At 60.6% G+C, this 55,186-nt stretch carries 62 protein-coding genes (2 of these 62 cut by a window edge); 46 read left to right on the top strand and 16 right to left on the bottom strand.

The genetic code is table 11. From position 1 onward, the window contains the following. From fliF to HKK53_RS12165, 18 genes are all read left to right on the top strand, one after another. Positions 1-855: the 3' portion of a flagellar basal-body MS-ring/collar protein FliF gene (fliF, locus tag HKK53_RS12250; RefSeq protein WP_169371027.1), read on the top strand. It extends 933 nt beyond the left edge of the window; only the last 855 of its 1,788 coding nucleotides appear in the window; the start codon falls outside the window, past its left edge; it ends in the stop codon at positions 853-855. Beyond that, complete coding sequence (fliG, locus tag HKK53_RS12245; protein WP_003184041.1) at positions 848-1,867, top strand: flagellar motor switch protein FliG; 1,020 nt, start codon at positions 848-850, stop codon at positions 1,865-1,867. The genes fliF and fliG overlap by 8 nt, the downstream gene beginning before the upstream one ends. Before the next feature lie 7 nt (positions 1,868-1,874). After that, entirely contained in the window at positions 1,875-2,693 is an 819-nt protein-coding gene (gene fliH / locus HKK53_RS12240) for a flagellar assembly protein FliH (protein WP_169371026.1), read from the top strand. Beyond that, positions 2,683-4,041, top strand: a complete 1,359-nt coding sequence (gene fliI / locus HKK53_RS12235; RefSeq protein ID WP_169371025.1) for a flagellar protein export ATPase FliI — start codon at positions 2,683-2,685, stop codon at positions 4,039-4,041. Before fliH ends, fliI begins: the two co-directional genes overlap by 11 nt. 6 nt (positions 4,042-4,047) lie before the next feature. Further along, positions 4,048-4,497, top strand: a complete 450-nt coding sequence (gene fliJ / locus HKK53_RS12230) for a flagellar export protein FliJ (protein ID WP_169371024.1) — start codon at positions 4,048-4,050, stop codon at positions 4,495-4,497. A gap of 156 nt (positions 4,498-4,653) precedes the next feature. Beyond that, complete coding sequence (locus HKK53_RS12225) at positions 4,654-4,959, top strand: STAS domain-containing protein (protein ID WP_169371023.1); 306 nt, start codon at positions 4,654-4,656, stop codon at positions 4,957-4,959. A 5-nt stretch (positions 4,960-4,964) separates the two neighbouring features. Further along, entirely contained in the window at positions 4,965-6,671 is a 1,707-nt protein-coding gene (locus HKK53_RS12220) for a fused response regulator/phosphatase (protein ID WP_169371022.1), read from the top strand. A 31-nt stretch (positions 6,672-6,702) separates the two neighbouring features. Continuing rightward, positions 6,703-7,050 (top strand): Hpt domain-containing protein, encoded by a 348-nt coding sequence (locus tag HKK53_RS12215; protein ID WP_169371021.1) that lies wholly within the window; start codon positions 6,703-6,705, stop codon positions 7,048-7,050. A 105-nt stretch (positions 7,051-7,155) separates the two neighbouring features. Beyond that, on the top strand, positions 7,156-8,529 hold the full coding sequence (locus HKK53_RS12210; RefSeq protein WP_169371020.1) for a flagellar hook-length control protein FliK: 1,374 nt from the start codon (positions 7,156-7,158) through the stop codon (positions 8,527-8,529). Between the two features lie 222 nt (positions 8,530-8,751). Then, the gene (gene fliL / locus HKK53_RS12205) at positions 8,752-9,258 is read left to right on the top strand and encodes a flagellar basal body-associated protein FliL (protein WP_169371019.1); all 507 of its coding nucleotides are present in this window, start codon (positions 8,752-8,754) and stop codon (positions 9,256-9,258) included. 9 nt (positions 9,259-9,267) lie between these two features. Continuing rightward, positions 9,268-10,236 (top strand): flagellar motor switch protein FliM, encoded by a 969-nt coding sequence (fliM, locus tag HKK53_RS12200; protein ID WP_092271441.1) that lies wholly within the window; start codon positions 9,268-9,270, stop codon positions 10,234-10,236. Positions 10,237-10,304: 68 nt separating this feature from the next. Further along, on the top strand, positions 10,305-10,763 hold the full coding sequence (fliN, locus tag HKK53_RS12195; protein WP_429514011.1) for a flagellar motor switch protein FliN: 459 nt from the start codon (positions 10,305-10,307) through the stop codon (positions 10,761-10,763). Then, entirely contained in the window at positions 10,764-11,210 is a 447-nt protein-coding gene (gene fliO, locus HKK53_RS12190) for a flagellar biosynthetic protein FliO (RefSeq protein WP_169371017.1), read from the top strand. It abuts the gene before it with no gap. Then, positions 11,210-11,968, top strand: a complete 759-nt coding sequence (gene fliP, locus HKK53_RS12185; protein WP_169371016.1) for a flagellar type III secretion system pore protein FliP — start codon at positions 11,210-11,212, stop codon at positions 11,966-11,968. The genes fliO and fliP overlap by 1 nt, the downstream gene beginning before the upstream one ends. Further along, complete coding sequence (fliQ, locus tag HKK53_RS12180) at positions 11,965-12,234, top strand: flagellar biosynthesis protein FliQ (protein WP_007948918.1); 270 nt, start codon at positions 11,965-11,967, stop codon at positions 12,232-12,234. The genes fliP and fliQ overlap by 4 nt, the downstream gene beginning before the upstream one ends. Before the next feature lie 3 nt (positions 12,235-12,237). Then, complete coding sequence (fliR, locus tag HKK53_RS12175; protein ID WP_169371015.1) at positions 12,238-13,020, top strand: flagellar biosynthetic protein FliR; 783 nt, start codon at positions 12,238-12,240, stop codon at positions 13,018-13,020. Positions 13,021-13,023: 3 nt separating this feature from the next. Then, entirely contained in the window at positions 13,024-14,163 is a 1,140-nt protein-coding gene (flhB, locus tag HKK53_RS12170; RefSeq protein WP_169371014.1) for a flagellar biosynthesis protein FlhB, read from the top strand. A 152-nt stretch (positions 14,164-14,315) separates the two neighbouring features. Beyond that, a complete protein-coding gene (locus tag HKK53_RS12165) occupies positions 14,316-14,978 on the top strand; it encodes a hypothetical protein (protein WP_169371013.1) in 663 nt (220 codons plus the stop codon). Positions 14,979-15,094: 116 nt separating this feature from the next. On the opposite strand, the gene HKK53_RS12160 is transcribed toward HKK53_RS12165, so the two are convergent. Then, positions 15,095-15,445, bottom strand: a complete 351-nt coding sequence (locus tag HKK53_RS12160; RefSeq protein WP_169371012.1) for a DUF6124 family protein — start codon at positions 15,443-15,445, stop codon at positions 15,095-15,097. A gap of 537 nt (positions 15,446-15,982) precedes the next feature. Here HKK53_RS12160 and flhA point away from each other — a divergent pair. From flhA to HKK53_RS12090, 14 genes are all read left to right on the top strand, one after another. Further along, the gene (gene flhA, locus HKK53_RS12155; RefSeq protein WP_169371011.1) at positions 15,983-18,112 is read left to right on the top strand and encodes a flagellar biosynthesis protein FlhA; all 2,130 of its coding nucleotides are present in this window, start codon (positions 15,983-15,985) and stop codon (positions 18,110-18,112) included. A gap of 11 nt (positions 18,113-18,123) precedes the next feature. Next, entirely contained in the window at positions 18,124-19,458 is a 1,335-nt protein-coding gene (gene flhF / locus HKK53_RS12150; protein WP_169371010.1) for a flagellar biosynthesis protein FlhF, read from the top strand. A gap of 116 nt (positions 19,459-19,574) precedes the next feature. Beyond that, positions 19,575-20,405 (top strand): flagellar synthesis regulator FleN, encoded by an 831-nt coding sequence (fleN, locus tag HKK53_RS12145; protein WP_003222917.1) that lies wholly within the window; start codon positions 19,575-19,577, stop codon positions 20,403-20,405. Continuing rightward, a complete protein-coding gene (gene fliA, locus HKK53_RS12140; RefSeq protein WP_007894214.1) occupies positions 20,402-21,142 on the top strand; it encodes an RNA polymerase sigma factor FliA in 741 nt (246 codons plus the stop codon). The genes fleN and fliA overlap by 4 nt, the downstream gene beginning before the upstream one ends. Positions 21,143-21,310: 168 nt before the next feature. After that, positions 21,311-21,682 (top strand): chemotaxis response regulator CheY, encoded by a 372-nt coding sequence (locus tag HKK53_RS12135; RefSeq protein WP_003183998.1) that lies wholly within the window; start codon positions 21,311-21,313, stop codon positions 21,680-21,682. A 22-nt stretch (positions 21,683-21,704) separates the two neighbouring features. Then, the gene (locus HKK53_RS12130) at positions 21,705-22,493 is read left to right on the top strand and encodes a protein phosphatase CheZ (protein ID WP_123509151.1); all 789 of its coding nucleotides are present in this window, start codon (positions 21,705-21,707) and stop codon (positions 22,491-22,493) included. A gap of 54 nt (positions 22,494-22,547) precedes the next feature. Next, positions 22,548-24,788 (top strand): chemotaxis protein CheA, encoded by a 2,241-nt coding sequence (locus tag HKK53_RS12125; RefSeq protein ID WP_169371009.1) that lies wholly within the window; start codon positions 22,548-22,550, stop codon positions 24,786-24,788. A gap of 49 nt (positions 24,789-24,837) precedes the next feature. Then, positions 24,838-25,971: a protein-glutamate methylesterase/protein-glutamine glutaminase gene (locus HKK53_RS12120; protein ID WP_149657010.1), complete on the top strand. Its 1,134-nt coding sequence runs from the start codon at positions 24,838-24,840 to the stop codon at positions 25,969-25,971. Then, a complete protein-coding gene (locus HKK53_RS12115) occupies positions 25,971-26,711 on the top strand; it encodes a flagellar motor protein (RefSeq protein ID WP_169371008.1) in 741 nt (246 codons plus the stop codon). Before HKK53_RS12120 ends, HKK53_RS12115 begins: the two co-directional genes overlap by 1 nt. Before the next feature lie 15 nt (positions 26,712-26,726). Next, positions 26,727-27,617, top strand: coding sequence for a flagellar motor protein MotD (gene motD / locus HKK53_RS12110; RefSeq protein ID WP_169371007.1), 891 nt, complete (start codon positions 26,727-26,729; stop codon positions 27,615-27,617). A 43-nt stretch (positions 27,618-27,660) separates the two neighbouring features. Beyond that, positions 27,661-28,449, top strand: coding sequence for a ParA family protein (locus HKK53_RS12105; protein ID WP_133839117.1), 789 nt, complete (start codon positions 27,661-27,663; stop codon positions 28,447-28,449). A gap of 117 nt (positions 28,450-28,566) precedes the next feature. After that, a complete protein-coding gene (locus HKK53_RS12100) occupies positions 28,567-29,454 on the top strand; it encodes a CheW domain-containing protein (protein WP_169371006.1) in 888 nt (295 codons plus the stop codon). 88 nt (positions 29,455-29,542) lie between these two features. Then, positions 29,543-30,028, top strand: coding sequence for a chemotaxis protein CheW (locus tag HKK53_RS12095; RefSeq protein ID WP_008155806.1), 486 nt, complete (start codon positions 29,543-29,545; stop codon positions 30,026-30,028). Further along, complete coding sequence (locus tag HKK53_RS12090; RefSeq protein WP_169371005.1) at positions 30,029-30,421, top strand: DUF2802 domain-containing protein; 393 nt, start codon at positions 30,029-30,031, stop codon at positions 30,419-30,421. Positions 30,422-30,584: 163 nt separating this feature from the next. On the opposite strand, the gene HKK53_RS12085 is transcribed toward HKK53_RS12090, so the two are convergent. Continuing rightward, the gene (locus HKK53_RS12085) at positions 30,585-30,914 is read right to left on the bottom strand and encodes an EscU/YscU/HrcU family type III secretion system export apparatus switch protein (protein WP_169371004.1); all 330 of its coding nucleotides are present in this window, start codon (positions 30,912-30,914) and stop codon (positions 30,585-30,587) included. Next, a complete protein-coding gene (gene fliK / locus HKK53_RS12080; protein WP_169371003.1) occupies positions 30,911-32,476 on the bottom strand; it encodes a flagellar hook-length control protein FliK in 1,566 nt (521 codons plus the stop codon). Before fliK ends, HKK53_RS12085 begins: the two co-directional genes overlap by 4 nt. A gap of 223 nt (positions 32,477-32,699) precedes the next feature. On the opposite strand from fliK, the gene ccmA reads away from it, so the two are divergent. The 11 genes from ccmA (at position 32,700) to HKK53_RS12025 (ending at position 40,221) form a co-directional block, all read left to right on the top strand. After that, on the top strand, positions 32,700-33,335 hold the full coding sequence (gene ccmA / locus HKK53_RS12075) for a cytochrome c biogenesis heme-transporting ATPase CcmA (protein ID WP_149657004.1): 636 nt from the start codon (positions 32,700-32,702) through the stop codon (positions 33,333-33,335). Continuing rightward, positions 33,332-34,000, top strand: coding sequence for a heme exporter protein CcmB (gene ccmB, locus HKK53_RS12070; RefSeq protein ID WP_007980754.1), 669 nt, complete (start codon positions 33,332-33,334; stop codon positions 33,998-34,000). Before ccmA ends, ccmB begins: the two co-directional genes overlap by 4 nt. A gap of 75 nt (positions 34,001-34,075) precedes the next feature. Then, the gene (locus tag HKK53_RS12065; protein ID WP_111451896.1) at positions 34,076-34,831 is read left to right on the top strand and encodes a heme ABC transporter permease; all 756 of its coding nucleotides are present in this window, start codon (positions 34,076-34,078) and stop codon (positions 34,829-34,831) included. Continuing rightward, the gene (ccmD, locus tag HKK53_RS12060) at positions 34,828-35,004 is read left to right on the top strand and encodes a heme exporter protein CcmD (RefSeq protein ID WP_169371002.1); all 177 of its coding nucleotides are present in this window, start codon (positions 34,828-34,830) and stop codon (positions 35,002-35,004) included. The genes HKK53_RS12065 and ccmD overlap by 4 nt, the downstream gene beginning before the upstream one ends. Then, on the top strand, positions 35,001-35,456 hold the full coding sequence (gene ccmE / locus HKK53_RS12055; RefSeq protein ID WP_169371001.1) for a cytochrome c maturation protein CcmE: 456 nt from the start codon (positions 35,001-35,003) through the stop codon (positions 35,454-35,456). The genes ccmD and ccmE overlap by 4 nt, the downstream gene beginning before the upstream one ends. A 3-nt stretch (positions 35,457-35,459) precedes the next feature. Then, a complete protein-coding gene (locus HKK53_RS12050; protein WP_169371000.1) occupies positions 35,460-37,448 on the top strand; it encodes a heme lyase CcmF/NrfE family subunit in 1,989 nt (662 codons plus the stop codon). Beyond that, on the top strand, positions 37,445-37,981 hold the full coding sequence (locus HKK53_RS12045) for a DsbE family thiol:disulfide interchange protein (protein ID WP_169370999.1): 537 nt from the start codon (positions 37,445-37,447) through the stop codon (positions 37,979-37,981). The genes HKK53_RS12050 and HKK53_RS12045 overlap by 4 nt, the downstream gene beginning before the upstream one ends. Beyond that, positions 37,978-38,451, top strand: a complete 474-nt coding sequence (locus tag HKK53_RS12040) for a cytochrome c-type biogenesis protein (protein WP_169370998.1) — start codon at positions 37,978-37,980, stop codon at positions 38,449-38,451. The genes HKK53_RS12045 and HKK53_RS12040 overlap by 4 nt, the downstream gene beginning before the upstream one ends. Then, a complete protein-coding gene (gene ccmI, locus HKK53_RS12035) occupies positions 38,444-39,643 on the top strand; it encodes a c-type cytochrome biogenesis protein CcmI (RefSeq protein ID WP_169370997.1) in 1,200 nt (399 codons plus the stop codon). Before HKK53_RS12040 ends, ccmI begins: the two co-directional genes overlap by 8 nt. Before the next feature lie 14 nt (positions 39,644-39,657). Continuing rightward, positions 39,658-40,062, top strand: coding sequence for a hypothetical protein (locus tag HKK53_RS12030; RefSeq protein ID WP_169370996.1), 405 nt, complete (start codon positions 39,658-39,660; stop codon positions 40,060-40,062). Beyond that, entirely contained in the window at positions 40,063-40,221 is a 159-nt protein-coding gene (locus HKK53_RS12025) for a hypothetical protein (RefSeq protein WP_169370995.1), read from the top strand. It abuts the gene before it with no gap. An 8-nt stretch (positions 40,222-40,229) separates the two neighbouring features. On the opposite strand, the gene HKK53_RS12020 is transcribed toward HKK53_RS12025, so the two are convergent. The 3 genes from HKK53_RS12020 to HKK53_RS12010 form a co-directional block, all read right to left on the bottom strand. Next, on the bottom strand, positions 40,230-41,117 hold the full coding sequence (locus tag HKK53_RS12020; protein WP_169370994.1) for a LysR family transcriptional regulator: 888 nt from the start codon (positions 41,115-41,117) through the stop codon (positions 40,230-40,232). Between the two features lie 159 nt (positions 41,118-41,276). After that, entirely contained in the window at positions 41,277-41,996 is a 720-nt protein-coding gene (locus HKK53_RS12015; protein ID WP_169370993.1) for an SDR family oxidoreductase, read from the bottom strand. Between the two features lie 48 nt (positions 41,997-42,044). Then, positions 42,045-42,701 carry a peroxiredoxin-like family protein gene (locus tag HKK53_RS12010; RefSeq protein ID WP_169370992.1) on the bottom strand — a complete coding sequence of 219 codons (657 nt, stop codon included), beginning with the start codon at positions 42,699-42,701 and terminating at the stop codon, positions 42,045-42,047. Positions 42,702-42,923: 222 nt separating this feature from the next. Here HKK53_RS12010 and HKK53_RS12005 point away from each other — a divergent pair, with 222 nt between their 5' ends. Both HKK53_RS12005 and HKK53_RS12000 read left to right on the top strand, forming a co-directional pair. Further along, a complete protein-coding gene (locus tag HKK53_RS12005; RefSeq protein ID WP_163909086.1) occupies positions 42,924-43,136 on the top strand; it encodes a type II toxin-antitoxin system HicA family toxin in 213 nt (70 codons plus the stop codon). Continuing rightward, positions 43,136-43,540, top strand: coding sequence for a type II toxin-antitoxin system HicB family antitoxin (locus HKK53_RS12000; protein WP_169370991.1), 405 nt, complete (start codon positions 43,136-43,138; stop codon positions 43,538-43,540). The genes HKK53_RS12005 and HKK53_RS12000 overlap by 1 nt, the downstream gene beginning before the upstream one ends. Positions 43,541-43,599: 59 nt before the next feature. Here the strand turns inward: HKK53_RS12000 and HKK53_RS11995 are convergent, their stop codons facing one another. Continuing rightward, a complete protein-coding gene (locus HKK53_RS11995) occupies positions 43,600-44,439 on the bottom strand; it encodes a hypothetical protein (RefSeq protein ID WP_169370990.1) in 840 nt (279 codons plus the stop codon). A 30-nt stretch (positions 44,440-44,469) separates the two neighbouring features. Next, the gene (locus HKK53_RS11990; RefSeq protein WP_169370989.1) at positions 44,470-45,675 is read right to left on the bottom strand and encodes an MFS transporter; all 1,206 of its coding nucleotides are present in this window, start codon (positions 45,673-45,675) and stop codon (positions 44,470-44,472) included. Between the two features lie 234 nt (positions 45,676-45,909). Between HKK53_RS11990 and HKK53_RS11985 the strand changes: the two genes are divergently transcribed. Then, entirely contained in the window at positions 45,910-46,539 is a 630-nt protein-coding gene (locus HKK53_RS11985; RefSeq protein WP_178117451.1) for a hypothetical protein, read from the top strand. A gap of 211 nt (positions 46,540-46,750) precedes the next feature. Here the strand turns inward: HKK53_RS11985 and HKK53_RS11980 are convergent, their stop codons facing one another. The 8 genes from HKK53_RS11980 to gcl all read right to left on the bottom strand — a co-directional run. After that, the gene (locus HKK53_RS11980; protein ID WP_149656989.1) at positions 46,751-47,746 is read right to left on the bottom strand and encodes a sulfate ABC transporter substrate-binding protein; all 996 of its coding nucleotides are present in this window, start codon (positions 47,744-47,746) and stop codon (positions 46,751-46,753) included. A gap of 105 nt (positions 47,747-47,851) precedes the next feature. Then, the gene (locus HKK53_RS11975; RefSeq protein ID WP_169370988.1) at positions 47,852-48,676 is read right to left on the bottom strand and encodes an ion transporter; all 825 of its coding nucleotides are present in this window, start codon (positions 48,674-48,676) and stop codon (positions 47,852-47,854) included. A gap of 21 nt (positions 48,677-48,697) precedes the next feature. Then, positions 48,698-49,612 carry an urea transporter gene (locus HKK53_RS11970; protein WP_169370987.1) on the bottom strand — a complete coding sequence of 305 codons (915 nt, stop codon included), beginning with the start codon at positions 49,610-49,612 and terminating at the stop codon, positions 48,698-48,700. Positions 49,613-49,747: 135 nt separating this feature from the next. Beyond that, positions 49,748-51,163, bottom strand: coding sequence for a pyruvate kinase (pyk, locus tag HKK53_RS11965; protein WP_169370986.1), 1,416 nt, complete (start codon positions 51,161-51,163; stop codon positions 49,748-49,750). Then, entirely contained in the window at positions 51,153-52,433 is a 1,281-nt protein-coding gene (locus HKK53_RS11960) for a glycerate kinase type-2 family protein (protein ID WP_169370985.1), read from the bottom strand. The genes pyk and HKK53_RS11960 overlap by 11 nt, the downstream gene beginning before the upstream one ends. A 165-nt stretch (positions 52,434-52,598) precedes the next feature. After that, the gene (locus HKK53_RS11955; RefSeq protein ID WP_169370984.1) at positions 52,599-53,492 is read right to left on the bottom strand and encodes a 2-hydroxy-3-oxopropionate reductase; all 894 of its coding nucleotides are present in this window, start codon (positions 53,490-53,492) and stop codon (positions 52,599-52,601) included. Positions 53,493-53,641: 149 nt separating this feature from the next. Continuing rightward, entirely contained in the window at positions 53,642-54,424 is a 783-nt protein-coding gene (gene hyi / locus HKK53_RS11950; protein ID WP_149656984.1) for a hydroxypyruvate isomerase, read from the bottom strand. Positions 54,425-54,567: 143 nt separating this feature from the next. Then, a protein-coding gene (gene gcl / locus HKK53_RS11945; RefSeq protein WP_010456878.1) for a glyoxylate carboligase crosses the window boundary here: on the bottom strand, positions 54,568-55,186 show its 3' end. 1,157 nt of this gene lie beyond the right edge of the window; the window shows 619 of its 1,776 coding nt (coding positions 1,158-1,776); its start codon lies off the right edge, out of view — the gene reads right to left on this strand; it ends in the stop codon at positions 54,568-54,570.

Raw genomic sequence — 55,186 nt, 5'->3', positions numbered from 1 at the left:
ACTTCTGAACAGCGCACCGCCAGCAATGGCCCGCAAGGCGTGCCGGGTGCTCTGAGCAACCAGCCGCCATCGCCAGCTTCGGCCCCGCAAACCACCGGTGGCGCGACCGCGTCGGCCGGCATGGTGCAGCCAGGTCAGCCATTGCTCGATGCCAATGGTCAGCAAATCATGGACCCGGCCACCGGTCAGCCTATGCTTGCACCGTACCCGGCGGACAAGCGTCAACAATCGACCAAGAACTTCGAGCTTGATCGCTCCATCAGCCACACCAAGCAACAACAGGGCCGTTTGAATCGCCTGTCGGTCTCGGTAGTGGTGGATGACCAGGTCAAGATCAACGCGGCCAACGGTGAAACCACCCGCGCGCCGTGGAGCGCCGACGAATTGGCACGCTTCACGCGCCTGGTACAGGACGCCGTCGGTTTCGATGCCAGCCGTGGCGACAGCGTCAGCGTGATCAACATGCCGTTCTCCGCCGAACGCGGTGAAGTGATTGCCGATATTCCGTTCTACTCCCAGCCTTGGTTCTGGGACATCGTCAAGCAAGTGCTGGGTGTGTTGTTCATCCTGGTGCTGGTGTTCGGTGTGCTGCGTCCGGTGCTCAACAACATCACCGGTGGCGGCAAAGGCAAACAGCTTGCTGGCTTGGGCAGCGACGTCGAGTTGGGTGGCATGGGCGGCCTGGACGGCGAACTGGCCAACGACCGCGTCAGCCTCGGCGGCCCGCAAAGCATCCTGTTGCCGAGCCCGAGCGAAGGCTATGACGCACAGTTGAATGCAATCAAGAGTCTGGTGGCAGAAGATCCGGGCCGTGTGGCCCAGGTCGTGAAAGAGTGGATTAACGCAGATGAGTGATAACCGAGCCGCTGTCGCCAAACTGTCCCGGGTTGATAAAGCCGCGATTCTGCTGCTGTCCCTGGGTTCGACTGACGCCGCGCAAGTGCTGCGCCACATGGGGCCCAAAGAGGTCCAGCGTGTGGGCGTGGCCATGGCGCAAATGGGTAACGTGCACCGCGAGCAGGTCGAGCAGGTGATGAGCGAGTTCGTCGACATCGTCGGCGACCAGACCAGCCTGGGCGTCGGCTCCGACGACTACGTGCGCAAAATGCTTACCCAGGCGTTGGGCGAAGACAAGGCCAACGGCCTGATCGACCGCATCCTGCTGGGTGGCAACACCAGCGGCCTCGACAGCCTGAAGTGGATGGAGCCGCGCGCCGTCGCCGACGTGATCCGTTACGAGCACCCACAGATCCAGGCGATCGTCGTGGCGTACCTCGACCCGGACCAGGCCGGTGAAGTCCTCGGCAACTTCGACCACAAGGTGCGTCTGGACATCATCCTGCGCGTCTCGTCGTTGAACACCGTGCAGCCGGCGGCCCTGAAAGAACTCAACCAGATTCTCGAGAAGCAGTTCTCCGGCAACTCGAATGCCTCGCGCACCACCTTGGGTGGCATCAAGCGTGCGGCCGACATCATGAACTTCCTCGACAGCTCGATCGAAGGTCAGCTGATGGACTCGATCCGCGAAGTCGACGAAGACCTGTCCGGTCAGATCGAAGACCTCATGTTCGTGTTCAACAACCTGTCCGATGTCGACGACCGCGGGATCCAGGCGTTGCTGCGCGAAGTGTCCTCCGACGTGCTGGTGCTGGCCCTCAAGGGTTCGGACGAAGGCGTCAAGGAAAAGATCTTCAAGAACATGTCCAAACGAGCGGCCGAACTGTTGCGCGACGACCTCGAGGCCAAAGGCCCGGTGCGCGTCAGCGACGTGGAAACCGCACAGAAAGAAATCCTCACCATTGCCCGCCGTATGGCCGAAGCCGGAGAAATCGTTCTCGGCGGAAAGGGTGGCGAAGAGATGATCTAAGGTCACTATGTCGTCCAAACATGATGAGTCCAACACCGACCTGATCCGTGGCAAGGAGGTCGGTGGTTTCGACGTCTGGTCGCTGCCCAGCTTCGACCCGCATGTGCCCGAGCCCGAGCCGGAACCCGAGCCCGAGCCGCCGGAAATGGAAGAAGTGCCGCTGGAAGAAGTCCAGCCACTGACCCTGGAAGAACTCGAAAGCATCCGTCAGGAGGCCTATAACGAAGGCTTCGCCACGGGTGAGAAAGAAGGCTTCCACAGCACCACGCTCAAGGTCCGTCAGGAAGCCGAAGTGGCGCTGAACGCCAAGATTGCCGCCCTGGAAGCGCTAATGAGCCACCTGTTCGAGCCGATCGCCGAGCAGGACACCCAGATCGAAAAATCCCTGGTCGACCTCGTGCAGCACATCACCAAACAAGTGATTCAGCGCGAACTGGCCATCGATTCCACGCACATCGAAAGCGTCATGCGCGAAGCCCTCAAGCTGTTGCCGCTGGGCGTGGGCAATGTGCGGCTGTACATCAATCCCCAGGATTTCGAACAGGTCAAAGCCCTGCGCGAGCGCCATGAAGAAACCTGGCGCATCGTCGAAGACGAAGCCTTGTTGCCGGGCGGTTGCCGGGTCGAAACCGAGCACAGCCGCATCGACGCCACGGTCGAAACCCGTGTTACCCGGGTCATGGACAAGCTCTTCGATCAACTGCATGAACAAGCGCTGCACCCGGCCGAGCCGGACATGAGCCTTGAACTGCCGGTCGACGCCAAGCCAGCGGCCGCTCCGGAACCTGAACTGCCACCAGAGCTGGACACCCCCGATGCGCCTTGATCGCACCAGTTTCGCCAAGCGCCTGGGCAGCTACGCCGAGGCCACGGAACTGGAAGGCGCGCCGATCCTTGAAGGTCGCCTGCTGCGCATGGTCGGCCTGACCCTCGAAGCCGAGGGCTTGCGCGCCGCCATGGGCAGCCGCTGCATGGTGATCAACGACGACAGCTATCACCCGGTGCAGGTCGAAGCCGAAGTCATGGGCTTCTCCGGCAGCAAAGTCTTTTTGATGCCGGTCGGCAGTGTCGCCGGCATTGCCCCCGGCGCACGCGTGGTGCCGATGGCCGATACCGGGCGCTTGCCGATGGGCATGAGCATGCTCGGCCGGGTGCTTGACGGTGCCGGTCGCGCACTCGACGGCAAGGGCGGGATGAAAGCCGAAGACTGGGTGCCGATGGACGGCCCGACCATCAACCCGCTCAAGCGCCACCCGATCAGCGAGCCGCTGGACGTCGGGATTCGCAGCATCAACGGTTTGTTGACGGTCGGTCGCGGTCAGCGTCTCGGCCTGTTCGCCGGTACCGGCGTCGGTAAATCCGTACTGCTGGGCATGATGACGCGCTTTACCGAAGCCGACATTATCGTGGTTGGGCTGATCGGTGAGCGGGGGCGAGAAGTTAAGGAATTCATCGAGCACATTCTCGGTGAAGAAGGCCTCAAGCGTTCAGTGGTCGTGGCCTCGCCGGCGGACGATGCGCCGCTGATGCGTTTGCGCGCGGCGATGTATTGCACGCGTATCGCCGAGTATTTCCGCGACAAGGGCAAGAATGTCCTGTTGCTCATGGATTCGCTGACCCGTTTCGCCCAGGCCCAGCGGGAAATCGCCTTGGCTATCGGCGAACCGCCCGCGACCAAGGGTTATCCGCCGTCCGTATTCGCCAAGTTGCCGAAACTGGTGGAGCGGGCCGGTAACGCCGAGAAGGGCGGCGGCTCGATCACTGCGTTCTACACCGTGTTGTCCGAAGGCGATGACCAGCAGGACCCGATCGCCGACGCCGCGCGAGGCGTGCTCGACGGGCACATCGTGCTGTCCCGGCGCCTGGCCGAGGAAGGGCATTACCCGGCCATCGATATCGAAGCGTCGATCAGCCGGGTCATGCCGTCGGTGGTCACGCCGGAACACATGATGCGCGCCCAGTACTTCAAGCAATTGTGGTCGCGTTATCAGCAGAGTCGGGACTTGATCAGCGTCGGCGCCTATGTGGCCGGTGGCGATCGGGAAACCGACCTGGCGATTTCCCTGCAACCGCAGTTGGTCAGGTACCTGCGTCAGGGCCTGAACGACAAAATCAGCCTGGGCGAAAGCGAATCCTACCTCGGCACGATCTTCGCCCCCGCGGCCGGCGGCTAACCGGCCATGGCCCAGACTCGTGCAGGACGCCTGGCACCCGTGGTCGAGATGGCCGAAAAGGCCGAGAAGACTGCGGTCCAGCGTCTGGGGCATTTCCAGGGCCAGGTGCGTCTGGCGCAGAGCAAACTCGATGACCTTGAGGCCTTCCGCCTCGATTACCAGGAACAATGGATCGTGCGCGGCAGCAGTGGCGTGTCCGGCCAATGGTTGCTGGGTTATCAGGGGTTTCTGGCGCAACTGGGCACGGCCATTGATCAGCAGCGACAGAGCCTGGTCTGGCACCAGAACAATCTGAACAAGGCGCGTGATGCCTGGCAGCAGGCGTTTGCCCGGGTCGAAGGTTTGCGCAAACTGGTCCAGCGCTACATGGACGAGGCGCGCAAGCTCGAAGACCGGCGTGAGCAGAAGTTGCTGGATGAGTTGTCCCAGCGGTTGCCGCGCCAGGATCCGTATTAAGGCAGGTCTACCGCGTGATCGTTCATCGCGGGCAAGCCTTGCTCCTGCAAGCGATGGCGATCTATCCGTCGCAACACTGCATCCCGCCTTGCCCCCACCCCCGCCAAGTGCTAAACCTTGTACACGCACGTTCACCAATGACAAGGAAGCCGTTAAATGTCAGTCGTTACAGAAGTCTCCCAAGATGGGCAAAAGCTGACGATTTCGATCAAGGGACGATTCGATTTTGCCAAGCATCAGGAATTTCGCGAGTCCTACGAAAATCTCGAGCCAAAACCCGAGTCCTTTGAAGTTGACCTGAAGGACGCCACCTACCTCGACAGCTCGGCGCTCGGCATGTTGTTGCTGTTGCGCGATCACGCCGGTGGCGAGAATGCCGAGATCAAGCTCACCCACGCCAACGCCGATGTGCGCAAGATTCTCGCCATCTCCAACTTTGAACAAATCTTCGACGTGGCGTGACCGCCATGCAGTCCGTGTTCGAACCGCTGACGATCCTGATCGCTGAAGACAGCGCGGCCGATCGCATGCTGCTGTCGAGTATCGTCCGGCGTCAGGGGCATCAAGTGCTGACCGCCAGCAACGGCGCCGAAGCGGTGGAAGCGTTCCGTGAACAGAGGCCGCAACTGGTATTGATGGACGCCATGATGCCGGTGATGGACGGTTTCGAGGCGGCGCGGCAGATCAAGGCGCTGGCGGGGGAAACCCTGGTGCCGATTATCTTCCTGACCTCGCTGACCGAGAGCGAAGCCCTGGCCCGTTGCCTGGAGGCCGGGGGCGACGATTTTCTGGCGAAGCCCTACAACCAGGTGATCCTCGCCGCCAAAATCAAGGCGATGGATCGTTTACGGCGTTTGCAGGCCACCGTGCTTAAGCAGCGTGACCAGATTGCCCGGCACCACGAGTATTTGCTCAACGAGCAGCGGGTGGCCAAGGCTGTGTTCGACAAGGTGGCCCACTCCGGTTGCCTGAATGCACCGAATATCCGTTACCTGCAATCACCTTACGCGTTGTTCAACGGCGATCTGCTGCTGGCCGCGTTTACCCCGGCCGGCGACATGCACGTGCTGCTCGGCGATTTCACCGGGCATGGCTTGCCGGCCGCCGTCGGCGCCATGCCGCTGGCGGAAGTGTTCTACGGCATGACCGCCAAGGGCTACGGTTTGTCCGAAACCCTGCGGGAGATGAATGCCAAGCTCAAGCGCATCCTGCCCGTGGACATGTTCTGCTGTGCGACCCTGTTGTGCCTGAGCTTTCAGCGTCGTTCGGTAGAAGTCTGGAACGGCGGGATGCCGGACGGTTACCTGCACAGCAATGCCACGGGTGAGCGCACGCCGCTGCGGGCGCGGCACTTGCCACTGGGAGTATTGAGCCCGACAACCTTTAACGATCGCACGGAAGTATTTCCGATGGCGGTCGATGATCGGGTGTTCCTGTTGTCCGACGGGGTGATCGACACGTGCGATGCCAATGAACAATTGTTTGGCGTGGAGCGCCTGGAGCAAGTGTTTGCCAGCAATCGCCGGCCGGATGCGTTGTTTGCGGAAATCGAACAGGCTCTGCGCGATTTCCGTGGCGAAGCCCGGGACGATGTGAGCATGGTCGAGGTCCGCCTACTGGAGTCGGCGCAACTGAGCCCGCCGGCACTGGTGTATTCCGACAGCGGTCAGTCCTGTCCGCTGGACTGGTCGGTGAGCTTCGAGTTTCGCGCCGCCACCCTCAAACGCTTCAACCCGTTGCCCTATTTGCTGCAATTGCTGCTTGAAGTCCATGGCCTGCGGGCGCAAAGCGGCGCGTTATATAGTGTGCTGGCCGAGCTGTATTCCAATGCTCTGGAGCATGGCGTGTTGGGTCTGGACTCCAGCCTCAAGCGCGATGCCTCGGGGTTTGCGCGCTATTATCAAGAGCGCAATACTCGCCTGGACCAATTGCAGGATGGCTATGTGCGCTTGCATCTGGCGGTGACGCCAACGGGCGAAGGCGGGTGCCTGTCGATTCGGGTCGACGACAGCGGCAAAGGCTTTGATGTAGCGAAGGTGATGGAGCGGCCGGTGGATGGCGTCCGTCTGTCGGGGCGCGGCGTCGGCCTGATCCGCCAGTTGAGCCGCAAGGCGACCTGGTCCGACGATGGTCGCAGTGCACACGTGGAGTTTTATTGGGAGGCTCTGGCATAATCCCGCGAATTCTTGATCAAGGAGTGAACAAGTGGCTGACACACATCTGGATCGCGACGTGCTAAGTGCGTTGCGGGAGGTCATGGAGGATGAGTATCCGACATTACTGGATACCTTCATCGCTGACTCCGAAGAGCGTTTACTCGTTCTGCGCAAGGCCGAGGATGCCGCGCAGCTCATGAATGCGGCCCATAGTTTCAAAGGCAGCAGCAGCAACATGGGCGCCGTTCGCCTGGCTGAACTGTGCAATGAGCTGGAGCAGCGAGCCAAGGACAAACACCTCGCCGGCATCGAAAAACTGGTCGGGGAAATTGACGGCGAATTCGCCATCGTCCGCCCGCTCTATGAAGCAGAACGTCAACGTTCTTTAGCGGAGTAACACGACCGTCCGGCGCATCAGGCGCCGGATTGGCAAACCTGGCTCGACCTTTGCAATCATCTCACTCAACTGTACCTACGATCCCAGTGCAGCGGAGACCGCGTCATGCCCGTTACCCCCAATCTGCTTCTTCAGGCCGCTGCAAAGGCCAAGCCTCAAGCCGCCTCCGCCAATACCCCGGTGGTGGCCGCTGAGCCTGGGGATAAGGCCTCCAGCTTCGCCAATGTCTTCGCCAAACAGGGGCCAAACAAGCCTGCGGCGATGGCTGACGCACCGGTCAAATCGACGCGGGATAAAACCCCGGACAGTCCTGACAAGAAGGATGTCAGCAAGGATAAGCCTGCCGCTGCGGACCAGAACGTTGCCGATAGCGGCAAATCCTTGCCCGCCGATAAACCGGCGTCCTCCTCGGCGGACGACAAAAGCGCCAGCGACAGTGACCCGGATACGACTGCTACGCCAGTTGCCGTGGATGCTCCGCCGGTCGATCCGGCGCTGGATCCGGCCTTGATGCAGGCGGTTCAGCCGGTGGTGCCCGCGCCAGCGCCCGAGACACCGCCAGTGGCGACCACCGCACCAGCGCCCGTCGAGGCGGCGGTCGCTGCCGCCGTTACCGCCGCGCCCGTGCAGGCTGCCGCGACCACCGACAGCGATTTCGATCCAGAGGCCGACCCGCTCGACGCGTTGCCGGCCCTGCGCATGGCCATGGAGCAGAGTGGTCACGTGTCCGCCTCCAGCCAATCCCAGCCCAAGGCGACAGCGGCCCAGGTTTCCGCCGACGGCGAGCTGACCTCGGCGCAGAACTTTGCCGCCGGCATGGCGACCATGCTCGATGTGCAAACCGGCAAGGACAGCACCAGCCAGGGCGGCGAGAAGGCGTTCAGTGGCTTGCTCAATGAAGGGCTCAAGGACCTGACGTCCTCCAGCAGCGATACCCGTGTCGATGATTTCGCCAGTCGTCTGGCGGCGCTGACCCAGGCTGCCACGCCGAAAACCGCCAATGCGCTGCCGGTCAATCAACCGATCGCCATGCATCAGAGTGGCTGGACCGAAGAAGTGGTGAACCGGGTCATGTACCTGTCCAGCGCCAATCTCAAGGCGGCCGACATTCAGTTGCAGCCCGCCGAGCTGGGGCGCCTGGATATTCGGGTGAACATGGTGCCGGACCAGCAGACCCAGGTGACCTTCATGAGTGCTCATCCGAGTGTTCGCGAAGCGCTGGACGGGCAGATGCATCGCTTGCGGGATATGTTCGCGCAGCAGGGCATGGGCCAGGTCGATGTCAACGTGTCTGACCAGTCCCGTGGCTGGCAGGGCCAGGGGCAGGAGCAACAGGCTCAGCAAGGGCAGGGCGGTCGCACCAGCGCCAGCGGTGGTCGGGTTGATGCCATGGACGATGAGATCGTGCCGACGGTTGCCGAAGTGGCCGCAACCACTACCAGCGTGATTGGCTCAAGCGCCGTCGATTATTACGCCTGATCAAACGCAATATGATCGTTCCCACGCTCGGCGTGGGAATGCCGCCCGGGACGCTCCGCGTCCTCACCGAAGCGGACGCGGAGCGTCCATTGAGGCATTCCCACGCAGAGCGTGGGAACGATCTCTCCAAGACCTCGACTTCCTCTTCCACACTTCTGGCATAACACTTGCTCTTGCCTTGCCGTGCGACTGTGAAAAACTGAATAGTGACGGATTATTGGCATGGCTAAGAGCGAAGCAGCAGCAGTGGTTAAAGACCCTGCAACCAAAGGCAAACTCAAGCTGATCATTGCGATCGTAGTGGCGGTGCTGCTGGCGATCGGTTTGTCCGTGGGGGCCACCTGGTACTTCATGCACAGTGCCCAGAGCAAACCTGCGGTGGCGGCTGAAACCGCACCGGCCGGCAAGCAACCCGCAGTTTTCGAGCCGATGGCGCCAGCCTTCGTCGCCAATTACAACCAGAACGGCCGCCAGCGCTACATGCAGGTGAGCATCACCATGCTCGGCCGCAACCAGGCGGATCTGGAAGCGCTCAAAGTGCACATGCCGGTCATCCGCAATAACCTCGTGATGCTGTTCTCCGGGCAGGACTTCGCTACGCTGGCGACTCCGGTCGGCCAGGAAATGTTGCGCCAGAAGGCCACCGCCAGCGTCCAGGAAGTGGCGCAGAAAGAGCTCGGCAAAGTGGTGATCGAACAGTTGCTTTTCACTAATTTCGTACTGCAGTAGGAACACGACATGGCCGTGCAGGACCTGCTGTCCCAGGATGAGATCGATGCGCTGTTGCATGGCGTCGACGATGGTCTGGTACAGACCGATACCGCTTCCGAACCCGGCAGCGTCAAAAGTTACGACCTGACCAGCCAGGATCGGATCGTCCGCGGACGCATGCCGACCCTGGAAATGATCAACGAGCGTTTCGCCCGCTACACCCGCATCAGCATGTTCAACATGCTGCGCCGTTCGGCAGACGTTGCCGTGGGTGGCGTGCAGGTGATGAAGTTCGGCGAATACGTGCACTCGCTGTACGTGCCGACCAGCCTCAATCTGGTCAAGATCAAACCGTTACGCGGCACTGCGCTGTTCATCCTCGACGCCAAACTGGTGTTCAAGCTGGTGGACAACTTCTTCGGCGGCGATGGCCGTCACGCGAAGATCGAAGGGCGTGAATTCACCCCGACCGAGCTGCGCGTGGTGCGCATGGTGCTGGAGCAGGCCTTCATCGATTTGAAGGAGGCCTGGCAGGCGATCATGGAAGTGAACTTCGAGTACATCAACTCGGAAGTGAACCCGGCCATGGCCAACATCGTCGGCCCGAGCGAAGCAATCGTGGTGTCGACGTTCCACATCGAACTCGATGGCGGTGGCGGCGACCTGCACGTGACCATGCCGTACTCGATGATCGAGCCGGTACGCGAAATGCTCGATGCCGGCTTCCAGTCGGACCTCGACGACCAGGACGAGCGCTGGGTCAACGCCCTGCGCCAGGACGTGCTGGACGTAGACGTGCCGATCGGTGCTACGGTGGCCCGTCGTCAGTTGCGTCTACGGGACATCCTGCACATGCAGCCGGGGGACATCATCCCGGTCGAGATGCCGGAAGAAATGATCATGCGCGCCAACGGCGTGCCTGCATTCAAGGTCAAGATGGGCTCGCACAAAGGCAACCTCGCGTTGCAGGTGATCGAGCCGATCGAGCGCCGCTGATCGGCGCTTAATTCCCCCATTTAACACTGGCCGCTTCTCGTAAAAGAGCGGCCCGCTGAGGACACATGATGAACGACGATATGAACGCCCAGGACGACCAGGCACTGGCTGATGAATGGGCTGCCGCCCTGGAAGAAACCGGTGATGCCGGCCAGGACGATATCGATGCCCTGTTGGCCGCCGATACCGGCAGCTCGTCCTCCAACCGTCTGCCGATGGAAGAATTCGGCAGCGTGCCGAAGAACAACGACCCGGTGACCCTGGACGGCCCGAACCTGGATGTGATCCTCGACATTCCGGTGTCGATTTCCATGGAAGTCGGCAGCACTGACATCAACATTCGCAACCTGCTGCAACTCAACCAGGGTTCGGTGATCGAGCTTGATCGCCTGGCGGGCGAGCCGCTGGACGTACTGGTCAACGGCACCCTCATCGCCCACGGCGAAGTGGTCGTGGTCAACGAGAAGTTCGGCATTCGCCTGACCGACGTGATCAGCCCAAGCGAACGCATCAAGAAGCTGCGCTAAGTGAACAAGGTCCTGGGGTTGTTGCTGGCGCTGCCGTTCAGCGCCTTGGCTGCCGAGCCGGTGGCCACGGCGGCTGCGGCCGCTGCACCGGTGGTCAACAGCGGCGTGGCCGGGCAATTGACGCAATTGGTGTTCGGCCTGTTGTTTGTGCTGGGGTTGATCTTCTTCCTCGCCTGGCTATTGCGCCGGGTCCAGCAGGCCGGGCCGGCAGGCAAGGGCCAGGTAATCGAGATCGTCGGTTCGCGCGCGCTCGGGCCGCGTGACCGCTTGATGCTGGTACAGGTCGGCAACGAACAGATTCTGCTCGGCCTCAGCCCCGGCACCATCACCGCGTTGCATGTGCTCAAGGAGCCGGTGCACGTGCCGAGCGCAACTGAAAAAACGACCCCGGAGTTTGCCCAGCGCCTGATGGAACTGTTGGGCAAGGATCAGAAGGATAAGAAGTAATGGGTGCGCTACGCATCGTCTTGACGCTGGCCCTGATGCTGGCGGCGCCGCTGGCGTTCGCCGCCGATCCGCTGTCGATCCCGGCCATCACCCTGGGCACCAATGCGCAGGGCGCGCAGGAATACTCGGTCAGCCTGCAGATCCTGCTGATCATGACCGCGCTGAGCTTCATTCCAGCGTTCGTCATGCTGATGACCAGTTTCACCCGGATCATCATCGTCTTCTCGATCCTGCGCCAGGCCCTGGGCTTGCAGCAGACACCGTCGAACCAGATCCTCACCGGCATGGCGCTGTTCCTGACCATGTTCATCATGGCGCCGGTGTTCGACCGGGTGAATAACGATGCCCTGCAGCCGTACCTGGCGGAGAAACTCACCGCCCAGGACGCCGTGCTCAAGGCGCAAGTGCCGATCAAGGACTTCATGCTCGCCCAGACCCGCACCAGCGATCTGGAGCTGTTCATGCGCCTGTCCAAACGCACTGACATTGCCACGCCGGATCAGGCGCCGTTGACCATTCTGGTGCCGGCGTTCGTGACGTCGGAACTGAAAACCGCGTTCCAGATCGGTTTCATGATCTTCATTCCGTTCCTGATCATCGACCTGGTCGTGGCCAGTGTGCTCATGGCGATGGGGATGATGATGCTGTCGCCGCTGATCATTTCCCTGCCGTTCAAGATCATGCTGTTCGTGCTCGTCGATGGCTGGGCGTTGATCATCGGTACCTTGGCCAGCAGCTTTGGCGGTGTTTCGCCATGACCCCGGAAGTCGCCGTAGACATCTTTCGAGAAGCGCTGTGGCTGACCACCATGATGGTCGCCGTGCTGGTGATCCCGAGTCTATTGGTGGGCTTGCTGGTGGCGATGTTCCAGGCGGCGACCCAGATCAACGAACAAACCCTGAGCTTCCTGCCACGCTTGCTGGTGATGCTGGTGACGCTGATTGTGGCCGGCCCGTGGCTGGTGCAGACCTTCATGGAATACATCCTGCAGTTGTACGGCAGTATTCCTCAGGTCATCGGCTAAACCATGTCGCTGCTGCAGCTGACCGATACCCAGATCAGCACGTGGGTGGCGACGTTCATGTTGCCGCTGTTTCGCGTCGGTACGCTGCTGATGGTCATGCCGGTTTTTGGCACGACCCTGGTGCCGCGGCGCGTGCGGGCATATTTCGCCCTGGCGATCACGGTGGTCATCACGCCGGCCCTGCCGCCGATGCCACCGGTCAATCCGCTGGACCTGAGCGGGCTGCTGCTGATTGGCGAGCAGATCATCATTGGCGCGGTGCTGGGCTTCTCTTTGCAGCTGTTCTTCCAGGCATTCGTCATCGCCGGACAAATTGTCGCGATCCAGATGGGCATGGGCTTCGCGTCCATGATCGACCCTACCAACGGCGTGTCGGTGGCGGTGATCGGGCAGTTCTTCACCATGCTGGTGACGCTGATGTTCCTGGCGATGAACGGCCATCTGGTGGTCTTCGAAGTCTTGACTGACAGCTTCACCACGCTGCCGGTCGGTAGCGGTTTTATGGTCAATCATTTCTGGCAGTTGGCCGGCAAGCTCGGTTGGGTACTCGGCGCGGCGCTGGTGCTGGTGTTGCCGGCGGTCACCGCGTTGCTGGTGGTCAACATCGCGTTTGGCGTGATGACCCGGGCGGCGCCACAACTGAACATCTTTTCCATTGGCTTTCCGCTGACCCTGGTGCTCGGCATGTTCATCCTCTGGATCAGCCTGGGGGATATTCTCAATCAGTATCAACCCATGGCCTCCGAGGCCTTGCAGTTTTTACGCGAACTGGCACAGGCGCGCTGAGTCATGGCTGAGAGCGAAAGCGGTCAAGACAAAACAGAAGACCCCACGGACAAGCGCAAGAAAGACTCCCGCGACAAAGGCGAGGTGGCGCGCTCCAAGGAACTCAACACCCTGGCGATCATGCTGGTCGGCGCCAGCGCCCTGCTGATTTTCGGCGGAGCCCTGGCCCAGGACATGATGGAGCTGATGCGCATCAACTTCTCGCTGCCGCGGGAGGTGATCATGGACCAGAAATCCATGGCCAACTATTTGCTGCACTCGGGGCAAATCGGCTTGTGGGCGATTCAGCCGATCATGATTTCGCTGGTGCTGGCGGCGATCATCGGCCCGATTTCCCTGGGCGGTTGGCTCTTTGCCTTCAACTCCCTGGCGCCCAAGTTCAGCCGGATGAACCCGCTCAGTGGCCTCAAGCGGATGTTTTCCACCAAGGCCCTGGTGGAACTGCTCAAGGCGTTTGCCAAATTCATCATCATCCTGTTTGTGGCGCTGGCGGTGTTGTCGTCGGACATCGATGACTTGCAGCGCATCGCTCACGAACCGTTGGAACTGGCGATCATCCACAGCCTGCAAGTGGTGGGCTGGAGCACCTTGTGGATGGCATGCGGGCTGATCATCATCGCCGCCGTCGACGTACCGGTGCAGTTGTGGGAAAGCCACAAGAAACTGCTGATGACCAAGCAGGAAGTGCGCGACGAGCACAAGGACCAGGAAGGGCGGCCGGAGGTCAAGCAGCGGATTCGTCAGCTCCAGCGCGATATGTCCCAGCGCCGGATGATGGCGGCGATCCCGGATGCCGACGTGGTCATTACCAACCCGACCCACTACGCCGTGGCCCTCAAGTACGACCCGGAGAAGGGCGGGGCGCCGATGCTGATCGCCAAGGGCAACGACTTCCTGGCCTTGAAGATCCGCGAAATCGCCGTGGCCAACGAAGTGCTGCTGCTCGAATCGCCGGCCCTGGCGCGTTCGATCTACTACTCCACCGAACTTGACCAGGAAATTCCCGGCGGCCTGTACCTCGCCGTGGCCCAGGTACTGGCCTACGTCTACCAGATCCGCCAGCACCGCGCCGGCAAGGGCAAACGCCCGGATCCGCTCAAGGACGACCTGCCGATCCCGCCGGATTTGCGGCGCGATTCCTGATACCCCTCAATCGATCGGTCAGGCCAAAAACCTGTGGGAGCCGAACCGTCTATCCGAAAAGCGTCTGTACCTGTTAGTTCTGACAGTAGACGGACCGCCCCTCAAACGATTTCATCGATGAACGCTATTCAAGCGTTGAGAGGAGGTCGGTCATGACCGTTCGCGAATACAGAAAACTGCAAGGGATGGAGCTGACGTTCGTTGAGGGAGAGCTCAAGAGAAATAACGGTGAGCGAACCATCAGCTACTCGGTCACCTTCGATATGAGCCTCGACTTCACCCACTTTGTGCAGATGGCAAATGTGTATATACCGGGTTATCTGGACAGTCCGATCAATGCCATTCGACCGGAACTTGACGGGTTGGCCTATCACTACTCCTATAACTATTTTTTCAGCGAGGCAGGGAGCATTGATAGCAGCAAGGCATTGTTTGGCGTCTTCACACCTTCCGATTACTACATGGACCAGTGGTCAAGCGGCGGGCTGGAACAGTGTTATGCCAAGCCCGACTTCGCATTGATAGACGGGAAGTTGCGAATTACCGCGCAGACGAGCTTTCGATGGGAGGACGAAAATAGGCAGATTGAAATCGCCGACCTGCCGATCATTCGTTTTCAATGGGCGCTCAATCTGCTGCAAGGCCATCGATTGCAGACTGACGTGGCACCCGAAACAAAAGTGGTGCTTATGCACGCCCACGAGGATTTTGTTGAGGTTGAAGGCCTGCAACTGTTCAGGGGCACGCGCTACATGAAAGGTCGGGAACTCGGTTTTGGCGAAATATTGCCTGGGCAGATTCTGACGGCGGGGTAATTGTCCTGGCCTGAACCTGTGGGGGCGGGTTTGCTCGCGAAAGCGGTGTGTCAGTCAACATGGATGTTGAAACTGATGGCCTCTTCGCGAGCAGGCTCGCACACAGAGGGTTTTCGTTAGTCCTGCGGGTCGAGGTTGTCCAGCGCGCGATTCACCGCCAGTTCGCCGAGCATGATGTTCTGGATGATCCCCAGCACCGTGCTGCGCTGCGAGCCTTTCAGTCCTGTTGCAAAATCGTTGGCCATGACGCTGGCTGAGGCCAGAGACTCACTGGCGTGGGCGAGCAAACTTTCGGTTTTATTGTCCGGAGCGACCATGAACATCGTGCTGGGTTTTCGCTCGCTGGCGTTCAGGCGGGCGGTCAGATTGATGTAGTCGTCGAGGGCGCGGTCGGCGGCTTCCTGGAGTTTTTGCCGGTCGATTGAGGTGTCGTCGGTTTCTGGTGGGTTCGGTGTTGGTTTGAACATAGATGAAACTCCTAATCCATTAAAACGAGCCGTCACCTTCGCTACCAGGCGAAGGGTGGCGGCCACACGCAGGTTGGTAGACCGGGATTAGGAACGGCCGCCCGAAGGCACCTGCGCATGACCACCATAAAACCGAGGCGAACAGTCTCAGCAAAGGATAGTGCTTTGCGACCTAATCCCGGGCTACCAACCCGATCACTGATTTTCAGCGACCCGGAAACGATAAAACCCGGCCCTCAGGCGCACAAGCCGGCGGATTCTGGCGCAGGCGTAGGCTGCGGCGCAAGAATGTGTAGGGCGAGTAAGTGTCTGGAGATTTCGCTTAAACACCACTGTTTAAGATCGTTCCCTCGCTCTGCGTGGGAATGCCTCTACGGACGCTCCGCGTTCGGCTCTGGATGGGGCGCGGAGCGTCCCGGGCTGGTTGCGTAGGAACGATCATCCCCACCCCGGTAAAAGTTGGAAGGCTTCTTGCAGTAGCCGCTCTGCGTCTGCTTCAGGCGTCAAAAGTTTGCTTTAAAGGAACGGGGAAAACCGGTGGATCGCTCTCAGTTAATCAACAGTGCTCGCACAAACGTCGCCGACTTGAGTCGGGGCAATCTGGGTGTGCCGCTGTTGCTGCTGGTCATGCTGGCCATGATGATGTTGCCGGTGCCGCCGTTCCTGCTGGACGTGTTCTTCACGTTCAACATCGCCTTGTCCATCGTCGTGTTGCTGGTCTGCGTCTACGCCTTGCGGCCGCTGGATTTTGCGGTGTTCCCCACGATTTTGCTGGTGGCGACACTGATGCGCCTGGCGCTGAACGTGGCGTCCACGCGAGTGGTAATGCTCCACGGTCAGGAAGGGCATGCCGCCGCCGGTAAGGTGATCCAGGCGTTCGGTGAGGTGGTGATCGGCGGTAACTACGTGGTCGGTATCGTGGTTTTCGCGATTTTGATGATCATCAACTTCGTCGTGGTGACCAAGGGCGCCGGGCGGATTTCCGAGGTGAGCGCACGTTTCACCCTCGACGCCATGCCCGGCAAGCAGATGGCCATCGACGCCGACTTGAACGCCGGCCTGATCGATCAAAACCAGGCCAAGCTGCGTCGCATGGAAGTCGCCCAGGAAGCCGAGTTCTACGGTTCCATGGACGGTGCCAGCAAATTCGTGCGCGGTGATGCCATCGCCGGCCTGCTGATTCTGTTCATCAACCTGATCGGCGGCATGGCGGTCGGTATCTTCCAGCACGGCATGACCTTTGGCGACGCTGGCCGGGTTTACGCGTTGTTGACCATTGGTGACGGTTTGGTGGCGCAATTGCCATCACTGTTGTTATCGACAGCGGCGGCGATCATGGTGACCCGTGCTTCGGGCTCGGAAGACATGGGCAAGCAGATCGGTCGCCAGATGTTCGCCTCGCCCAAAGCGTTGGCAGTAGCGGCAGGCCTGATGGCGGTGATGGGCCTGGTGCCCGGCATGCCGCACTTCTCTTTTCTCAGCATGGCGGCCCTGGCGGCCGGTGGCGCTTACCTGTTCTGGAAGAAGCAGAACGTGGTGAAGGTGCAGGCCCTGCAAGAGGTTCAGCGCCAGCAAGAGCTGCTGCCTTCGCCGGCCCGCGCCCAGGAAACCAAGGAACTGGGCTGGGACGACGTGACCCCGATCGACATGATCGGCCTGGAAGTGGGCTATCGCCTTATTCCGCTGGTGGATCGCAACCAGGGTGGTCAGTTGCTGGCGCGGATCAAGGGCGTGCGCAAGAAGCTGTCCCAGGACCTGGGCTTCCTGATGCCGACTGTGCACATTCGTGACAACCTTGATCTGGCGCCAAGCGCCTATCGCCTGACCCTTATGGGCGTGATCCTCGCCGAAGCGGAGATTTACCCGGATCGCGAACTGGCGATCAACCCCGGGCAGGTCTACGGCACGCTCAACGGCATTACCGCCAAAGATCCGGCTTTTGGCCTGGAGGCGGTCTGGATCGAAATCAGCCAGCGTGCCCAGGCACAGTCCCTCGGTTACACCGTGGTCGATGCCAGTACGGTAGTGGCAACCCACTTGAACCAGATTTTGTACAAGCACTCCAGCGAGCTGATTGGCCACGAAGAAGTGCAGCAACTCATGCAATTGCTGGCCAAAAGCTCGCCGAAACTGGCAGAAGAGCTGGTGCCGGGCGTGGTGTCGCTGTCGCAACTGCTCAAGGTTTTGCAGGCGCTGCTCGCCGAACAAGTGCCGGTTCGCGACATTCGTAGCATCGCCGAGGCCATCGCCAACAATGCCGCCAAGAGTCAAGATACTGCCGCGCTGGTGGCAGCGGTGCGCGTCGGCGTAAGCCGCGCAATCGTCCAAAGCATTGTAGGGACTGAGTCGGAGCTGCCAGTTATCACCTTGGAGCCAAGGTTGGAACAGATATTGCTCAATAGTCTTCAGAAGGCAGGACAAGGCTCGGAAGAGGGCGTTCTGCTGGAGCCAAGCATGGCAGAGAAACTGCAGCGTTCGTTGATCGATGCGGCACAGCGTCAAGAGATGCAAGGTCAACCGGTGATTCTGCTGGTGGCCGGTCCGGTTCGCGCGATGTTGTCGCGATTCGGCAGGCTGGCAGTCCCGGGTTTGCACGTGTTGGCGTATCAGGAAATTCCTGACAACAAGCAAGTGACCATCGTTGCGACAGTAGGGCCCAACGGCTGAGGTAGTGGTTTATGCAAGTTAAGCGTTTTTTCGCCGCCGATATGCGTCAGGCCATGAAACTGGTTCGTGATGAGCTGGGCGCTGATGCGGCCATTATCGGCAACCGCCGGATCGCCGGTGGTGTCGAGCTGACGGCTGCCCTGGATTACAAATTGTCGGCGCTGGCCCCGCGCGTTCCGAACATCGAACTCGAGGATGAGCTGCGCAAGACCCAGTCGCGCATCGTCACGGCCCAGGCCGAGCTGAGCCTGCGCGGCGAAGGCGAGACCGATGGCGACAAGACCACCAATCGCCAGTTGTTCGCCGGCCTGCCATTGACCGCTGCCGAGCCGCTGATCGAACCGACTTACGAACAGCCTCGGCGTGCCGCACCAGCCTCGGCGCCAGCGTCTGGCGGTGTTGACCCGCGCGCTTTCGATTCGATGCGCTTCGAGCTCAACAGCCTGCGCGAACTGATGGAAGTGCAACTCGGCTCCCTGGCCTGGAACCAGCTGCAAGGCAGCCGTCCGGCCCAGGCCAACCTGTGGCGTCGCCTGCAACGCATCGGCTTGTCCGGCCCGTTGTCCCGCGACCTGCTGGCGCTGATTACCGATATTGAAGAACCTCGTCAGGCCTGGCGCATGTTGCTGGCGCACCTGGCGCGGATGATCGCCACACCGGAAGTCGAGCCACTGGAAGAGGGCGGCGTGATTGCCATGGTCGGCCCTGCCGGCATGGGCAAGACCACCACCCTGGCCAAGCTTGCGGCCCGTTATGTGCTCAAGTACGGCGCGCAGAGCATCGCGCTGGTGAGCATGGACAGCTACCGCATCGGCGCCCAGGAACAACTCAAGACGCTGGGCCGCATTCTCAATGTGTCGGTGACCCACGTCGATCCGGGCCAGTCCCTGGTGCAAGCGCTGGATCCGTTGCTGCGCAAGCGTGTGATCCTGATCGATACCGCAGGCCTGCAAGCCAGCGACCCGGCACTGCGCATGCAGCTCGAAAGCCTGGCCGGTCGCGGGATCAAATCGAAAAATTATCTGGTCCTGGCAACCACCAGCCAGAAACAGGTTCTAACCGCTGCTTATCACAGTTACAAGCGGTGTGGGCTGGCCGGCTGCATCCTGACTAAACTGGATGAAACGGCGAGTCTGGGCGAGGTGTTGAGCCTGGCCATCAGTCATGAATTGCCGGTGGCTTACCTCACCGATGGCCCGCGCATTCCAGATGATCTGCATCTGCCGCGGCGTCACCAGTTGGTCAGTCGCGCGGTGAGCGTGCAAATGCAGGAAGAACCCAGCGAGGAAGCCATGGCTGACATGTTCGCTGATATTTACCACAGCCCGACCAAGCAGGTTGGCTGAGGTACTAATGAACAGTTTTTGTACCTACATCGATGGTCTGCCATGCATTGTTCAGTTGATGAACGCGCAGCCAGTAATGTGGCCTCCGTCTATGCAAGACAAGGTAAAGAAATAACATGGGCAGCATGCATCCCGTACAGGTGATCGCGGTGACCGGCGGCAAAGGTGGCGTCGGGAAGACTAACGTGTCAGTGAACTTGTCCCTGGCTCTAGCAGAGCTTGGCCGACGCGTCATGCTGCTGGACGCCGATCTGGGTCTGGCGAACGTCGACGTTCTGCTGGGACTGACGCCCAAACGTACCCTGGCCGATGTGATCGAAGGCCGCTGCGAGCTGCGCGACGTTCTGTTGCAAGGCCCGGGCGGCATTCGCATCGTCCCGGCCGCGTCCGGCACCCAGAGCATGGTTCATCTGAGCCCGGCCCAGCATGCCGGCCTGATCCAGGCCTTCAGCGATATCGGCGACAACCTCGACGTATTGGTGATCGACACGGCTGCGGGTATTGGTGACTCCGTAGTCAGTTTTGTCCGCGCCGCGCAAGAAGTGTTGCTGGTGGTCTGCGACGAGCCGACCTCCATCACCGACGCCTACGCTCTGATCAAATTGCTCAACCGCGACTACGGCATGAACCGCTTCCGCGTCCTGGCCAACATGGCCCAGAGCCCGCAAGAAGGTCGCAACCTGTTCGCCAAGTTGACCAAGGTCACGGACCGCTTCCTTGACGTCGCCTTACAATACGTCGGCGCGGTGCCTTACGACGAAAGCGTGCGCAAGGCCGTGCAGAAGCAGCGTGCCGTCTACGAAGCCTTCCCGCGCTCCAAGTGCGCCCTGGCGTTCAAGGCGATTGCACAGAAAGTCGACACCTGGCCGCTGCCGGCCAACCCGCGCGGGCACCTGGAATTTTTCGTCGAGCGTCTCGTGCAACAGACCGCAGGACCCGTCCTATGACAGCCAGTGGCTACAACCTCTACAAGAAGTCGGCACGTGATGCGCAATACGAGCTGATCGAGCGTTACGCGCCACTGGTCAAACGCATTGCTTACCACTTGCTGGCGCGTCTGCCGGCCAGTGTCCAGGTGGAAGACCTGATCCAGGCCGGGATGATTGGCCTGCTTGAAGTGTCGACCAAATACGACGCCAGCAAAGGCGCGAGTTTCGAAACGTACGCGGGCATTCGAATCCGTGGCGCGATGCTCGATGAAGTACGCAAGGGGGACTGGGCACCACGTTCGGTCCACCGCAATACCCGCATGGTCAGCGACGCAATTCGCTCGATTGAAGCTAAAACCGGCCGTGATGCTAAAGATCACGAAGTTGCGGCCGAACTCCAATTGAGTCTCGACGATTATTACGGGATTTTGAACGATACCTTGGGCAGCCGCCTGTTCAGTTTCGACGACCTGTTGCAGGACGGCGAACACGAAGGGCTGCACGAGGATGGCGCCAGTGCTCATCTGGAGCCGTCGCGCGATCTGGAAGACGAACGTTTCCAGGCCGCCTTGGCGGACGCGATTGCCAATTTGCCGGAGCGTGAGCGACTGGTGTTGGCGCTGTACTACGACGAAGAGCTGAACCTCAAGGAAATCGGTGAGGTCCTGGGTGTCAGCGAATCCCGTGTCAGCCAGTTACACAGCCAGTGCGCGGCCCGTTTGCGGGGGCGTTTGGGGGAGTGGCGAGCGCGCTGAAGGCAGTGTGGGGACACTGCGAACGAGGCTGGTGTGGTGTTGAACTGCAGCGGTCTCGATCTGTTGTGCTCCAGACAGTCATTTGAGTGCTTTGCCGGATTGATTGAAATGGCGCGTCCAGGTGCTGGGCGCGTTTAAGACTGCTTGGAGGTCGAATTGGACAAGAACATGAAAATCCTCATCGTTGATGACTTCTCAACGATGCGGCGGATCATTAAAAACCTGTTGCGTGACCTTGGGTTCACCAACACGGTCGAGGCTGACGATGGCACCACTGCCATTCCGGTGCTCAACAGCGGCAGCATCGACTTTCTGGTAACAGACTGGAACATGCCAGGCATGACCGGCATCGACCTGCTGCGCCACGTGCGCGCCGATGAAAAACTCAAGCACTTGCCAGTGCTGATGGTGACCGCTGAAGCCAAGCGCGAACAGATCATCGAAGCGGCCCAGGCCGGTGTTAACGGCTATGTGGTCAAACCCTTCACGGCCCAGGCGTTGAAAGAAAAAATCGAGAAGATTTTCGAACGCATCGGTTGAGCAACTGCGCCACGGGGGAGCTATGGAGCATAACGAATCTTCACAGGGCGATTTTGAGTCGACCCTGAAAAAACACGCGGTCGAACTGGTCGAAAGCCTTGAAAAAGGCAGGTTCGGCGACGCTGTGCAACTGATCCATGAGCTCAATCAGACCCGTGACCGCGGCCTGTATCAGGAAGTGGGCAAGCTCACTCGCGAGCTGCATAGCGCGATCGTCAATTTCCAGATTGACCCGAACATGCCGCAAGCCGAGGAAGTTTCGCAGATCACGGATGCGACCGAGCGTCTGGGGTATGTGGTCAAGCTGACCGAGGCCGCCGCCAACCGCACCATGGACCTGGTGGAAAACGCCACGCCGCTGGTCAATGGCCTGAGCCAGGAAGCCCAGGCCTTGAGCACCGACTGGGGACGGTTCATGCGTCGCGAAGTCGGGGCTGAAGAGTTTCGCGAGCTGGCGCGGCGGGTCGACGGTTTTCTGACACGCAGCAGCGAAGACAATCGCGTGGTGTCGAGCAACCTCAACGACATTCTGCTGGCTCAGGATTACCAGGACCTCACCGGTCAAGTGATCAAGCGCGTGACCCAATTGGTCACCGAAGTTGAAAGCAACCTGCTCAAGCTCGTGCTCATGGCCAGCCAGGTAGACCGCTTTGCGGGTATCGAACATGACCGTGAAGCGATGCTGGCTGAAAAAGATCCGCAAAAACATCTCTCTCAGGGTGAAGGTCCGCAGATTCATGCCGATAAAAGAGAAGACGTTGTGTCCGGTCAGGACGATGTGGACGATTTGTTATCCAGCCTGGGATTTTAGAGTTTTAAAATTTTAGGTTTTTTGGGTTTTTAGACCTGTAGGAGCACCCCCTTAATGAGCTTCGGCGCCGATGAAGAGATCCTTCAGGATTTCCTGGTTGAGGCCGGCGAGATTCTAGAGCAACTGTCCGAGCAACTGGTCGAGCTGGAAAGCCGACCGGATGATGCGGACTTGCTCAATGCAATTTTTCGCGGTTTTCACACTGTAAAAGGGGGCGCCGGCTTCCTCCAGCTCAATGAGCTGGTGGAGTGCTGTCACATCGCCGAGAACGTGTTCGACATCCTGCGCAAGGGTGAACGACGCGTCGACTCGGAACTGATGGACGTGGTTCTCGAAGCGCTGGATGCGGTGAACGGCATGTTCACCGAAGTCCGCGAACGCAGCCCGATCACGGCTGCCACTCCAGAATTGCTTGAAGCCTTGGCCCGTCTGGCCGAGCCACAATCCGCCGACGCCGCCCCGGTTGCCGACGTGGTGGAAGAACCGGCCGCCGAAAGCGAGTCGGGCGACATTACCGATAACGAATTCGAACAACTGCTGGACTCGCTGAACGCCGTCAAGGCCCAGGCCGAAGCTCCCGCCGCTGCGCCAGTGCCGAGCAGCAATGCCGCGGCCAGCGACGAAATCACCGACGCCGAGTTCGAGTCGTTGCTCGATCAGCTGCACGGTAAAGGTCAGTTCGCGGTCGATGCCGTAGCCGCAGCTCCGGCTGCACCGGCAGCCAAGGCCCCGAAAGCGGCCGGCGACAGCTCGGACATCACCGACGACGAATTCGAAGCACTGCTCGATCAACTGCACGGCAAGGGCAACTTTGCCGTCGATGCGCTGGAAACCGCCATTGCCTCGGCGCCAGCCCCGGCTGCGCCCACCGCTAAAGCGGCCGGCGGCGATCTGATCTCCGATCACGAGTTCGAATCGCTGCTCGATGAATTGCACGGTAAAGGCAAGTTCACTGAAGTCGGCACCGGCGCAGTCGTCACTGCTCCTGTTGCCAAGGCTCCGGCGCCTGCGCCGAAACCTGTCGCCAAAGCGCCCGAGCCTAAAGCCGAAGCGCCGAAAGCTGTAGCCGCGCCGGCCCCGGCCCGTGCAGCGTCCGCGCCGCCACCGGAAAAACCGGCGAGTGAAGCCGAGACCACCGTGCGGGTTGATACCGCGCGTCTCGACGAAATCATGAACATGGTCGGCGAACTGGTACTGGTGCGTAACCGCTTGGTCCGTCTGGGCCTCAACAGCGGCGACGAAGCCATGTCCAAGGCTGTGTCGAACCTCGACGTGGTCACGGCCGACCTGCAAACCGCGGTCATGAAGACCCGGATGCAACCGATCAAGAAGGTCTTCGGGCGCTTCCCGCGTCTGGTTCGCGACCTGGCTCGCCAGCTCAAGAAAGAGATCAACCTGGAGTTGGTCGGCGAAGAAACCGACCTCGACAAGAACCTCGTCGAGGCCCTGGCCGACCCGCTGGTCCACTTGGTGCGCAACTCGGTCGACCACGGTATCGAGGAACCGGCCGAACGCGAAGCGATGGGCAAGCCACGCAGCGGCAAGGTGATTCTGTCCGCCGAACAGGAAGGCGACCACATCCTGCTGTCCATCTCCGATGACGGCAAGGGCATGGACGCTGATGTCCTGCGCGGGATCGCGGTCAAGAAAGGCTTGATGGACAAGGATGCGGCAGACCGTCTCAGCGAGTCGGATTGCTTCAACCTGATCTTCGCACCGGGTTTCTCGACCAAAACCGAGATCTCCGACGTGTCGGGTCGTGGCGTGGGCATGGACGTGGTGAAAACCAAGATCGCCCAGCTCAACGGCACCATCAATATCTACTCGACCAAGGGCAAAGGCTCGAAGATCGTCATCAAGGTGCCATTGACCCTGGCGATCATGCCGACGCTGATGGTCATGCTCGGCAACCAGGCCTTTGCGTTCCCGCTGGTGAACGTCAACGAGATCTTCCACCTCGACCTGTCGCGCACCAACGTCGTCGACGGTCAGGAAGTGGTGATCGTGCGGGACAAGGCACTGCCCTTGTTCTACCTCAAGCGCTGGCTGGTCAGCTCCGCCGCTCACGAAGAGCAGCGCGAGGGCCATGTGGTGATCCTTTCGGTGGGCACCCAGCGGATCGGCTTTGTCGTCGATCAACTGGTGGGCCAGGAAGAAGTGGTCATCAAGCCATTGGGCAAAATGCTCCAGGGAACCCCAGGCATGTCCGGCGCCACCATCACCGGTGACGGCCGCATCGCGCTGATTCTCGATGTCCCGAGCATGCTCAAGCGTTACGCCGCACGGCGTATTTGATTCTGCCGCAGCGGGGCGACAACGCCCCGCGGCGTCTAACGGAGTGTTTATGGTAGTCAAAGTCCTGGTGGTGGACGATTCGGGGTTTTTCCGCCGCCGCGTCTCGGAAATTCTTTCAGCGGATCCGAACATCCAGGTTGTCGGTACGGCAACCAACGGAAAAGAGGCGATCGATCAGGCGCTGGCCCTCAAGCCAGACGTGATCACCATGGACTACGAGATGCCGATGATGGATGGCATCACGGCGGTGCGGCACATCATGCAGCGCTGCCCGACCCCGGTCTTGATGTTCTCCTCGCTGACGCACGAAGGCGCCCGGGTCACCCTGGATGCGCTGGACGCCGGTGCGGTGGATTTCCTGCCGAAGAATTTCGAAGACATCTCCCGCAACCCGGAGAAGGTCAAGCAACTGCTGTGCGAAAAGATCCTGAGCATTTCGCGCAGTAACCGTCGCGCCAACACCTACACGGCTCCAGCCCCGGTGGCTGCACCTGCACCGACGCCAGCGCCTTCGAGCGTCAGCAGCTATGGCAGCAGCGCGCCTGCGCGTCCGGCACCGGCACCTTTGCCGACCCGTGCGCCAGCGTCTGCCGGTCCATCGTCGCCCGCGCCAAAACGCAAAGCCTACAAACTGGTGGCCATCGGTACGTCCACCGGCGGCCCGGTTGCCCTGCAACGGGTATTGACCCAATTGCCGGCCAACTTCCCGGCGCCGATCGTGTTGATCCAGCACATGCCGGCAGCCTTCACCAAGGCCTTCGCCGAACGCCTGGACAAGCTGTGCCGCATCAACGTCAAGGAAGCCGAGGATGGCGACATCCTGCGTCCGGGCCTGGCGCTGCTGGCACCGGGTGGCAAGCAAATGATGATCGATGGCCGTGGCGCGGTGAAAATCCTGCCAGGCGACGAGCGTCTGAACTACAAGCCGTGCGTGGACATCACCTTCGGTTCGGCGGCCAAGTCCTACGGTGACAAAGTTCTGGCGGTGGTCTTGACCGGCATGGGCGCCGACGGTCGCGAAGGCGCGCGTCTGCTCAAGCAGGGCGGCAGCGCGATCTGGGCCCAGGATGAAGCCAGCTGCGTGATCTACGGCATGCCGATGGCCATCGTCAAAGCCGACCTCGCCGACGCGATTTACAGTCTCGACGACATTGGCAAACACTTGGTTGAGGCCTGTATCTGATGGATGTACTCAGCCTGATCGGGATCATCCTGGCGTTCGTTGCCATCATTGGCGGCAACTACCTTGAAGGCGGTCACCTCGGCGCTCTGGCCAATGGCCCGGCGGCGTTGATCGTGATTGGTGGGACCGTCGGTGCGGCGCTGTTGCAATCGCCGATGAGCGCGTTCAAGCGCTCCATGCAGATCCTTGCCTGGATCCTGTTTCCACCGCGTGTGGATCTGGCCGGTGGCATTGATCGCGTAGTGAACTGGAGCCTGACGGCCCGCAAGGAAGGCCTGCTCGGTCTGGAAGGGGTGGCCGACGCCGAACCGGACAACTACTCGCGCAAAGGCCTGCAACTGCTGGTCGACGGCGCCGAGCCGGAAGCGATTCGCAGTATCCTCGAAGTGGATTTCTACACCCAGGAAAGCCGCGACATCGAAGCCGCCAAAGTCTTCGAAAGCATGGGCGGCTACGCGCCGACCATCGGCATCATCGGTGCGGTGATGGGCCTGATTCACGTGATGGGCAACCTTGCCGATCCGTCGCAACTGGGCAGCGGGATTGCCGTGGCTTTCGTCGCGACGATCTACGGCGTGGCCAGTGCCAACCTGGTGTTGTTGCCGGTAGCGGCCAAGCTCAAGTCCATCGCGTTGCGTCAGTCGCGTTATCGCGAAATGTTGTTGGAAGGGATTCTGTCGATCGCCGAAGGTGAAAACCCTCGCTCTATTGAGTTGAAGCTTCAGGGCTTCATGGATTGATGGGAGACATGGACCATGGCACGTCGTCGCCAACCTGAAGAACACGTTAATCACGAACGCTGGTTGGTGTCCTACGCGGACTTCATCACTCTGCTGTTTGCGTTCTTCGTGGTCATGTATTCGATCTCTTCGATCAACGAAGGCAAGTACAAGGTCATCTCGGAAGCGTTGATCGGCGTGTTTACCGATTCGGATCGTGCCCTCAAGCCGATCCCGATTGGCGAAGAGCGCCCGGTGACCGTGACCCCGGCCAAGCCGCTGGTCAAGGATGCCGAGCAGATCGACGCCGGTATCTCCGGCGCCAGCGATCCGCTGAAAAGCATCGCCGATGACATCAGCGCCGCATTCGGTGATTTGATCAGTTCCAACCAGATGACCATTCGCGGTAACGAGTTGTGGGTCGAGATCGAACTCAACTCCAGCCTGTTGTTCGGCAGCGGCGATGCCATGCCCAGCGACATCGCCTTCAGCATCATCGACAAGGTCGCGGCGATCCTCAAACCGTTCGACAACCCGATCCACGTTGAAGGTTTTACCGACGATCAACCGATCCGCACCGCGCAGTACCCGACCAACTGGGAACTGTCCTCCGCCCGTTCGGCGAGCATCGTGCGCATGCTGGCGATGCAGGGTGTAAACCCCGGTCGCCTGGCGTCGGTGGGCTACGGTGAATTCCAGCCCGTGGCCAATAACGCCACGGCGGAAGGCCGGGCGCGTAATCGGCGGGTGGTGCTGGTGGTTTCACGAAATCTCGATGTACGTCGCAGCCTCACGGGCACCGGAACCGCTAATGCAAAACCGGATGCCGCGTTGAAGCGTGCTGGCACACAAACTGCACCGACCCCGGTCAAGTCGCCGGGACGAGAGAGCGCCGTCAATTCTCCGTCACCCGCATTAATACGTTGAGCTATTTCTCGGTCGGCCTGATCGACCGGGAGGAACAATCCGAATGAGAGTCTGGGCAGTTGCCAATCAAAAGGGTGGTGTTGGTAAAACCACTTCCTCTATCGCTTTAGCCGGGTTGCTGGCCGAGGCGGGCAAGCGCGTGGTTATTGTCGATCTTGACCCGCACGGCTCGATGACCAGCTATTTCGGCTACGACCCCGACACCCTGGAACACAGCTGCTACGACCTGTTCCTGCACAAGGGCAGCGTGCCGCAAGGCTTGCCCGGTCAGTTGCTGATGCCCACCAGTCACGAGAATATTTCCCTGTTGCCGTCGAGCACCGCGCTGGCGACCCTTGAACGACAGTCGCCGGGCCAGAGTGGTTTGGGTCTGGTGATCGCCAAGAGTCTGGCGCAATTGTGGCAAGACTTCGATTACGCCGTGATCGACAGCCCGCCGTTGCTCGGTGTGTTGATGGTCAACGCCCTGGCCGCGAGCCAGCAGTTGGTGATCCCGGTACAGACCGAGCACCTGGCCGTCAAAGGCCTGGAGCGGATGGTCAACACCCTGGCGATGATCAACCGCTCGCGCAAACAGGCGTTGCCGTTCAGCATCGTCCCGACCTTGTTCGACCGCCGCACCCAGGCGTCCCTCGGGACCTTGCGCGTATTGCGCGACAAGTACCCGGAAGAAATCTGGCAAGGCTACATCCCGGTGGACACGCGTATGCGTGATGCGAGCCGGGCCGGGGTCACGCCTTCGCAGTTCGACGGCAAGAGCCGTGGCGTTCTCGCCTATCGCGCGCTGCTCAAGCACCTGCTGGCCGCACAACTCGTTCCGGCGGTGGCCTGAGATGAACACAATCTCTGTAGGAGCAAGGCTTGCCCGCGATAGCCGCACCACGGTTTTCACAGGTAAACCGCGTTATCGTTCTTCGCGGGCAAGCCTCGCTCCTGCACAGGTGTTCGCATGATCCGGCCGGTGAAGGTCACTTCGCGTCCGCAACTGGCGCTCCAGTCTTATCTGGACAGCTTGCTGATGGAGGCGACTGAAGAGTTGCCGCCGGAAGTCGAGGCGGTGGCTGAAGTTATTGAGGTTGTCGAAGCGGTCGAGGTGGAAGCGGCGCTGGACGAGTTCCAGTTGGCCGTGCTCGAGGAACAGGCGCGTGATGCGCGCCCGACGGCTGCCGTCGCCGCGCCGGTGGTTGCGCCAGTGGTTGAGAAAGCGCCGGTCACCGTGATCGAAGCCCCGGCCCCGATCCTGGCGCCGGTCTCGACCATCGCACCGCTGCTGCAAGCCTTGGTACCGCCGGTGGTTGAAGTCCACCTGCCGCCAAGCAACACGCCGCCACCGGTGGAGACCGATGGCCGTCCGTCCTGGGCCGCGGAGCCGTTCGAATGTCTGTTGTTCGACGTTGCCGGGCTGACCCTGGCCGTGCCGCTGGTGTGCCTGGGCTCGATATATTCCCTGGCCGGCCACGAGCTGACGCCGTTGTTCGGTCAGCCGGAATGGTTCCTCGGGATTTTGCCGAGCCAGGCCGGCAACCTGAAAGTGCTGGATACCGCGCGCTGGGTCATGCCGGATCGCTATCGCGATGACTTCCGCCAGGGTCTGCAATACGTTATTTCGGTGCAGGGCTATGAGTGGGGGCTGGCGGTGCATCAGGTCAGCCGCTCGTTGCGCCTGAACCCGAACGAAATCAAATGGAGAAGTCACCGAGGTCAGCGGCCATGGCTCGCCGGCACGGTGATTGAGCACATGTGTGCGCTGCTGGACGTTTCCGCCCTGGCCGAGTTGATCGCCAGTGGCGGGGCCAAGCACATGGGCGGCAGTAAGCCGCTACACAAACCGACATAGCTGCCGACATAACAAGTATGCGACGGCATTGTTGAATGCCGCCAACAGAACACACACCGCCAGAAGCGGTTTTTCGAGGGGTCAGGGTATGAGTAATCAAGCGACGAATGCAAAAGGTTCTGAAGATCCGATCCTGCAATGGGTAACCTTCAAGCTGGACAATGAAACCTACGGCATCAACGTGATGCGCGTTCAGGAAGTCCTTCGTTACACCGAAATCGCCCCGGTACCGGGTGCCCCGAGCTACGTGCTGGGCATCATCAACCTGCGCGGTAACGTGGTCACCGTGATCGACACCCGTCAGCGCTTCGGCCTGATGAACGCCGAGATCAGCGACAACACCCGTATCGTCATCATCGAAGCCGACAAGCAAGTGGTCGGGATCATGGTCGACAGCGTGGCCGAAGTGGTTTACCTGCGTCAGTCGGAAATCGAGACCGCGCCAAACGTCGGTAACGAAGAGTCCGCCAAGTTCATTCAAGGCGTGTGCAACAAGAACAACGAACTGCTGATCCTGGTCGAACTCGACAAGATGATGAGCGAAGAAGAATGGTCGGATCTGGAGAACATCTGATTGATTCTTGAGGTTGCAGTCATTGTCCTGTTCCTGTTCTGGGCAGGCACGCTGGCCATGTTCCTGGCGTACATCCGCAGCCAGCGCGTGATCGCGGCGCAACAGGCCGAGGGCGATGCGCTGCGCGATCAGCGCATCAAGGACCTGGCCAAGCGCGTCGACAACTACCAGAGCGGCAACGTGCGCATGGGTGAAGACCTGCACGAACTGCGCGCGGTGGTCAGCCCGTTACCGGACAAACTGGCCCAGCTGGAACAGCGTGACCCCTCGAGCCTGTCGTTCGCCCAAGCGGCGCGACTGGTGGGCATGGGGGCGAGCGTCGATGAACTGACTCAGTCGTGCGGCCTGACCCAGGCTGAGGCAGAGTTGATGAGCAAGATGCACAAGAACTGAAAGATCAAAAGATCGCAGCCTTCGGCAGCGATCTTTTTTTGCGTTGAGATCATTCCCACGCTCTGCATGGGAATGCCTCTTGGGACGCTCCGCGTTCCGCTCTTGAACGGTGACGCAGAGCGTCACGGGCTGCATTCCCACGCAGAGCGTGGGAACGATCAGATCAATAGTCGTCGCCGCGCTCGGTAACATCCTTCTCCACCATCGGCGCATCCGGATCCTGCCCCTGCGGGAATTTCCCCTTCAAATTCCACGCAAACGCAATAATCTCGGCAATCGTGCGATACAACTCTTCGGGAATACTGTCCCCCAGTTCCATCTTCGCCAGCAGCCGCACCAGCTCCGGATTCTCATAGATCGGCACTTCGCATTCGCGAGCAATTTTCAAAATCGCTTCAGCCAGTTCTTCGTCGCCCTTGGCGGTGAGGGTCGGGGCGTGGCTGCCGTCGTATTTGAGGGCGATGGCCTGGCGTGGGGGGGTGGGGTTTCTCATGCGGTTTCGTCGACCCAGCGTTGTTCGAGGCGGGTTTGTGCGCCTTGGGGAGGTGTGCCGAGGTGGCAATCCAGATCGCCGACGTTCAAGCCCGAGGCCAGCAAGCGTTCGCGCAGGGCCGCCAGGTTGCTTTCGATCAGGCTCGCGGTGTACGGGCGTTCGGCCCACAGCTGACTGGACAGACTGCCCTGGATCAACTGCGCCTGAACCTGCAGCGGGCCCAACGGCTCCATGTCGAACGCCAGTTCAACCCGCCACAGTTGCTGTTTCGGCTCCCGCTCTTCACGGCGTTCATTTTGCTGTTCTTTTTCCGGCGCTTCTTCGCGCTGGAACTTGACCTGCAACGGCACGATGTCTTGCAGATTACGCATCGGAATTTCCAGCTGCCAGGTGCTCATCAGCCGTCCATCGTCGGTGACGCCGGTTTGTTCCAGGCTCGACAGTTGATGGCTTTGCAGGCGTGAAACGGCAGCGGCTGCCAGGCGCAACAAATGCTCCAGATCGCCTTCACCATCCTGGCTTTGCAACAGCCGATCGGGCAGCGGGAAATGGGTCGGCAGCGGTTTGGCGCTGACCTGGCCGAGCATGCCGAGTGCGCTGCGCACGAAGCTTGGCATCGCCTGAGCCAAGGTGTTGGCGGCGATGACGGCGCCGAGATTGGTGTTAGGCGGGGTCAATTGCGCGATCAGCTTGAGCAGGTCGGCTTTCATGTCCGGGGCCAGTGCCGGGGTCTGGCCGGTCAGCAGTTTCGCTTCGAGGAACATGCCACTGTTGGCCAGCGCCAGAGCCAGGCCTTTGGGCGTACTCAGTTGCTGCATGTCCGGCAGCCCGGCGAGCAGTTTGTTCACGGCGGCTTGCAGGTCGGCGGAGGTCTCGTCGGTCTGCGGCAGGTTCTGCAAGGCGCTGAGCAAGCCGTCCAGCGAACCCTGGCGGCTCTGCTGGGTGGTCAGCTGCTGCGACACCGCCAACTGGTCCTGGCGATTGCTCAGCGGCAGGAATTTCAAAGTCTGCGTGTCTTGCACCAATGCGCTTAATAGCGTGCCAATGCGCAGCGGTTGCGGGCTGTCGATGGTCAGGGTGGTGCCGCTCAGTGCGGTGTTGAGCAGGCTCACCATTGAACGAAAAACCGTGGGCTGGCCCGGCGTCTGCGGCAACACCTGGGACGTCAGCACTTTGCCTTGCAGCAAGGTGCCGACCGGCAGTTGCGCAGTGTCGAGGCGGGTGAGGACGGCCACGTTGGAGGCGATCGCCTGTTGCACCGTGATCGCCAGGTTGCTGGCCGACGGCTGGGTGATCACCACATTGGTGCCGGTGGGCAGCGGTTGCAGGCTGGTGGCCTGGACCGTGGTCTGGCGGCCGCCGTCGACGGTGACCTTGAGCAACAGTTGAAAGGTCTGGTCCGCCTGTTTCAGCGACAGCACTTCAGCGTTGGCGGTCTGACCAGCACTGATCAAGCCCTCCATCGGCGTCAGCAGCTTGAGCAAGTCGCCACTGACCACCACCGGGCGCGTGTTCGCCGGCACGGTCTGAGGCACTGGGAGGATGTTCATTTCGCCTGTCATACGCGGTCACAACCTTCGGAAAATGCGCTCTTTAGAGTAAGGCATGGCATGTATAATGCCGCCCGTCTTTCAGGGAGCGGTGAAAACATTGCAATTGTTTTGACGCAGCTCTCTAAAACCGGCCGCCGATGCATCTATGCTGCATCTCTTTAGCGGCCGCGCCACTGCCGACTTGATCCGTCGACTTGAAACGCCGATTTGAAACGAAAAGGCCCGTGATCTCTTGACCAGTCCAGTCCTGCAAACCGTCGACCTCGCCTGTGAGCGAGACCTTCGGCTGCTCTTCGAAAATCTCGAATTGAGACTGTCCAGTGGCGAAATGGTGCAGATCAGCGGGCCCAACGGCAGCGGCAAGACCAGTTTGCTGCGCCTGCTGTCCGGATTGATGCAACCGACCGCCGGTCAAGTGCTGCTCAACGGCCAGCCGCTGAACGAACAACGCAGCGAACTGGCGCGCAATCTGTTGTGGATCGGCCATGCCGCCGGGATCAAGGACTTGCTGACGCCCGAGGAAAACCTCAGCTGGCTCTGCGCCTTGCACCAACCGGCGAGCCACGAGGCGATCTGGCAGGCGCTGGCGGCGGTCGGGCTGCGCGGTTTCGAGGATGTTCCCTGCCACACCTTGTCCGCCGGCCAGCAACGCCGGGTGGCCCTGGCGCGTCTTTACCTCGACAGCCCGCCACTGTGGATCCTCGACGAACCCTTCACCGCGCTCGATAAACAGGGCGTGGCGCAACTAGAAGAACACTTGGCCGGCCACTGTGAGCGCGGCGGCATGGTGATCCTGACCACTCACCATACCCTGAGCCGTACACCGGCCGGTTATCGCGACATTGATCTGGGGAACTGGGCCGTATGAGTGTTTTCGGCCTGTTGGTCGCCCGAGAAGCGCGCTTGCTGTTCCGCCGTCCGGCAGAGCTGGCCAATCCGTTGGTATTCTTCGCCATCGTGGTGTCGCTGTTTCCGTTGGCGGTCGGCCCCGAGTCTCAATTGTTGCAAACCTTGTCTCCGGGACTGGTCTGGGTGGCAGCCCTTTTATCGGTCCTGCTCTCGCTGGACGGGCTCTTCCGCAGTGATTTCGAGGATGGATCACTTGAACAGTGGGTCCTTTCGCCGCACCCCCTGGCTCTTCTGGTTTTGGCCAAGGTACTGGCACACTGGGCCTTCTCCGGCCTGGCACTGGTTTTGCTCGCGCCACTGCTGGCGTTGATGCTCGGTTTGCCTGCCGCCTGTCTGCCGGTGTTGCTGCTTTCTTTATTGCTGGGTACACCAGTGCTGAGCCTGCTCGGTGCGGTGGGCGCGGCCCTGACGGTCGGATTGAAGCGCGGTGGCCTGTTGCTGGCGCTGCTGATTCTGCCGCTGTACATCCCGGTGTTGATTCTCGGCAGTGGCGCCTTGCAGGCTGCCCTCCAAGGCATGCCGGCGACCGGTTATCTCTTGTGGCTTGGTAGCCTGACCGCCCTGGCGATAACGCTTACACCTTTTGCAATAGCTGCTGGCCTGAAGATCAGCGTCGGCGAATAATGAGGTCTGGTCAAATTTTGATCAGTAAAGACCCTTGGCTCTTCATAGCGAAGAGCAACCGTGATGGAAACAGTAATGAACTGGACCTGGTTTCATAAGCTCGGCTCACCCAAATGGTTTTACGGCATCAGTGGCAAACTGCTGCCGTGGCTGAGCGTCGCGGCGTTGCTGCTGATCAGCGTTGGTGTAGTGTGGGGCCTGGCCTTCGCGCCACCGGACTACCAGCAAGGCAACAGCTTTCGCATCATCTATATCCACGTTCCCGCCGCCATGCTGGCGCAGTCGATCTACGTGATGCTGGCCGTGTGCGGCATTGTCGGGCTGGTCTGGAAGATGAAACTGGCCGACGTCGCCCTGCAATGCGCGGCCCCCATCGGTGCCTGGATGACCGCCGTGGCGCTGGTCACCGGGGCGATCTGGGGCAAACCGACCTGGGGCTCGTGGTGGGTCTGGGATGCGCGACTTACGTCCATGCTAATTCTGCTGTTCCTGTACTTCGGTCTTATTGCGCTGGGCAATGCGATCAGCAATCGTGACAGTGCCGCCAAGGCCTGCGCGGTATTGGCGATTGTCGGCGTGATCAACATCCCGATCATCAAATACTCGGTGGAGTGGTGGAACACCCTGCACCAGGGCGCGACGTTTACCCTCACCGAAAAACCGGCGATGCCCGCCGAGATGTGGCTGCCACTGCTGCTGACGGTGCTGGGTTTCTACTGTTTCTTCGGCGCGGTGCTGTTGTTGCGCATGCGCCTTGAAGTGCTCAAGCGCGAAGCCCGGGCCAGCTGGGTGAAAGCCGAAGTACAGAACAGTCTGGAGGCTGCTCGATGAGTTTTGCTTCATTCGGCGACTTCCTCGCCATGGGCCATCATGCCCTGTATGTCTGGTCGGCCTATGGCATCTGCCTGGCGGTGCTGACCTTCAACGTGGCGGCGCCGATCCTGGCCCGCAAGCGGTATCTGCAACAAGAGGCGCGTCGTTTGCGCCGGGAGAACGGCAAGTGAATCCGCTGCGCAAAAAGCGTCTTATCATCATTCTCGCGATCCTGGTCGGGGTCGGCGCTGCCGTCGGCCTGGCCCTGAGCGCCCTGCAGCAGAACATCAATCTGTTTTACACACCGACCCAGATCGCCAGCGGCGAAGCCCCGCAAGACACGCGCATCCGCGCTGGCGGCATGGTCGAGAAGGGTTCGCTGCAACGTTCCGGGGATTCCCTGGATGTGAAATTCATCGTCACTGACTTTAACAAATCCGTGACCATCAGCTATCGCGGCATTCTTCCGGACCTGTTCCGCGAAGGGCAGGGCATTGTGGCCCTGGGCAAACTCAACGCCGAGGGCGTGGTGGTGGCCGACGAAGTGCTGGCCAAGCACGACGAGAAGTACATGCCGCCCGAAGTGACCAAGGCCCTGAAAGACAGCGGTCAGTCGGCACCTACCCAAGCCAAGGAGGGTTGATCGATGACCTCTGCACTGTTTATCCCCGAATTGGGCCAACTGGCGATGATCCTGGCGCTGTGTTTCGCGCTGGTTCAGGCCATCGTGCCGTTGATGGGGGCCTGGCGCGGTGACCGCTTGTGGATGAGCCTGGCTCAACCCGCGGCCTGGGGGCAGTTCGCGTTTCTGGTGTTCGCCTTCGGATGCCTGACTTACGCCTTCATGACCGACGATTTCTCCGTCGCCTATGTGGCCAGCAACTCCAACAGCGCGTTGCCGTGGTACTACAAATTCAGCGCGGTGTGGGGTGCCCACGAAGGGTCGTTGCTGCTGTGGGCGTTGATCCTCGGCGGCTGGACCTTCGCCGTATCGGTGTTCTCCCGGCAGTTGCCGCAAGTCATGCTCGCCCGCGTACTGGCGGTGATGGGCATGATCAGCACCGGTTTCCTGTTGTTCCTGATTCTTACTTCCAACCCGTTCGCGCGGATCCTGCCGCAGATTCCGGCGGACGGTCGCGACCTCAATCCATTGCTGCAAGACATCGGCCTGATCGTTCACCCGCCGATGCTGTACATGGGTTACGTCGGTTTCTCCGTGGCCTTTGCGTTTGCTATCGCCGCTTTGCTGGGCGGTCGTCTGGATGCCGCGTGGGCGCGTTGGTCCCGTCCGTGGACCATCGTCGCCTGGGCGTTCCTCGGTATCGGCATCACGCTCGGTTCGTGGTGGGCCTACTACGAACTCGGCTGGGGCGGCTGGTGGTTCTGGGATCCGGTGGAAAACGCCTCGTTCATGCCTTGGCTGGTGGGGACGGCGCTGATTCACTCGTTGGCGGTCACGGAAAAACGTGGCGTGTTCAAGAGCTGGACCGTGTTGCTGGCCATTGCCGCGTTCTCGCTGAGCTTGCTCGGGACCTTCCTGGTGCGTTCCGGCGTGCTGACTTCGGTGCATGCCTTTGCCTCCGATCCTGAGCGCGGTGTGTTCATCCTGATCTTCCTGCTGTTTGTGGTCGGTGGTTCGCTGACGCTGTTCGCCCTGCGTGCGCCGGTGGTCAAGAGCCATGTCGGCTTCAACCTCTGGTCCCGGGAAACCCTGCTGCTGGGCAACAACCTGGTGCTGGTGGTGGCGGCGTCGATGATCCTGCTCGGCACGTTGTATCCGCTGATCCTCGATGCGATGACCGGCGCCAAGCTGTCGGTCGGCCCGCCGTACTTCAACGCGCTGTTCATTCCATTGATGGCGTTGCTGATGGTGGTAATGGCGGTCGGCATGCTGGTGCGCTGGAAAGATACCCCGGTCAAATGGCTGGTGGGCATGTTGACTCCGGTACTCCTCGGCAGCGCTGCGTTGGCCGTGGTGGCCGGCGTCGCTTACGGTGATTTCAACTGGGCCGTCATCGCCACGTTCATGCTTGCCGCGTGGGTGTTGTTGGCTGGCGTGCGCGACATTCTCGACAAGACTCGTCACAAAGGTTTGATCAAAGGCCTGCCGACCCTGACTCGCAGCTACTGGGGCATGCAGGTCGCGCATCTGGGCATCGCCGTGTGTGCGCTCGGCGTCGTGTTGTCGAGCCAGAACAGTGCCGAGCGCGACTTGCGCCTGGCGCCGGGCGAGTCCATGGACCTGGCCGGTTACCACTTCATCTTCGAAGGCGCCAAGCACTTCGAAGGGCCGAACTTCACCTCCGACAAGGGCACCGTCCGCGTGATCCGCGACGGCAAGGAAGTCAGCGTGCTGCACCCGGAAAAACGCCTCTACACCGTGCAGAACTCGGTGATGACTGAAGCCGGGATCGACGCCGGTTTCACCCGCGACATTTATGTCGCCCTCGGCGAACCGCTGGGCGATGGCGCCTGGGCTGTGCGTGTGCACGTCAAACCGTTCGTGCGCTGGATCTGGTTCGGCGGCCTGCTCACAGGTGCAGGCGGGTTGCTGGCGGCGCTGGATCGCCGTTATCGGGTCAAGGTGAAAAGCCGCGTGCGTGAAGCACTCGGCATGACAGGAGCCACTGCATGAGACGTTGGTTGATGCTGTTGCCGCTGGCGATTTTCCTGGTGGTGGCTGTTTTCCTTTATCGCGGGCTGTACCTGGACCCGGCCGAGTTGCCTTCGGCGATGATCGACAAGCCGTTCCCGGAGTTTTCCCTGCCCGCGGTGCAGGGCGACAAGACTTTGACCAAGGCTGACATCCTCGGCAAACCGGCGCTGGTCAACGTCTGGGGCACCTGGTGCATTTCCTGCCGGGTCGAGCACCCGGTGTTGAACAAACTGGCGGAGAAGGGCGTGGTGATCTACGGCATCAACTACAAGGACGTCAACGCCGACGCCTTGAAGTGGCTGGCGGAATTCCACAACCCGTATCAACTGGACATCCGTGACGACGAAGGCACACTGGGTTTGAATCTTGGCGTGTACGGCGCTCCGGAGACTTTCTTCATCGACGCCAAGGGCATCATCCGTGACAAGTACGTCGGCGTGATCGATGAACAAGTCTGGCGTGAAAAACTGGCGGCCAAGTATCAGGCGCTGGTCGACGAGGCCAAGCCATGAAGCGCTGGATTGCCGCCGCTGTATTGGGTTTGAGCATGGCCGGCGTGGCGCATGCGGCCATCGACACCTACGAGTTCGCCAAAGAAGGCGACCGTGAGCGTTTTCGCGAGCTGACCAAGGAACTGCGTTGCCCCAAGTGCCAGAATCAGGACATTGCCGATTCCAACGCACCGATTGCCGCCGACCTGCGCAAAGAGATTTTCCGCATGCTCGGCGAGGGCAAGGACAACCAGCAGATCATCGACTTCATGGTCGATCGCTACGGTGATTTCGTCCGCTACAAACCCGCTCTGAACGCCAAGACCGCCGTGCTCTGGTTCGGCCCTGCCGGCCTGTTGCTGGGCGGCTTCGTGGTGATCGCCGTGATCGTCCGCCGTCGTCGCGTGCAACGCGCTGACACCCCGGACACGCTTTCCTCTGATGAGCGTGAGCGCCTCGACCACCTGTTGGATAAAACCAAGAATGATTGATTTCTGGCTCGCTGCAGGTCTGCTACTTCTGGTTGCCCTGAGTTTTCTGTTGATCCCCGTTCTGCGCGGCCGTCGTGCCCAGCTCGAAGAGGATCGTACGGCCCTGAACGTCGCGCTGTACCAAGAGCGCGTGGCTGAGTTGCAGACTCAGCAGGAAGAGGGCGTGCTCAACGCTGCGCAAATGGACACCGGTCGCGCCGAAGCGGCCCGTGAGTTGCTGGCGGACACTGAAGGTGTTGCCGCGCCTCGGGTATCGCGACTGGGCAAACCGTTGCCGTTGCTGGCGGCGATTCTGGTGCCGGTATTGGGCTTGGGTCTTTATTTGCATTTTGGGGCCAGCGACAAGGTCGAACTGACCCGGGAATTCGCCCAGGCGCCGCAGTCGATGGAAGAAATGACCCGTCGTCTGGAGCGCGCAGTGGCCGCTCAGCCGGATTCGGCGGAAGGCTTGTATTTCCTCGGTCGCACCTACATGGCCCAGGATCGTCCGGCCGATGCGGCGAAGATTTTCGAGCGCACGGTGAACCTTGCCGGTCGCCAGCCGGAGCTGCTTGGCCAATGGGCTCAGGCCCAGTACTTCGCCGACGGCAAGAAGTGGTCGGACAAGATCCAGGCCCTGACCGACGAAGCGCTGAAGGCCGATCCGAAAGAAGTCACCAGCCTCGGCCTGCTCGGTATCGCCGCATTTGAAGCGGAGCGTTTTCAGGACGCCATCGACTACTGGAATCGCCTGCTGGCGCAACTGCCGCCGGACGACAACTCCCGTGGCGCCCTGCAAGGCGGGATCGCCCGGGCGACCGAGAAACTCGAAGCCAGTGGCGGCAAAGTGGCCCAAGCGCCGGCCACCAAAGGCGCGTTGCTCAAGGTGCGCGTTGATCTCGCGGCCGACCTGAAAGCCAAGGTCCAGCCGGGCGACAGCGTGTTCATCTTCGCCCGCGCCACCTCCGGTCCTCCGGCGCCATTGGCGGCCAAGCGCTTGACCGTGGCTGACCTGCCGGCGACTGTCGAACTGGGTGATGCCGACGCGATGATGCCGCAGTTGAAACTGTCGAACTTCCCTGAAGTCCAACTGGTTGCGCGCATCTCCCGCGCCGGCCAACCGACTGCCGGCGAATGGATCGGTCGCAGCCTGCCCCTGGCCAGCAGCACCACCGCGCCACAAAAACTGACTATCGACAGCCCGGACAAATAACAGGAAGCGCCCACATGACCGCCATCGCTCGTATCACCCTGCTCAGTATGGTTTTGGGGTTAAGCGCTTGTGTGGTCCAACCACAGCAGCCTGACCGGCTGCCACCGATTCCTCCGTCGCAACCGCGCCCGACGCCGTCACCGACACCCACGCCGAGCAAACCGAGCATCCCAGCCAAACCCGCCAAGCCGCTGCCGCGCACCTCCGCCAGCTTCGCCCCGCCACCGGGGGGCAACAGCCATTGGGATGCGAAGATGGGCGTCTACGTCCTCGACGACCAACCCAACACCTTCTACCGCCAGCGCACCTACTACCGCTGGAACAACGGCTGGAGCCGCTCGATCAGCCCGAACGGGCCATGGGAAGACACCGACATCCATGGCGTGCCGGGTGGGTTGGGAAGACAGTTTGGGGAATGAATGAAAACGGCGATCTTCGGATCGCCGTTTTGCTGTCTGGCGTTTGAAAAGATCGCAGGCTTCGCCAGCTCCTACGGGACCGCGCACGACGATGATCTGCCGGCGTACTCGGCTTTTGCAGGAGCTGGCGAAGGCTGCGATCTTTTGATTTTCGATTGAGCTATTTTTTACGACCCCTTAGCCAGTAACGCCTGAACGTAATCCACAAACGCCCGAGCCTTCACGCTGGCCATCCTTCCCGTCGGAAACACCGCCCACAGGTCCTGATTCGGCAAGGTCCAATCGCTCATCACTTCCACGACTGCACCACTGGCGAGTTCCGGCGCAAACATCCACTCGGACGCCATGGTCAGCCCCAGATGAGCCAGCACTGATTCACGCAGGCCTTCGGCGGCGTTGACGCGGATGCGGCCGCTGATGATCACCGGGTGTTCTTCGTCGCCTTGCTTGAACGGCCAATTCGCGCCGCCGCCCAAACTGTAAACAACGGCTTGATGTTTAGTCAGATCGGCAGGGCAGGCCGGTTTGCCGTGTTTTTCGAAATACTGCGGCGTGCCTAGCACCACGCGCCGGCACTCGGCGATCTTGCGGGCGGTGAGGCCGGAGTCGCTCTGAGCGCCCATGCGCAGGGCGACATCGACGCCTTCTTCCACCAGATTGATATTGCGGTCATCGAGCATCAGGTCGATGTTCAATTCAGGGTTCTGTTCGAGAAACGGCCCCAGATGCGGGACGATGTGCAACCGGCCGAAGGTCACGGCGGCGCAGATCCGCAAGTTGCCGGTCAGCCCGCTGGCGTCACCGCGAGCAGCGTTGTCGGCCTCGTCGGCTTCTTCGATGGCGCGTTTGGCCCGGTCGAAGAAGGCCCGCCCGGCTTCGGTGGGGGTCAGGCCACGGGTCGAGCGCAACAATAGGCGCACCGACAGTCGTGTTTCCAGTTGCGCGATGGTTTTCGACACGGCGGGCTGGCCGATATTCAGACGCCGGGCCGCTGCGGAAAACGAACCGGTTTCCACCACATAGACGAAGGTTTCCATTGCGCCGAGGCGATCCATCTTGAGTCCTTGTGCAAATGTGGTGACTTGCCGAGATCCCCCTGTGGGAGCGGGCTTGCTCGCGAAAGCGATGTATCAGCAACATTGATATCGACTGACACGCCGCCTTCGCGAGCAAGCCCGCTCCCATAGGGGGTTTATGTGGTCTGAAAAAACCCATCAAAACGCCGCTTTACCCACCGAAGCACCACCATCGACAAACAGTGTCTGCCCGGTAATGAACCCGCTCTGCTCGGACAACAGAAAGGCAATCGCCGAAGCGATTTCTTCCGGTTGCCCCAACCGGCCCATCGGTACGCTAGCCAGATAACGCGCTTCACCTTCGCTGCCAATCGGATTGTTCTCTCGGAACAGTTCCGTTTCCGTCGGGCCGGGGGCCACGGCGTTGACCGTGATCCCGGTTTGCGCCAGTTCCAGCGCCCAGGATCGGGTGAAGCTGACCAGCGCCGCTTTCGCCGCCGCATACGCCGTGCGCTGGGTGATCCCGAGCACCGTCAGGCTGGAAATATTCACCACTCGGCCCCAGCCTTTGGCGCGCATGTTCGGCAGCAACGTCTGGGTTGTTTGCAGGGCTGAGTGCAGATTGACCCGCATCACGTCGTCAAAGGTGTCGAGGTCGATTTCGCCCAACACCTGCGGTCGGACCAGGCCGACGTTGTTCACCAGCCCATCGAACTCGTACTGGCTGGCCAGATCAGCCAATACTTCCCGGGTCAGCGTCCTGTCGCCCAGGTCGAGTGGAAACAGCGTGCCGGGAAACGACAGGTCGGGTGTCCGGGCAATCCCGACCACGCGATGACCAGCACGGTCCAAGTGCTCGGCCACGGCACGACCAATGCCTTTGCTGGCGCCGGTGATGAGAAATGTACGTCGGGTCATGACAACTCCTATCAGGATGTGCCGCGGGTAACGCGGCACTTGATCGGTTCAGCCGCGAAGCGCATCCAGCATCGCTTCAGGCTCTGGCCGCTGAGTGTAATCCGGGTTGACCTCGGCGTAACGGATCACGCCATCCTGACCGATCACATAACGCGCCGGCATCGGCAGGGTCCAGGACGGGTCATCGTTGAAGGTGGGCAGGTCGTTGCGCAGGTTTTTGTACAACTCGACCAGGTAATCCGGCAACGCGAAACGCAGACCGAAAGCCTGCGCTACATCGTTGTGAGTGTCGCTCAGGATCGGGAACTCCAACCCGTTGGTGCGCACCGATTTGCGGCTGTTGGCGGCGATCTGCGGCGAGATCGCCACCAGGTTCGCCCCGAATTCCTGCAACGTCGGCAGGAACGCCTGCACGGCTTGCAGCTCCATGTTGCAGTACGGGCACCAGACACCGCGATAGAACGTCAGCACCAACAGACCCTTGGCCAGCAGATCGGCGGAGGACACAGGGTTGCCGTCGGGGTCCTTGAGCGTAAACAACGGCGCCTTATCCCCGACCTTCAGGGCTTTGCCGGCCGCGCCGGACGCAATCAATTCCGCAGTGGCGCGCTCCATGATCGGGTGGATTTCAGCCGGGGCGTTGTAAGGCGGTTTACCGGCCTTGAAGTCAGCTTTGAACGCATCGAGTTTTGCTTGCAGGGTCATGATCGTAATCCTTGAAGAGGAAGCCGGTTGGCTGGGATCAATGGTGACCTTGGACGGGGCAGCGGGGAACGTGGGTGGGGGGCATAGGATTCATTCTTGGGGGGAATGTCGTGTCTCGAATCACACTCTGTAAAACAACCGAACGTCGTGCTTCCAGTTTTCATGCTTGAATAAAGATAACTCTAGAGTTGCTTTTGTTTGGCCGGAGCAAGGAGGCCGGTGGTGCAAAGCAGGCTATTGATCAAGGAGCTGGAGGAGGCGGGCTGGACACTGGACCGGGTCACCGGCAGTCATCACATCTTCACTCACCGTTACAACCCATACACGATCCCCGTCCCGCACCCGAAAAAGGATTTACCGATCGGGACGGTTAAAAGCATCAGGAGGCGAGCCGGGCTGTATTGCCCGCCTGCCAGTTACACAGGAGATCCATAATGCAATATCCCATCTGTATCGAGTGGGGCGACGAGAACACCGCCATCGGTATTCAGATCCCCGATATTCCGGGCGCTGTCACTGCCGGGGATACGTTTGAAGACGCCTATAACGCTGCAATCGAGGTTGCTCACGTAATGCTGCAGGAAATTGCGGCTGACGGAGAGCCGATTCCTATGCCGACTTCAGCGGCCGCACACCGTGGCAATCCCGAGTTTGTTGATATGGGCTGGGGAATGCTGGAACTGGACATTGCGCCTTACATGGGCAAAACCGAGAAGGTCAATGTGACATTGCCCGGCTATGTCATCCAGCGTATCGACCGCTATGTGCGGGAACATAACGTCAAAAGCCGCTCCTCCTTTTTGGCGGATGCGGCGATGGAAAAATTGGTTCGGCATTGAATGAAACAACATGTTCACGGGCAAGCCGGCGGAGGGCATGCCCGTAAGCGATCAACGTGTCATCGCGCTTGATCGGGAGGTCTGCAAAGGTCAGTCATGCCATGGTGGCTGATGAGCTCCCTGATTGACGTTCCCAGTGCACTTTGACTCAGGGCTATTTCAACTTCGCCGGTGTAGGACTCGTCAACATGTCCCCGTGTGTCTGCACTGGTGAGCGGGCTGATGCTGCTGTTCTGAGGGCTGAGGCGAAAGGTTGTGTAGGGGATGCCCGGGGTTGGCTTGTTCCTTTGCCGGGTGCTCATAAAGTCGAAGGAATAGGTTCTCCTGATGGAGTCTATGCACGCTGTGACGGTCTGCGGTGGCGACGCTTCGTTGTACATCACCACCGCCTTCTCGCCGAACTGCAGAAACAGGCAGCCGAACCACCATATGCAACTGGCGAGAACGGACAGGCCCCAGGCGCGCACCACCCCAACTCTGGAAAACAACAAGTTCAGCAGATAAGGCCAGGTCATCATCGGCAGAAAGTATTTGCCAATCTTCCAGGCCCAGCTCTGGTTACCAAGCCAGATTCCCGGGTTGTAGATCATCACCAGCATGACGATGGCGTAGAACACCACTGCCAACGTCCACACCACAAAGTTGGTGGCAAAACGACTCTCGTGCCGGGTTCGCTGTTCTTCCTTCAGTTCGGCGATAACGTGCGTGAAGTCAGTTTCAGCCACGGGAGGAGGGTTGGCTTTGCGTTCTTTATCGCGCAACGCCTTGCGCTGGCGTCGCAGACGCTCAGGGTTTTTTGAAGACATGAGGGGGAAATCTTCCTTGATTGCGCTGTTCGGCGGCAGCTCCATGTGTGCCTCGATGATTGCAAGCACCTGAGTGGGCGTGAGGATAAACATCCACGCCCGCTGCGTCGATAGCGGTCTCGATCAGGCCGTCACGGGCTCTGCGACGCGCGAAACACTCAAGAACCGCAACAACGCCACCAACGGAAACGCACTCCCCACAATCACGATCCACAACCAGCCGCCATGCTCATACACCGCACTGGCTACCGACGAGCCAAACGCGCCGCCGATGAAGATGCTGGTCATGTACAGCGCGTTCAAACGGCTGCGGCTCTTGGCGTCGAGGGCGTAGACCGCGCGTTGGCCGAGGACCATGTTCATCTGCACGCAGAAGTCGAGCACCACGCCAGTGACGGCCAGGCCGATGACGCTGTAGATCGGGTGGATGAACGCTGGCAGGAAGCTCAGGCTGGCGAACACCAGGGCCAGCAGTGAGGCGATGCGGGTGTGGCCGGCATCGGCCAGGCGACCGGCAATCGGCGCGGCGATGGCACCGATGGCGCCGACCAGGGCGAAGAGCGCGATCTGGGTTTGGCTCAGGCCATGATTGCGCGCCAGTTCCAGCGGCACGGCGGTCCAGAACAGGCTGAAGGTGGCGAACATGCAACCCTGGTAAAACGCCCGTTGGCGCAGGACCGGTTGTTGACGCAGCAACGTCCACAGCGAACCGAGCAACTGGCCGTAAGAGGCACTGTGATCAGGCTGGCGCTTGGGAATCGTCATCGCCAGCACGATGCTGATCGCCGCCATCAACGCCGCGGCAATGATGAACATCGCCCGCCAGCCGAAGTGGTCCGCCACCACGCTGGACACTGGCCGCGCCAGCAGAATACCCAGCAGCAAACCGCCCATGATCCCGCCGACCACCCGGCCGCGGGATTCTTCCGGCGCCAGATGGGCGGCCAGTGGAATGAGGATCTGCACCGACACCGAACTGAAACCCACCAGCAACGAAATCAGCAGGAACACATTCGGCTGATCGGTAAACGCCGCGCCCAGCAGGCTGGCAATCGCCACCAGGGTGGTGATGATCATCAGCTTGCGGTTTTCCAGCAGATCACCCAGCGGCACCAGGAAAAACAGGCCCAGCGCATAGCCGATCTGGGTCAGCGAGACGATGAAGCTGGCCATGGTGCTGGTCAGGCCGATGTCCGGCGCGATCAGGCCGATGATCGGCTGGGCGTAGTAAATGTTGGCGACAATGGCGCCGCAGCAGAAGGCGAACAACATCACCATGCCTTTGGTCATTGTCACGGCGCTGTGGGGCGCCTGAGTCGCTGGGTTCATAACGTGTCTCGCTAAACAGGAGGAATGCGCGAAGGCTAAAGGGCTGACCAGTACGGCGGAAGAGAGGTTGGGGTGATAGTAATCATTCCTTTGCGGAATGAATGACGGACGCGTGTGCTGTCCATCGATGAACCTTGCGGCAAAACATTGAGGCCCGATGATACATTCACTTACATCTTGTTCGATAGCGTGCTTATGTTCTCTCTTCACGGTTCATAACAGGAAGGCCCTTCCATGAATGCGATGTTTCGTCACCTGATTCGCAGTGCGTCAGTGGTTACCTTGATCAGTCTATTCACGGCAGGTGTCGCCCTGGCAGCCGAAGCGCCGGGCATGCGCATTGGCGTACGCGGCGAGATCACCGGTGTCAGCGCCGACAGCTTGAAAGTCCACGTCAACAGCGGCGAAAACGTGGTGATCAACCTGACCCAGGACACCAAAGTCCGCGCCGTCACCCTGGCCAATATCGAAGACATCAAACCCGGCAGCTACATCGGCTCGGCGGCCATTCCCCAGGATGACGGCACGCTCAAGGCCCTGGAAGTCCACGTCTTCCCGCCGGAGCTGGCCGGCAGCGGCGACGGCCATCGGCCTTTCGATTTGGCCAAAGGCAGCAGCATGACCAATGGCAGTGTTGGTGATCTGGTCGTCAGCAATGGCCGCACCCTGACCGTCAACTACAAGGGCGGCCAGCAGAAGATTCTGGTGCCGGAGGATGTGCCGATTGTGAATCTGGTGCCGGGTGATCGCAGCTTGCTGAAGGTGGGTGTGAAGATCGTGACGTTCGTGACGCAAAGTGCGGACGGGACGCTGACGGCTCAGTCGATTTCGGCCGGCAAGGATGGCGTGACACCGCCGATGTAATGACCCCAACCGATCGTTCCCACGTTCCGCGTGGGAACGCCTCAATGGACGCTCCGCGTCCGCTTGGGACGCGGAGCGTCCCGGGCTGCATTCCCACGCAGAGCGTGGGAACGATCAACGGGGGATCGCCGTCCTGCAGTGGATTTGGGTGACACAGCGGCCATAAAAAAGGCGACCTCTGCAGGTCGCCTTTTTCATTAAGCTTTAGCTGTTATTGCGCATAAATCTGATCAAAGATCCCGCCATCATTGAAGTGGGTCTTTTGCACGGTGCGCCAGTCGCCAAAGGTCTTCTCTACCGAGAGGAAATCAACTTTCGGGAAGCGATCGGTGTACTTGGCCAATACCGCTGGGTCTCGCGGACGCAGGTAGTTCGCCGCCGCAATCTCCTGACCTTCCGGCGACCACAGGTATTTCAGGTATTCCTCGGCCGCGGCGCGGGAGCCTTTCTTGTCGACGACTTTATCGACGACAGAAACCGGCGGCTCAGCCTCGGCCGAAACACTCGGGTAAATCACTTCAAACTGATCACGACCAAACTCGCGGGCAATCATTTCCGCTTCGTTTTCGAAGGTCACCAGCACGTCGCCGATCTGGTTGGTCATGAAGGTTGTGGTGGCGGCGCGGCCACCGGTATCGAGCACCGGTGCTTGCTTGAACAGTTTGCCGACGAAGGCTTTGGCCTTGTTTTCGTCGCCGCCGTTCTTCAGCACATAACCCCAGGCCGAGAGGTAGGTGTAGCGGCCGTTGCCCGAGGTTTTCGGGTTCGGCACGATCACTTGTACGCCGTCCTTGAGTAGATCCGGCCAGTCTTTCAGGGCTTTCGGGTTGCCTTTGCGAACGATGAACACCGTGGCCGAGGTAAACGGCGCACTGTTGTTCGGCAGGCGCGTGACCCAGTTGTCCGGGATCAGTTTGCCGTTGTCCGCCAGGGCGTTGATGTCGGTGGCCATGTTCATGGTGATGACGTCAGCCGGCAGGCCGTCGATCACCGAGCGCGCTTGTTTGCTGGAGCCGCCGAAGGACATCTGCAGGGTGATGTTTTCGTTGTGCTCGGCTTGCCAGTGTTTCTGGAACGCAGTGTTGTAGTCCTTGTAGAAATCGCGCATCACGTCGTAGGAAACGTTGAGCAGGGTCGGTGCGGCCTGAGCCACGCTGGTCAGTGCCAGGCCAGCGGCCAGAAGTGAGGCGCCAAAGAGTTTTTTCACTGCGCATTCCTTGTTCTGAATAAGTGTTTTTATTAAAAGTGAGGCAATTTGCCAGCGACTATAGCCGGGCTTGCATAGGCCTTTAAAGATTAAAAAGCACTTTGCTTATTCCATTTTCTTAAACAGCTGATTGCCACACCGCGAGCAAAATGCCGCGCCATGTTCGTGGCTGTTTTTCTTGCACACCGGGCAGTCGTGTTGCAGTTGTTCGCCGCGCATGGCGTTGGCCAGTTCGGCGGTGAAAATCCCGGTCGGCACGGCGATGATCGAGTAACCGGTGATCATCACCAGCGACGAAATCACCTGGCCCAGCGGCGTTTTCGGCACGATGTCGCCGAAGCCGACGGTGGTCAGCGTCACGATCGCCCAATAGATGCCCTTGGGAATGCTGGTGAAGCCGTGTTCCGGGCCTTCGATCACGTACATCAACGTGCCGAACACCGTCACCAGCGTGCACACGCTGACAAGGAATACCACGATCTTCTGCTTGCTGCCGCGCAGCGCCGACATCAGATAGTTGGCTTGCTTGAGGTACGGACTGAGCTTGAGCACGCGGAAAATCCGCAGCATCCGAATGATTCGAATAATCAGCAGGTACTGTGCATCGGCGTAATACAGCGCGAGGATGCCGGGCACGATCGCCAGCAAATCCACCAAGCCATAAAAGCTGAACGCATAGCGCAACGGCTTGGGCGAGCAGTACAGGCGCAGGCCGTATTCGATGGCGAAAATAACGGTGAAGCCCCACTCGATGTACGCCAGCACGTCGGCGTAGTTCTGGTGGATCGCGTCGATGCTGTCGAGCATCACGATCACGATGCTGGCGAGAATGATCAACAGCAGGATGCCGTCGAAGCGCCGCCCGGCCTTGGTGTCACTCTGAAATACCATGACGTAAAGTTCTTCACGCCAGTTTTTGCTGCTGTCCATGGATACCGCCTGAACCGAGAATCAGCGAAGCCTAGGTTGATTCTCCCCGGTAGCGCAAGGCTCATGGACGACTGTGGCTTTGCCGAGCTTTTGCGTGGCGGCACGGACCAGCCAGCAGGCGAGGATGAACGGCGCGGTCAGCGTGGGCAGACCGATGGCGGCAAACAACGGCGTCAGCAACAGCGCTGACACAATACCGAGCAAAGGCAGCCACGATTGCTGGCGCTGCGAGCTGAAGGCAAGGGCGGCGAGTACGGCGTTATAGCTCCCCAGTCCCAGCAAGGCGCTGTAGAAGTCGTGGTGCAGCAGACTCCAGCCCATGCCCGCGACGGATGCCAGCAACGCCCAACAGAAGGCGCGGCGATCAGCGATCAGCAAACCGGCGGCAATCAGCGAACCGGCCAGTGGATGGCCAAGGAACATCACTTGGCCGAGGCCTTTGAGCGGGGCCGCGAGTAGGTTCAGCGTGTTGATTTCGATCAAATGCGCCGTGGTCGACGGTGTGGCGAAGCACAGCAGCAACCAGCTCATCCCCACAAAGGGGGTGGTGTAGGCCGGCAGATATTGGCTGACCCGCGCGCGTTTGAGCCACTGTTGCGTAATCATCGCGCTCAGACCGCCGCAGGCAATGATTAGCAGGGGCAACATCGCGGACCAGGGGAAATACAGGCTCAGCAGCAAGCCAAGCAGAACGCCGTTATAGCTGAAGAGCCCGGCCTGACGATCAGCCTTGGCGTAGCCGCGACGCTGCGCGGTGAGCAACCCGGCGACCCCGCCCAACAGTGCACCGCCGAGCAGGGTCGGTGCGGTAAAAAGAATCGCTAACAGGCACAACAGACCGCACAGCGGATGGCGCTGGAGGAAGATCTGACTGAAACCGTTGAGCAGGGCAGTGGCCCAGTCGGGGCAGTGGGTGTTGAAGTGGTTGGCAGGCATGATAAGGGTCTTAGTACAGATCGTTCCCACGCGCAGCAAAGGAATGCCTCAATGGACGCTCTGCGTCTGCTCTTGGGACGCAGAGCGTCCCGGGCTGCACTCCCACGCAGAGCATGGGAACGATCATCGTGTGGGTTAAATCAACGTCTCGATACGCAACGAGTTAGTCGACCCCGGCTGCCCAAACGGCACACCCGCGGTGATCAACAACGTATCCCCGCGCTGCGCCATGCCTTGGGCCTGGGCAATCTCCAGCGCCGTCGAACACACCTCATCCACCTGGCGCAGCCGATCATTCACCACCGAGTGCACGCCCCACGCCACGGTCAAGCGGCGGGCAGTTTGCAGGTTCGGCGTCAGGTTGAGGATTGGCACCGTCGGCCGTTCCCGCGCCGCACGCAGACTGGAAGTGCCGGACTCGCTGTAATTCACCAGCACCGCCACTGGCAGCACGTTACTGATACGGCGAATCGCGCAGCTGATCGCATCGGAAACCGTGGCTTCAGCCTTCGGCCGGCTCACGTCCAGTTGCGTCTGATAGTCCGGGCCGTTTTCCACCTGGCGGATGATCTTGCTCATCATCTGCACGGCTTCCAGCGGGTATTCGCCGGACGCGGTTTCCGCCGACAGCATCACCGCATCCGCGCCTTCAGCCACAGCGTTGGCCACGTCAGTGACTTCGGCGCGAGTCGGAGCAGGGGAGAAGCGCATCGACTCCAGCATCTGCGTCGCCACCACCACCGGTTTACCAAGCTGACGGCAGATGCTGATGATGTTCTTCTGAATCTGCGGCACGCTTTCAGCCGGTACTTCCACGCCCAGATCACCGCGAGCAACCATGATCGCGTCGCTCAACTCAGCGATTTCCCGTAGTTGCGTCACCGCTGATGGCTTCTCGATCTTGGCCATCAAAAACGCCTTGTCGCCGATCAGCGCGCGGGCTTCGCGGATGTCTTCCGGGCGCTGCACAAACGACAGCGCGACCCAGTCCACACCCAGCTCCAGGCCGAAGCTCAAATCGCGACGATCCTTGGCCGTCAGCGGGCTCAGGTCGAGCACCGCTTGCGGCACATTCACGCCTTTGCGATCGGACAATTCACCGCCATTCAGCACCGTGGTATCAATTGCGTCGGCGTACTTGGTCACCACCCGCAGACGCAACTTGCCGTCGTCCAGCAGCAGGTCCATGCCCGGTTCCAGCGCCGCGATGATTTCCGGGTGCGGCAGGTTGACCCGGCGTTGATCGCCCGGCGTCGGATCCAGGTCCAGGCGCAGGGCCTGGCCGCGATGCAGTTGCACCTTGCCCTCGGCGAACTTGCCGACCCGCAGTTTCGGGCCTTGCAGGTCCATCAGAATCCCCAACGGGTAATTCAGCTGGCGCTCGACTTCACGAATCCACTGATAGCGCTGGGCATGGTCGGCGTGATCGCCGTGGCTGAAATTCAGCCGGAAGATATTCACCCCGGCCTGCACTAGTTCACGAATGTCATCGATGCCATCGGTGGCCGGGCCGAGGGTGGCGAGGATTTTGACCTTTTTATCAGGCGTCATTTTTTGTGCTCTCGAGAATCAGGATCGCGCGGAAGTCGTTGACGTTGGTGCGGGTCGGCTCGGTGACAATCAGGGCGTCCAGCGCCTCGAAATAGCCGTAGCCATTGTTGTTGTCCAGCTCGTCGCTGGCGCTCAAGCCGAGGGCAACGGCGCGGGCGTAGCTGTCCGGGGTCATGATCGCGCCGGCGTTGTCTTCGGAGCCGTCGATGCCATCGGTGTCGCCAGCCAGGGCGTACACGCCGGGCAGGCCTTTGAGGCTGTCGGTCAGGCTCAGCAGGAATTCGGCGTTGCGCCCGCCGCGACCATTGCCGCGCACGGTGACCGTGGTTTCGCCGCCGGACAGAATCACGCACGGCGCGGCCAATGGCTGGCCATGCAAAACGATTTGCCGGGCGATGCCGGCGTGGACCTTCGCCACCTCTCGGGATTCGCCTTCCAGATCACCGAGGATCAGCGGACTGAAACCGGCCTGACGGCACTTCACCGCCGCCGCTTCCAGGGATTGCTGTGGTCGGGCGATCAACTGGAAATGGCTGCGGGCCAGGCTCGGGTCGCCGGGTTTGACGGTTTCCGACTCAGGGTTTTGCAGCCAGTTGCGCACGGACACCGGGACGTCGATGTTGTAGCGCTTGAGGATCGCCAGGGCTTCGGCCGAGGTGCTCGGGTCGGCTACGGTCGGGCCGGAGGCGATGACCGTGGCGAGGTCGCCCGGTACATCGGAAATCGCGTAGGTATAAACAGTCGCCGGCCAGCAGGCCTTGCCGAGACGGCCGCCCTTGATTGCTGAGAGGTGCTTGCGCACGCAGTTCATCTCGCCAATGGTCGCGCCGGATTTGAGCAGGGCTTTGTTGATCGATTGCTTGTCGGCAAGGGTGATGCCCGCCGCCGGCAACGCGAGCAGCGCCGAGCCGCCGCCGGAGAGCAGGAAGATCACGCGGTCGTCTTCGCTCAGGTTGCTGACCAGGTCCAACACGCGTTTGGCCACGGCCAGACCGGCCGCATCCGGCACCGGGTGCGCGGCTTCGACCACTTCGATTTTTTCGCATGGGGCGCCGTGGCCGTAGCGGGTCACCACCAGGCCGCAGACTTCACCCTGCCAGCAGCGCTCGACCACTTGGGCCATGGCCGCGGCGGCTTTACCGGCACCGATGACGATCACGCGACCGCTGCGATCTTTGGGCAGATAGGCTTCGAGGACTTGCTGCGGATGGGCCGCGTCAATGGCTGTGGCAAACAGCTCGCGCAGCAGGTGTTGCGGATCGACCGACATGGCGGGCTCCCAATCTTATTGTTCTTGGTATGGTGCTAATGATCGTTCCCACGCTCTGCGTGGGAATGCCTCAATGGACGCTCCGCGTCCGCTTCGGCAGGGACGCGGAGCGTCCCGGGATGCATTCCCACGCAGAGCGTGGGAACGATCAGTGCCGCAAAGGGCTTATTTTTTATCGCGAATCGAGAAATTGGCCATGTGTTCCAGGCCCTTGATCAGCGCCGAGTGGTCCCAGTTGCTGCCGCCGATGGCCGCGCAGGTGCTGAACACTTGCTGGGCGTTGGCGGTGTTCGGCAGGTTGATGTTCAGTTCCTTGGCGCCTTGCAGGGCCAGGTTCAGGTCCTTCTGGTGCAGGCTGATGCGGAAGCCTGGGTCGAAGGTGCCTTTGATCATGCGCTCGCCGTGCACTTCGAGGATCTTCGACGAAGCGAAACCGCCCATCAGCGCTTCACGGACCTTGGCCGGGTCGGCACCGTTTTTCGACGCGAACAACAGCGCTTCGGCAACAGCCTGGATGTTCAGCGCCACGATGATCTGGTTCGCCACTTTCGCGGTTTGACCATCGCCATTGCCACCGACCAGAGTGATGTTCTTGCCCATGGCCTGGAACAGCGGCAGAGCGCGTTCGAAGGCGTTGGCATCGCCGCCGATCATGATGCTCAGGCTCGCAGCCTTGGCACCGACTTCGCCGCCGGACACTGGCGCGTCGAGGTACTGCGCGCCTTTTTCGTTGATCTTGGCGGCGAAGGCTTTGGTGGCGGTCGGCGAGATCGAGCTCATGTCTATCACGACTTTGCCTTTGCCAACACCGGCGGCGATGCCATCGGCGCGGAACAGCACGTCATCGACCTGCGGGGTATCCGGCACCATGATGATGATGAATTCGGCTTCCTGGGCGACTTCTTTCGGGTTGGCCAGGGCGATGGCGCCACCGGCAATCAGATCAGCCGGGGCGGCGTCGTGGTGCGCCGACAGGAACAGGCTGTGACCGGCTTTCTGCAGGTTCAACGCCATTGGGTGGCCCATGATGCCGGTGCCGATAAATCCGATTTTAGCCATGAGAAAATCCTCTTGTTTTTATTGCTCTGTTCGCAAAATTCGTGGGGTGTCAGCGAGGACGCCTTCGCGGGCAAGCCTCGCTCCTACAGACAGCCCGGCCCCCTGTAGGAGCGAGGCTTGCCCGCGAAGAACAATGTCGCGGTGTTCGATCAGATCGCGTTATGAGTCTTCAACCAGCCCAAACCCGCTTCCGTGGTGGTCAGCGGCTTGTACTCGCAACCGACCCAGCCCTGATAACCGATGCGGTCCAGGTGTTCGAACAGGAAGCGGTAGTTGATTTCACCGGTGCCCGGTTCGTTGCGCCCAGGGTTGTCCGCCAACTGCACGTGGTTGATTTCGCCCAGGTGCGATTGCAGGGTGCGAGCCAAGTCGCCTTCCATGATTTGCATGTGGTAGATGTCGTATTGCAGGAACAGGTTGGCGCTGCCGACCTGTTCGCGAATCGACAGGGCTTGCGCCGTGTTGTTCAGGTAGAAACCCGGGATGTCGCGGGTATTGATTGCTTCCATCACCAGTTTGATGCCCACCGCTTGCAGCTTGTCGGCGGCGTACTTGAGGTTGCTGACGAAGGTCTTTTCCACGGTGGCGTCATCGACGTTTTGTGGACGGATACCGGCCAGGCAATTGACCTGGGTGTTGCCCAGTACTTGCGCATAGGCAATGGCCAGATCGACCCCGGCGCGGAATTCTTCGACCCGATCCGGCAGGCACGCGATACCGCGTTCACCCTTGGCCCAGTCACCGGCCGGCAGGTTGAACAACACTTGGGTCAGACCGTTGGCGTCAAGCTTGGCCTTGATCTCGGCGGAGCTGAAGTCGTAAGGGAACAGGTATTCGACACCACTGAAACCGGCCTTGGCGGCCGCTTCAAAACGGGCAAGAAAATCCTGTTCGGTGAACAGCATGGACAGGTTGGCTGCGAAACGCGGCATGGTGGTCTCCCGTAAATGTGTGAGGGCCGATCGTTCCCACGCTCTGCGTGGGAATGCCTTTATGGACGCTCTGCGTCCGCTTTGGGACGCAGAGCGTCCCGGGCTGCATTCCCACGCAGAGCGTGGGAACGATCAAAGCCAAATCAATCGAGCAACGAAATCGCGGTTGGCGCATCGTTGCCGACCAGCGCCAGGTCTTCGAATTCGTTGACGGCGTTGATCTCGGTGCCCATGGAAATGTTAGTCACGCGCTCCAGGATAATCTCGACGATCACCGGCACCTTGAACTCTTCAATCAGTTCCTGGGCCTTGCGCAGGGCAGGCTGGATCTGACCCGGTTCGAATACGCGCAGCGCCTTGCAGCCGAGGCCTTCGGCAACCGCCACGTGATCGACACCGTAACCATTGAGCTCCGGAGCGTTGAGGTTATCGAAGGACAGCTGCACGCAGTAGTCCATGTCGAAACCGCGCTGGGCCTGACGGATCAGCCCCAGGTACGAGTTGTTTACCACGACGTGGATGTACGGCAGTTTGAACTGCGCGCCCACCGCCAATTCTTCGATCATGAACTGGAAGTCATAGTCGCCGGACAGTGCCACGACCTTGCGCGTCGGATCTGCCTTGACCACGCCCAGCGCCGCCGGAATGGTCCAGCCCAACGGGCCAGCCTGACCGCAGTTGATCCAGTGACGCGGCTTGTAGACGTGCAGGAACTGCGCGCCGGCAATCTGCGACAGACCGATGGTACTTACATAGCAAGTG

Source organism: Pseudomonas sp. ADAK7, assembly GCF_012935675.1.
Taxonomy (GTDB): Bacteria; Pseudomonadota; Gammaproteobacteria; order Pseudomonadales; family Pseudomonadaceae; genus Aquipseudomonas.
The sequence above is the reverse complement of the archived record's forward strand: the minus strand, read 5'-3'. Positions and strand labels throughout refer to the sequence as shown.

What these genes read in the sequence shown, in the direction of transcription:
- fleN (WP_003222917.1), top strand. Translation starts at nt 19,575, where the DNA reads ATGGGCAGCATGCATCCCGTACAGGTGATCGCGGTGACCGGCGGCAAA.
- HKK53_RS12225 (WP_169371023.1), top strand. Translation starts at nt 4,654, where the DNA reads ATGTCAGTCGTTACAGAAGTCTCCCAAGATGGGCAAAAGCTGACGATT.
- HKK53_RS12105 (WP_133839117.1), top strand. Translation starts at nt 27,661, where the DNA reads ATGAGAGTCTGGGCAGTTGCCAATCAAAAGGGTGGTGTTGGTAAAACC.
- fliH (WP_169371026.1), top strand. Translation starts at nt 1,875, where the DNA reads ATGTCGTCCAAACATGATGAGTCCAACACCGACCTGATCCGTGGCAAG.
- pyk (WP_169370986.1), bottom strand. Translation starts at nt 51,163, where the DNA reads ATGACGCCTGATAAAAAGGTCAAAATCCTCGCCACCCTCGGCCCGGCC.
- HKK53_RS12120 (WP_149657010.1), top strand. Translation starts at nt 24,838, where the DNA reads ATGGTAGTCAAAGTCCTGGTGGTGGACGATTCGGGGTTTTTCCGCCGC.
- HKK53_RS11960 (WP_169370985.1), bottom strand. Translation starts at nt 52,433, where the DNA reads ATGTCGGTCGATCCGCAACACCTGCTGCGCGAGCTGTTTGCCACAGCC.
- HKK53_RS12220 (WP_169371022.1), top strand. Translation starts at nt 4,965, where the DNA reads ATGCAGTCCGTGTTCGAACCGCTGACGATCCTGATCGCTGAAGACAGC.
- HKK53_RS11990 (WP_169370989.1), bottom strand. Translation starts at nt 45,675, where the DNA reads ATGAACCCAGCGACTCAGGCGCCCCACAGCGCCGTGACAATGACCAAA.
- HKK53_RS12015 (WP_169370993.1), bottom strand. Translation starts at nt 41,996, where the DNA reads ATGACCCGACGTACATTTCTCATCACCGGCGCCAGCAAAGGCATTGGT.
- HKK53_RS12095 (WP_008155806.1), top strand. Translation starts at nt 29,543, where the DNA reads ATGAGTAATCAAGCGACGAATGCAAAAGGTTCTGAAGATCCGATCCTG.
- fliA (WP_007894214.1), top strand. Translation starts at nt 20,402, where the DNA reads ATGACAGCCAGTGGCTACAACCTCTACAAGAAGTCGGCACGTGATGCG.
- HKK53_RS11955 (WP_169370984.1), bottom strand. Translation starts at nt 53,492, where the DNA reads ATGGCTAAAATCGGATTTATCGGCACCGGCATCATGGGCCACCCAATG.
- HKK53_RS11995 (WP_169370990.1), bottom strand. Translation starts at nt 44,439, where the DNA reads ATGTTTATCCTCACGCCCACTCAGGTGCTTGCAATCATCGAGGCACAC.
- HKK53_RS12050 (WP_169371000.1), top strand. Translation starts at nt 35,460, where the DNA reads ATGACCTCTGCACTGTTTATCCCCGAATTGGGCCAACTGGCGATGATC.
- HKK53_RS12045 (WP_169370999.1), top strand. Translation starts at nt 37,445, where the DNA reads ATGAGACGTTGGTTGATGCTGTTGCCGCTGGCGATTTTCCTGGTGGTG.
- flhB (WP_169371014.1), top strand. Translation starts at nt 13,024, where the DNA reads ATGGCTGAGAGCGAAAGCGGTCAAGACAAAACAGAAGACCCCACGGAC.
- fliP (WP_169371016.1), top strand. Translation starts at nt 11,210, where the DNA reads ATGGGTGCGCTACGCATCGTCTTGACGCTGGCCCTGATGCTGGCGGCG.
- HKK53_RS11985 (WP_178117451.1), top strand. Translation starts at nt 45,910, where the DNA reads ATGAATGCGATGTTTCGTCACCTGATTCGCAGTGCGTCAGTGGTTACC.
- hyi (WP_149656984.1), bottom strand. Translation starts at nt 54,424, where the DNA reads ATGCCGCGTTTCGCAGCCAACCTGTCCATGCTGTTCACCGAACAGGAT.
- HKK53_RS12065 (WP_111451896.1), top strand. Translation starts at nt 34,076, where the DNA reads ATGAACTGGACCTGGTTTCATAAGCTCGGCTCACCCAAATGGTTTTAC.
- HKK53_RS12100 (WP_169371006.1), top strand. Translation starts at nt 28,567, where the DNA reads ATGATCCGGCCGGTGAAGGTCACTTCGCGTCCGCAACTGGCGCTCCAG.
- fliJ (WP_169371024.1), top strand. Translation starts at nt 4,048, where the DNA reads ATGGCCCAGACTCGTGCAGGACGCCTGGCACCCGTGGTCGAGATGGCC.
- ccmD (WP_169371002.1), top strand. Translation starts at nt 34,828, where the DNA reads ATGAGTTTTGCTTCATTCGGCGACTTCCTCGCCATGGGCCATCATGCC.
- fliG (WP_003184041.1), top strand. Translation starts at nt 848, where the DNA reads ATGAGTGATAACCGAGCCGCTGTCGCCAAACTGTCCCGGGTTGATAAA.
- HKK53_RS12115 (WP_169371008.1), top strand. Translation starts at nt 25,971, where the DNA reads ATGGATGTACTCAGCCTGATCGGGATCATCCTGGCGTTCGTTGCCATC.
- fliI (WP_169371025.1), top strand. Translation starts at nt 2,683, where the DNA reads ATGCGCCTTGATCGCACCAGTTTCGCCAAGCGCCTGGGCAGCTACGCC.
- ccmI (WP_169370997.1), top strand. Translation starts at nt 38,444, where the DNA reads ATGATTGATTTCTGGCTCGCTGCAGGTCTGCTACTTCTGGTTGCCCTG.
- fliM (WP_092271441.1), top strand. Translation starts at nt 9,268, where the DNA reads ATGGCCGTGCAGGACCTGCTGTCCCAGGATGAGATCGATGCGCTGTTG.
- HKK53_RS12085 (WP_169371004.1), bottom strand. Translation starts at nt 30,914, where the DNA reads ATGAGAAACCCCACCCCCCCACGCCAGGCCATCGCCCTCAAATACGAC.
- HKK53_RS12025 (WP_169370995.1), top strand. Translation starts at nt 40,063, where the DNA reads ATGAAAACGGCGATCTTCGGATCGCCGTTTTGCTGTCTGGCGTTTGAA.
- fliR (WP_169371015.1), top strand. Translation starts at nt 12,238, where the DNA reads ATGTCGCTGCTGCAGCTGACCGATACCCAGATCAGCACGTGGGTGGCG.
- HKK53_RS12130 (WP_123509151.1), top strand. Translation starts at nt 21,705, where the DNA reads ATGGAGCATAACGAATCTTCACAGGGCGATTTTGAGTCGACCCTGAAA.
- HKK53_RS12135 (WP_003183998.1), top strand. Translation starts at nt 21,311, where the DNA reads ATGAAAATCCTCATCGTTGATGACTTCTCAACGATGCGGCGGATCATT.
- HKK53_RS12125 (WP_169371009.1), top strand. Translation starts at nt 22,548, where the DNA reads ATGAGCTTCGGCGCCGATGAAGAGATCCTTCAGGATTTCCTGGTTGAG.
- fliN (WP_429514011.1), top strand. Translation starts at nt 10,305, where the DNA reads ATGAACGACGATATGAACGCCCAGGACGACCAGGCACTGGCTGATGAA.
- HKK53_RS12040 (WP_169370998.1), top strand. Translation starts at nt 37,978, where the DNA reads ATGAAGCGCTGGATTGCCGCCGCTGTATTGGGTTTGAGCATGGCCGGC.
- HKK53_RS12030 (WP_169370996.1), top strand. Translation starts at nt 39,658, where the DNA reads ATGACCGCCATCGCTCGTATCACCCTGCTCAGTATGGTTTTGGGGTTA.
- HKK53_RS11975 (WP_169370988.1), bottom strand. Translation starts at nt 48,676, where the DNA reads ATGGACAGCAGCAAAAACTGGCGTGAAGAACTTTACGTCATGGTATTT.
- fliQ (WP_007948918.1), top strand. Translation starts at nt 11,965, where the DNA reads ATGACCCCGGAAGTCGCCGTAGACATCTTTCGAGAAGCGCTGTGGCTG.
- HKK53_RS12165 (WP_169371013.1), top strand. Translation starts at nt 14,316, where the DNA reads ATGACCGTTCGCGAATACAGAAAACTGCAAGGGATGGAGCTGACGTTC.
- HKK53_RS12020 (WP_169370994.1), bottom strand. Translation starts at nt 41,117, where the DNA reads ATGGATCGCCTCGGCGCAATGGAAACCTTCGTCTATGTGGTGGAAACC.
- HKK53_RS12210 (WP_169371020.1), top strand. Translation starts at nt 7,156, where the DNA reads ATGCCCGTTACCCCCAATCTGCTTCTTCAGGCCGCTGCAAAGGCCAAG.
- ccmB (WP_007980754.1), top strand. Translation starts at nt 33,332, where the DNA reads ATGAGTGTTTTCGGCCTGTTGGTCGCCCGAGAAGCGCGCTTGCTGTTC.
- HKK53_RS12160 (WP_169371012.1), bottom strand. Translation starts at nt 15,445, where the DNA reads ATGTTCAAACCAACACCGAACCCACCAGAAACCGACGACACCTCAATC.
- flhF (WP_169371010.1), top strand. Translation starts at nt 18,124, where the DNA reads ATGCAAGTTAAGCGTTTTTTCGCCGCCGATATGCGTCAGGCCATGAAA.
- HKK53_RS12000 (WP_169370991.1), top strand. Translation starts at nt 43,136, where the DNA reads ATGCAATATCCCATCTGTATCGAGTGGGGCGACGAGAACACCGCCATC.
- fliK (WP_169371003.1), bottom strand. Translation starts at nt 32,476, where the DNA reads ATGACAGGCGAAATGAACATCCTCCCAGTGCCTCAGACCGTGCCGGCG.
- fliL (WP_169371019.1), top strand. Translation starts at nt 8,752, where the DNA reads ATGGCTAAGAGCGAAGCAGCAGCAGTGGTTAAAGACCCTGCAACCAAA.
- HKK53_RS11970 (WP_169370987.1), bottom strand. Translation starts at nt 49,612, where the DNA reads ATGCCTGCCAACCACTTCAACACCCACTGCCCCGACTGGGCCACTGCC.
- HKK53_RS12010 (WP_169370992.1), bottom strand. Translation starts at nt 42,701, where the DNA reads ATGACCCTGCAAGCAAAACTCGATGCGTTCAAAGCTGACTTCAAGGCC.
- motD (WP_169371007.1), top strand. Translation starts at nt 26,727, where the DNA reads ATGGCACGTCGTCGCCAACCTGAAGAACACGTTAATCACGAACGCTGG.